Raw genomic sequence first — 47,184 nt, 5'->3', positions numbered from 1 at the left:
GTGGGCCGCCACAACGCGGTGGACAAGATCGCCGGCTGGATGTTCCGCGAAGGCGTGCCCGCCCATGACAAGATCCTCTACACCACCGGGCGGCTGACCTCGGAAATGGTGATCAAGACGGCGCTCATGGGTATTCCGGTGCTGGCGTCGCGCTCTGGCTTTACCGCTTGGGGCGTCGAGATCGCCCGACAGGTCGGCCTGACCTGCATCGGGCGGATGCGCGGCAAGCGGTTCACCTGCCTGTCCGGCGCGGACCGCCTTGTGCGCGACATCGACCCCGACAGCGTGGTCGAGGAAGACCGCAAACATCGCCGCAAAAGCGCGGCCCCCGAATGAAACAGCCTGTTGGAGTGATCCTCGCGGGCGGTCTGGCCTCACGTATGGGCGGCGGCGACAAGGCGCTGTTGCCGCTGGGCGGTCAGACGCTGCTGACACATGTGATCGACCGGCTGTCGCCGCAGGTGGCGGCGGTCGCGCTGAATGCCAATGGCGATGCGGCGCGCTTTGAGGACTACGACCTGCCGGTTGTCCCCGATTCCATCGCCGACTATCCCGGTCCACTCGCCGGGGTTCTGGCCGGTCTGGACTGGGCAGCAGAGCAGGGGGCCGACACCGTGGTCAGCGTCGCCGCCGACACGCCGTTTTTTCCCTGCGATCTGGTGCCCCGGCTGTTGCTGGCCTCTGAGGGGCAGGCACATCCGCTGGTGCTGGCCGCCACCAAGGGCGACGCCCAGACCCGCAGCAAGTCGCGCTCTGGCCTGATCCGCCATCCCACCTTTGGCCTCTGGCCGGTGGCCTTGCGCGACGACCTGCGCGCCGCGCTACAGGGCGGCCTGAAAAAGGTCGTGCTCTGGACCGAACAGCATGGTGGACGTGAGGCGCTCTTTCCCGCGACTCCGTTCGACCCATTCTTCAACGTGAACACGCCAGAGGATCTGGCACAGGCGGAGGCGCTGATATGAGGCTCTACGGCGTGACGGGCTGGAAAAACGCGGGCAAGACCGGCCTGATGGAACGTCTGGTGACAGAGATCACCACACGCGGCCTGACCGTCAGCACCGTCAAGCACGCGCACCACAGCTTTGACGTCGATCACCCCGGCAAAGACAGCTATCGCCACCGGCAGGCGGGCGCGTCCGAGGTGGTGCTGGCCTCGCGCAATCGGGTGGCGCATATGGTCGAACTGCGCGGCGCAGAGGAACCGACGCTGGACTCGCTGCTGGCGCGGCTGGCCCCGGTCGATTTGGTGCTGGTCGAGGGCTACAAACGCGACCGCCACCCCAAGGTCGAGGCGCACAGGGCCGAGACCGGCAATACGCTGATCGCGCCGGAGGATCCGACCATTCGCGCCGTGGCCTCTGACGTGCCGCTGGACCTCGACCGCCCGGTGTTCGATCTGAACGACACCGTCGCCATCGCCGATTTCATCCTGTCGGAGGTCGGTCTGGCAAAGGCCGCGGAATGAGCCACTTTGACCGCTTTCTCATGGTCGATTGGTCGGGCGGCAATGACGCCGGGGCGCGCCCGCGCAAAGACGCCATCTGGATCGGGGAAAGCGGCCCTCAGGGCGACGCCGCCCCGCTCTACCAGCGCAACCGCACCGTCGCAGAACAGACGCTGACGATACGGATTGAGGCGGCGCTGACGGCGGGGGAACGCCTGTGCATCGGGTTCGACTTTCCCTTTGGCTATCCGACGGGCTTTGCCGCCGCACTGACCGGCCGCGCTGATCCCTTTGCGGTCTGGGGCTGGCTGGCCGCGCGGATCACGGATGCGCCTCGGGAGAATAACCGCTTTGACGTGGCCGCCGGGATCAACCAGCACCTGACACAGGGGCAGGGGCCGTTCTGGGGCAACGGCTTGCGGCGCGACATCGCGGGCCTGCCGCGCACCAAGGCGGGCTATCGCAATCCGTTCCCCGACCGCCGAGAGATCGAAACCCGTGCCAAGGGGGCCTTTACCTGCTGGCAACTGTCCGGCGCGGGTGCGGTCGGATCGCAGGTGCTGATGGGCCTGCCGGTGCTGGAGCGGTTGCGGCACCGCTTCGCGGATCAAGTGGCTGTCTGGCCGTTTGAACCGCTGGACCGCCCCATCGCCTTTGTCGAAATCTGGCCGTCGCTGATCAATGCCACCGTCAGGGCGGCGACCGGTCCCGATGATATTCGCGACGCCGTTCAGGTGCGGTTGGTCGCGCGTGCGCTGGCCGGGCTTGCGCCCGACCGTCTGACCGCCATGTTACAGGTCGACGCCCCGGAAGAGGGCTGGATACTCGGCCACGGCTTTGAACAGGAATTGTTGCAACGTGAGGGCGCCATGTCGCTGAAACCACCGCCCCTGACCAACGATTGTTTCGCGCTGCCGCCGGGGGTCAACTGGACCCCGGTGGATCAGGCGCTGGCGCTGCTCCGCGACCGCCTGCACCCGGTTGTGGCGCGCGAAACCGTGCCGCTGATGCAGGCCTCGGGCCGGGTGCTGGCCGAAGAGCTGAGCGCGCGGCGGGCCAACCCGCCGCTGCCCAATACCGCTGTGGACGGCTATGGCTTTGCCGCCGAAACCATTGCGGGTCAGGATGAAATTGCCTTGCCGCTGGTGGCGGGCCGCGCCGCCGCCGGCCTTGCCTACCCCGGCGAGGTTCCCCCCGGCTATGCCATCCGCATGTTGACAGGCGCCACCCTGCCGCAGGGCGTCGATACGGTTGTGCTGGATGAGGATTGCGCCACCGACGCGGGGCAGGTGGCCTTTCGCGGCCCGGTCAAAGCCGGTGCCAACACCCGCCGCGCAGGCGAGGATGTGACCACAGGCGCGCCGATCCTGCGCCGGGGCCGTGTCCTTACGCCTGCCGATCTCGCGCTGGCCGCCGCCACCGGCCTGTCAGACCTGCCTGTGCACGTGCCCTTGCGGGTCGGCGTGCTGTCCACCGGCGATGAGGTCGTGCCCGCAGGCAGCCCCGCCGCGCCGGGGCAGATCTTTGACGCCAACCGGCCCATGCTGCTCAGCCTGATCGCGCGGTTCGGCCATGTCCCGGTCGATCTGGGCCACGTCCCCGACAACCGCGCCACCCTGCGCGCGCGGCTGGACAGCGCCGATGCCGACGCGATCCTGACCTCGGGCGGGGCCTCGGCGGGGGATGAGGATCACGTCTCGGCCCTGCTGCGCGAAAGCGGCGCGCTGAACGCCTGGCGCATCGCGCTGAAACCGGGCCGCCCGCTGGCGCTGGGCATGTGGCAGGGCAAACCGGTGTTCGGCCTGCCCGGCAATCCGGTCGCGGCCTTTGTCTGCGCGCTGGTCTTTGCCCGCCCCGCCCTGCGCCTGCTGGCCGGGGCCGACTGGTCCGAGCCCACAGGCTTTGACGTTCCCGCCGCCTTTGCCAAAAACAAGAAACCGGGCCGCCGCGAATACCTGCGCGCCCGCATCCGCGAGGGCCGCGCCGAGGTGTTCAGATCCGAAGGCTCAGGCCGCATCTCGGGCCTCAGCTGGGCCGAAGGACTGGTCGACCTGCCCGACGGGGCCGCGACCATCACCCCCGGCACCCCGGTGCGCTACATCCCCTTCGGCAGCTTCGGCCTCTGACGCCCCCCTTCGGCCTGCGGCCTCGGCCTTGGGTATTTGTCACAGAGAAGAAACACAGGGTGCGAAGAAACACAGGGTGCGAAGAAACACTGGGCGCGATAAAACACGGGGCGCGCGCCCTGGTTTCTTCTCTGTAAAAATACCCCAAAAAGAGTTCTGTTCTTGCGCGACCGGCGCGGCGAATCCCCTCGCCCTAGTCGAACGTGCCCGCCACGCGGCCCAGCAGCATGAACGCGCGTGAGGTGCGTGTCATCGCAAAGGCCGAGATATCCTCGTCCGTGGCTCCGGGCTCGAACCCGGCAAAGCTGTTGTCGAATCGGCGCAGGAAGTGGTGCGCCGCGTCGCGGAAAATCGGGTCTTCGCGCATCCGTCCCGCCGCCAGCGCCAGCGAGGACCGGTCGCGGATGCCGCCCAGAGCGGCAATCGCCCGTCCGCGTTCACCCTTGGCAAATGCGCGCCAGGTCTCGGGGCGGGCCATGTCGGGGCGCAGATCGTCCATATAGATGCCGTCCTGACTCATCAGGGTCAGCACGTCCTGCGCCGCCTGAATCAGCTTGGCGGTGCCCCGGTCCTTCAGTGCGCGGCGCAGCGCGGCAAAGCCGGCCTCGTCCTCGGCGGTTTCCGGGAAATGCAGCGCGCGGATATAGTCCTCGTTGGGCAGCGGCGGCTGCAACGCCTCGGCGGGCGTGCCCAGCGACAGCGTCGGCTGGTGGTCGCCATCGGGCCTGTCGGGGGCGGGCAGGGCGCCGGTGGCGCCGCCCGCCTGCCGGATGCCGCCCAGCATGGCCAGCGTGCCTTCAAGGTTCTTCTGCGCGCCGGCGATGTCGTCCAGCCGCTTGACCAGGGCGGGGTGCGGCGGCTGGCCCTTGCCGCTTTGGGCCTGCGCTACATAGGCCTGCCGGATCGCGTCGATGGCCGCTTGCAGCCGGGCGCTTTCCGCGCGCATGACCCGCGCCGCGCGGATCGCCAGCGCCGCCACCCAGATCATCGCCACCGGCATGACAATCACCATGACCGCCAGCAGGAACCGCAGCGCGCCGCTTTCGGCCGTCGGGACATTGAGGAAATACCAGCCCGAGAGGCAGACCCAGACCACGCTCACCACCATGGCGGCGATCTCTGTGCCTGTGACCCCTTCGGCCTCGCCGCGCGCGTAGAGGCCGGGCAGCGTCGGGCGGGCGTCCTTGGGGTCGCTCATTGGGAAAGCCTTACTTGTAGGCGATGCTCAGGATTTCATAGGACTTGGAGCCGCCGGGAGTGTTCACCTCGACGCTGTCGCCTTCTTCCTTGCCGATCAGCGCGCGCGCAATGGGGGACTTGATGTTCAGCAGACCCTTTTCGACGCTGGCCTCGTGCTGGCCGACAATCTGCCAGGTCTTTTCCTCGTCGGTGTCCTCATCCACCAGCGTCACGGTGGCGCCGAACTTGATCGAGCCGGACAGGGTCTTGGGGTCGATCACCTCGGCCAGACCGATGGCGCCTTCAAGCTCCTTGATGCGGCCCTCGATGAATCCCTGCTTTTCGCGCGCCGAGTGGTATTCGGCGTTTTCCTTCAGGTCACCCAGTTCGCGCGCCTCCGCGATCGCCTGAATGATGGCGGGACGCTCAACGGACTTGAGCTGTTTCAATTCGGTCTCAAGCGCGGTGTAACCCGCGCGGGTCATCGGGAACTTGTCCATATTCGGATCGTCTTTGCCTTGTCAGCGGGTGTTTCGGAAGTGTCGTCGCGTGGCTCGTCGATGTAAAGCCAAGCCGCGCGCCAGACCAGCGGGAAATTACCGACAGCCCACGACTTTGACATTCCGGGGACTGCGGGTACTCTGTCGGACACTTGTATAACAACAGGATTTTGTCATGCGTTGCTTTTTTGCATTTGCCGCCGCGTTGGCGCTGACCGGGTTTTCTGCCGGTGCCGTCCACGCCCAGACCATTGAGACCATCAGCGTATCGCCCGATGGCAAGACCGTGCTTGTCGGCGGCTCCAACCGCACCGTCTACACCATCTCCGCCGAGTCGATGGAGGTGACCGGGCGTCGTTACGTGCCGCACCTGGTGCGCCAGATCGTGCACGGGGCCATCGGCGAGTTGGTCTTTTTCCGCGACGATGCGGATGTTCTGACCGCCTACAAGGTCGACGGGATGGTCGAGGCATGGCAGGTGCCCGATGTCGATGACATGGTCTATGACGCGCAGTCGCGGGCGATTGCCGCGCTCGACAAGCATTTCAAGGACGATTCGGTGCGTTTGTTGCAGGCCTCGACGGGCGAGCAACTGGCGCGGGTGGCCATGGGCAAGATCAAGGCGGACCTGATCGCGCTGGAACCGGGGGCGGGCAAGGCGCTGATCCTGACCGGCTATACCAAGACCGACGCAGAGCAGAAACAGGACGAACCCGCCGACCTGACCAAGTTGCAGAAGGCCGATTTCAAGCAAAAGACCGATGGGTACGTCAGCCATGTCGTGTCGGTGGATCTTGTGGCGGGCAGCTTTGAGATGGCAGAGACCGGCTATCGTGTCTCCTACCCCAAGGCGGTGCGTCTGGACGATGGCAAGATGATGGTGCTGCGGACCAATCTGGATTCGATGTTGCTGGGGCCGGATGGCGCGGGCGAACTGATTGATCTGGGTGAGGATTACTTCAACCACGCCGCAATCGACGCAATAGGCAAAAGCTATATCCTGTCCAAAGGCGTCGAGCTGCGCTTTGTGCCGGTCAACGGCGAGGGGGCCGAGGGGCTTTTGAAAGGCGACCGGCTGCGTGGCGGGCCTGCGGAATGGATCACCGCCATGACCGAAGCCCCTGATGGCACGCTCTATTTCGGCACCAATGCCTATCGCCTGCTCAAGGTCGGTCCGACTCGCGGTAAGATCGAGATCATGCCGGTTTTCTGACCGCGCAAGGCGCGCGGGAGGGACGGTGGGCGTCCGGGGGGATTCTTTTCCGGGGGCCTTTTGTTGCGCCGGACAGGTCGGAATCCGTCCCCGCGACGCCGTGTCGTGATTGACCCGTGCTGCACTGCCGCGCTACTCAGTCGCGAAACATTATTTCTTTGCCCCTGTGGGAGGAGCCGGAATGTCCGACGCGCAGCGCGAATCCATGGAATATGATGTCGTCATCGTGGGGGGTGGCCCGGCTGGGCTGTCCGCCGCGATCCGGCTGAAGCAACTCGACGCGGACCTCAATGTTGTCCTGCTGGAAAAAGGCTCTGAGGTGGGCGCGCATATCCTGTCCGGTGCGGTGCTGGACCCCTGCGGTCTGGACGCGCTGATCCCCGACTGGAAAGAGCTGGGCGCGCCGCTCGACACGCCGGTGACCGAAGACAACTTTTACATGCTGGGCGAGGCCGGTCAGCTGCGCATCCCCAACTGGCCGATGCCGCCGCTGATGAACAACCACGGCAACTATATCGTGTCGATGGGCAACGTCTGCCGCTGGATGGCCGAACACGCCGAGGCGCTGGGGGTCGAGATTTTCCCCGGCATGGCTTGTTCGGAACTGGTCTACGGCGACAATGGCGAGGTGCGCGGCGTTGTTGCCGGTGAGTTCGGCAAGAACCCCGACGGCAGCCACGGACCCAGCTATGAGCCGGGCATGGAACTGCTGGGCAAATACGTCTTCCTTGCCGAGGGCGTGCGCGGGTCGCTGTCCAAGGAGGTCATCGCCAAATACGATCTTTCGAAAGACAAGGAACCGCAGAAATTCGGCCTTGGCATGAAAGAGATCTGGGAGATCGACCCGGCCAAGCACAAAGAGGGCTCTGTCACCCACACCATGGGCTGGCCGCTGGGCGGTAACGCGGGGGGTGGCTCGTTCATCTATCACATCGAGAACAATCAGGTTTACGTCGGCTTTGTCGTGCACCTGAACTACGAGAACCCGCACCTGTATCCCTACATGGAGTTCCAGCGCTTCAAACATCACCCGATGGTGGCCGAGCTGCTGAAAGGCGGCAAACGTGTCGCTTACGGTGCCCGCGCGATCAGCGAAGGTGGCTATCAGTCGATGCCCAAGATGGTCGCGCCCGGCGTCGCCCTGCTGGGCTGTTCGGTGGGCATGGTCAACGTCCCGCGCATCAAGGGCAACCACAACGCCATGCTGTCCGGCAAGGCCGCGGCAGAGGCGGCCTTTGCTGCGATCAAGGACGGCCGCGCCTCGGACGAACTGCCCGATTATGAGGCAGAGGTGCGCGAGGGGCCAATCGGCAAGGACCTGCACAAGGTCCGCAACGTCAAGCCGCTGTGGTCGAAATACGGCCTCACCGCCAGCCTTGCCTTGGGCGGCATGGACATGTGGACCAACTCGCTGCTGGGCCTGTCGCTGTTCGGCACCGTCAAACACGGCAAGACCGACGCCGAGGCCACCGGCATCGCGCAGAAATTCGCCCCCATCGACTACCCCAAACCCGATGGCAAGCTCAGCTTTGACCGGCTGACCAACGTGGCCTTCAGCTTTACCAACCATGAGGAAAGCCAGCCCGCGCACCTGCACCTGAAAGACCCGCATGTGCCGACCTCGATCAACCTGCCGAAATACGACGAACCGGCGCAGCGCTACTGCCCGGCGGGCGTGTATGAGGTGGTCGAGGACGAAGGCCAGCCAAAGTTCGTGATCAACTTTCAGAACTGCGTCCACTGCAAGACCTGCGACATCAAGGACCCCAGCCAGAACATCAACTGGACGGTGCCGCAGGGCGGCGACGGGCCGAACTACCCCAACATGTGACCACGACCGCCCGGCGCCCGCGCGCCGGGCACCCTCACAAGGAGGTGATGGCGCGTCGGCATCTGCGTGCTTGTCGTGATTGCCTTGCCTGTTCATGCGTTCTACGTTCTTCTTAAATCGCGATTGAGGAGATCGGCACTTTGACAGCTTGGACACAGACGGTGCGCGCAGGCCTGCTGGCAGCGGCGTTGACCCTGCCGACCCTGGCTTCGGCAAATGGCTTTGCGGGTGACTACCTCGCCGCACGGCAGGCCAGCTTTCTGGGCGACTACAAATCCGCCGCGCATTTCTACAGCAAGGCGCTGGCCCGCGATCCGGGCCGCCCGGAACTGCTGGAACGCGCTGTTCTGTCCAATATCTCGCTGGGCGAGGTCGACCGCGCCTCCACCTACGCCGACCGTCTGGCGCAAGAGGGCTTTGCCAGCCAGATCGCCCAGATGGCGATTGTGGCGCGCGATGCCCACGCCGAGGCCTTCGCCCCGATCCTCAAGGCGATTGAGGACAAGCGCGGGCTGGGGCCGCTGGCCGATGGCCTGATCAAGGCATGGGCGCAACTGGGGCAGGGCGACATGACCAATGCGCTTGTCACCTTCGATCAGGTGGCGGGCATTCAGGGCCTCGGCCCCTTTGCCGCCTATCACAAGGCATTTGCACTGGCCTCGGTCGGCGATTTCGAAAGCGCCGATGACCTGCTGAGCAGCAAGCTGGGCGCCGGCATGGGATCGACCCGCCGGGGCGTCATGGCGCGCGCCGAAATCCTCAGCCAGCTTGACCGCAACGGCGAGGCTATCGACCTGCTGACCAAATCCTTTGGCAGCGACCTTGACCCCGGTCTCGAAGACCTGCGCAACCGCCTGCAAGGCAATGAGACCGTGCCCTTCACCCATGTCACCTCGCCGCGCGATGGCATCGCAGAGGTGTTCTATACCCTCGCCGGGGCGCTGGCGGCGGAGGACAATCAGGACCTCACGCTGCTGTACACGCGGCTGGCCGAATACCTGCGCCCGGACCATATCGACGCGATCCTGCTGTCGGCAGAGGTGCTGACCCAGATCGGCCAGTACGATCTGGCCGTCGAAACCTATGGCCGTGTGCCCGCCGACCATCCCGCCTTTCACGCCGCTGAACTGGGCCGGGCAGAGGCGCTGCGCTCGGACGACCGCATGGCAGAGGCGATTGCCGTCCTCGAAGCGTTGACCGAAACCCATGGCAACATGTCGGTGGTCTACACCACGCTGGGCGATTTCCTGCGTCAGGAAGAACGTTATCCCGAAGCGATCGACGCCTATACCACAGGTCTGGACAAGGTCGCCGAAGTGACCCAGCGCCATTGGTTCCTGTTCTACGCCCGCGCCATTTCCAACGAGCGCGAGGGCCTGTGGGAGGCGGCAGAGGCCGATTTCCGCAAGGCGCTGGAACTGAACCCGGACCAGCCTCAGGTGCTGAACTACCTCGGCTATTCGCTGGTCGAAAAGCAGATCAAGCTGGATGAGGCGCTTTCGATGATCGAACGCGCCGTCGCGGCGCGGCCCAACGCGGGCTACATCGTCGACAGCCTTGGCTGGGTGCTCTACCGGCTGGGCCGCTACGAAGAGGCGGTGCCGCATATGGAACACGCCGCCGAACTGATGCCCATCGACCCGATCGTCAACGATCACCTTGGCGATGTCTACTGGGCCGTCGGGCGGGCGCGTGAGGCGGAATTCATGTGGAAACGCGCGCTGTCCTTCGTCGACTGGGAAGACGCCGCCGAAGAGGCGGACCCGGTGCGGATCAAGCGCAAGATAGAGGTCGGTCTGGACGTGGTTCTGGCCGAAGAAGGCGCACCGCCGTTGCAGGTTGCGGATGACAACGGCGGCGAGTGAGGCTTTCGCTCCTGCCAAGGTCAACCTGACGCTGCATGTCACCGGGCAACGGGCCGATGGCTATCACCTGCTCGACAGTCTGGTGATGTTCGCCGACGTGGGCGACCGCGTGACCGTGGCCCGCGCCGAGCGGATGTCGCTGACCGTCACCGGCCCGATGGCGGCGGGGGTGCCAGAGGATGCGCGCAATCTGTGCTGGCGCGCGGCGCAGGCCTTTGGCGCGCCCGTGGCCATAACCCTCGACAAACACCTGCCCGCAGCGGCGGGGATCGGCGGCGGCTCGTCCGATGCCGCGGCGGTGCTGCGCGCGATGGAACGGCTTTTTGGGCGTCCGTCCGGAGTCGATCCGCTGACACTGGGGGCCGATGTGCCGGTCTGCATGCTGGCGCGCGCGGCCCGCATGGGGGGCATCGGAGAGGCGGTCACGCCGCTGACGATGCCGCCGCTCCGCGCCATTCTGGTCAATCCACGGGTCGAGGTTGCGACCCCGTCGGTGTTCAAGGCGCTGGCCCGGCGCGACAACGCGCCGATGGCCCCGCTGCCGGACACCGGCGCGCAGGCGGGTCAGGTGCTGGACTGGCTGGCGCAGCAACGCAACGATCTGGAACCCCCTGCGGCGGCACTGCGCCCTGAGATCGGGCAGGTCTTGGGCGCGCTGTCCTCGCTGAAGGGGGCGCGGCTGGTGCGCATGTCCGGCTCCGGCGCGACCTGCTTTGCGCTGTTTGAGCCCGACACCCCGACAGAGGCCATGGCCCGCGACCTGCAAGCGGCCATCCCACAGTGGTGGGTGGCCGCGACCGTGCTGTCCTGAACGGGTGCCGTAGGCCGGGCTTAAGCCCGGCTTACCGCCGCCCAACAGGTCCGACCTTTCCTAACGAAAGGTAAAACCGTCTCTGTAAGTCCTTGATTTTTCGTGGCCGCTGGGCTGTCCACGCGTGGACAGCCCGATTTCGGATCAGCTCACCCGGCTCACCACATAGTCATTGAGATCGATCAAAAGGTCCCGCAATTCGCTCTGCGGCAGGCTTTCCATCGCCGCCTTCGCCTTGCCCGCCCAGGCCAGCGCCTCTTGCCGCGTCGCCTCCAGCGCGCCATGCCGATTGAGCAGGGCGATGGCCTGCTCAAGGTCACCCTCGCGCTGGTCGCCCTTCTCGATGACCCGCTTCCAAAAGGCGCGCTCTTCTTCATCGGCAGCCGCAAAGGCCTTGATCAGGGGCAGCGTCAGCTTTCGCTCGCGGAAATCATCGCCCACGTTCTTGCCCGTCGCGTCCGATCCCCAATAATCCAGCAGGTCGTCCACGATCTGAAAGGCGATCCCCAGCGCGTCGCCATAAGCGAACAGCGCCTGAACCTCTTCCTCGGGTCGGCCCGCGATCACGCCGCCCACCTCGGTCGCGGCGGAAAACAGCGCCGCCGTCTTGCCCCGCACCACCTGAAGATAGATCGCCTCTGTGGTCGTCAGATCCTGCGCCGCGGTCAGTTGCAGCACCTCACCCTCGGCGATGGTCGCCGCCGCGTCGCTGAGGATGCGCAGCACCCGCAGGTTGCCCGTCTCGGTCATCAACTGGAACGACCGCGCGAACAGGTAATCGCCGACCAGCACGCTGGATTTATTATCCCACAGCAGGTTCGCCGTGGGCCGCCCGCGCCGCTTCTTGCTCTCGTCCACCACATCGTCATGCAGCAGGGTCGCGGTGTGGATGAACTCCACCGTCGCCGCCAGATGGATGTGGTAGGGGCCTTCGTAGCCGCACATCCGCGCCGTCGCCAAGGTCAGCAGCGGCCGCAGCCGCTTGCCCCCGGCCTCGACCAGATGCGCCGTCACCTCGGGGATGCGCGGCGCGTGTTCCGAGGCCATCCGCTCACGGATCAGCACATTCACCAGATCGAGATCGCCGCCCAGCAGGGCCGCGAGGCGTTCATGCGGTTTCTGCATGCCTTCGTCCAAGCTCATCAAACTCCCGTGCAAGGCTCGACAAATGTGGTGCCTTGTCCTTACATCGCCCTCATGGAAGAGCTCTTGCGCACGAACGACATCACTTTGATCCCGCTGGTCACAACCCTTCTGAACGGGGAGGGTATAGACAGCTTTGAATTGGACGTAAACATGAGCGTTCTCGAAGGGTCCATAGGCATTCTGCCGCGCCGCCTGATGGTGCGCGCCGACCAGATTGACGATGCGCGTCGAATCCTGCGCGAGGCCGGGGTGCGATTTGAGGGATGAGGCCTTTCCCCCGGACGCGTTGACCGAAGACGCGATGCTGGGCGGGCGCGTACGGCTGTTGCAACCTGCCCACGGATACCGTGCGGGCACCGACCCGGTCCTGCTGGCGGCGGCTGTCGCGGCTCTGCCGGGGCAAAGCGTGCTGGAACTGGGTTGTGGTGCCGCGCCCGGCCTGTGCTGTCTGGGCGTGCGGGTGCCCGGCCTGCGCCTGTCCGGGTTGGAATTGCAGCCGGGCTATGCCGATCTGGCCCGGCGTAACCTTGCGCACAACGGTCTGGACGGCATCATCTGGACGGGCGACCTTGGCAGCCCTCCGCCCGAGATGAAACTACAAAGCTTTGATCATGTTTTTGCCAACCCCCCTTATTTCGAGGCGGGTAAGCGTATCGTCGCCGACGGCGGGGATCGCGAGATCGCGCTTGCCGGAGCGACCCCGCTGGCGGAGTGGGTGACTTGCGCGTCCAAGAGGCTGAAGCCGCGTGGCTACGCCACCTTCATTCAGCGAGCCGAACGCCTGCCCGAGCTTTTGTCCGCCATGTCGGGCTGCCTTGGCGCGCTGGAATTGCTGCCTTTACTGCCCAGAGAGGGGCGGCCGCCTCGGTTGATCCTTGTCCGGGGCCGCAAGGAAGGGCGCGCATCGTTTCGCTTTCACGCAGGTCAGGTGATTCACAAGGGCCCGCGTCATGAGGAACCGGGCAGCCGGTACACGGACCGCTTTGAACAGGTCATGATGCAGGGCGCGGCGCTGGAATTTCCGGCAGGCCGTGTCTGAGAACAATCCGAGATATATTTTTGTGAAATCATGCTGCGCTCGCAGCGTGACTTGGATGAAAAACTGTGATGCACTGAAGATCCAACTGTTCAAAAGGAGGATCCCATGAGCTTGAGTTCGCACTTGCAGGAACTGAAGAGGAAGCATGTTGCCCTTTCGGAGGCCGTCGAAAAAGCCCAACGCGCCCCCGGAACTGATGACCTGCACATCGCGGACCTGAAAAAACAGAAATTGAGGATCAAGGAAGAAATCACTCGGCTCGCACCGGAAGCGGTGATGTAACCACGTCATTTCGGGGCTTGTCCTGATGCTGCGGGTTGCCTGACGATCCGTGGGAAAACAATCAGGGCAAGTCCTCGATCGAAACCAGAGTCTTGCCCTCGATACCGGTGGGCAAACGTCTTACCTCAGAAAACAGCCACTCACGGAACGCGGTGATCTGGGGCCGCGCCTCGGTGCCTTTGGCACAGATAAAGCGGAACCGCGCTGCCGTTGTCAGCGCCACCTCATAGGGCGCAACCAACTGTCCTGAGGCAAGATATTGCTGTGCCAGAGAAGTGCGCGACAGCACAACGCCGCTGCCTGCCAGACTGGCATCAAGCGCATGGTCGGCCTGTGAAAACCGCGCCGCCGGGGTGGGCGTATGGTCTATGCCGCTGGCGCGAAACCATTGTGCCCAGCCAGCTGGCGGATCCAGAAAATCATGTGATGCGTCCTGCAAAAGCGGCGCGTCCAGCAGGCTTTCCGGGGTCGGATACCGCGCTGCAAGGTCGGGCCGCATCATCGGCAAGATGCCCTCATCCACCAGATGGGCGCTGACCAGACCCTCGTCCGTGCCATAGCCATACCGGATCGCAACGTCGACTTCGTCGCGGTTGAAATCCATCATGCGCAGCCCGGCCACAAACCGCAGTTCGATCTCGGGGTGGGCATGGGCAAAGCCGTACAGCCGTGGTGCAAGGCATTTGGCGGTAAACGCGGGGCCTGCGGTCACGGTCAGCAGGCGGGTATTCTGAAGCCGCCGGGCGGCCCGCCACGCGGCGGTCAACTGTTCAAACCCCTGTGTGGCACCGGGCGAAAGAATGCGCCCGGCCTCTGTCAGGTCGACGGCGCGGTTCAGGCGGTGGAACAGCGGCGTGCCCAGATGATCCTCAAGGTTCTTGATCTGGAAGGACAGGGCCGCCGGGGTCACGTTCAGCTCTGCCGCGGCCTTGGCAAAGGACAGGTGGCGCGCGGCGGCCTCAAAGGCGCGCAGGGCCGTCAGAGGGGGCAGGCGGTCGCTCATACCAGACAAGTATAACTTAACTGAAGGCTTGGGAAGTCTCGTTTGTTCGCTGTCCGGGCAAGGGTTAGTTTCCGAGGGCGTCAAGCGATGTTTACCTTATGAGGTCCGCCATGTTCGAATCCGCCACCGACACTCGTCACCAAAAAGCCATTCTGGCCGCCCATGCCGCGCGCGGGGCTTTGGTGGCCGATCTTTGGAACGCTGTTTTCGCCCGGCACCGCTGACCGCAGGCCGTCACTCCCTGGCCCGCCGGTTTGTCCGAGCGAGGAAACGCCTCCGAACCGTCTGGCTCCGGGGGCGTTTCTCATTTTGGCGCGGGGGTCAGGCCGGTTCAAGGCGATTGGCGCGCAAAGCGACGGTGCCAAAGGCGGTCAGCGCAAGCAGCAGGATGCCAAAGACAAAGGCCACGCTTGCCGTGCCCGCCATGTCGGACAACAAGCCGGCACAGGCCGGCAGCACGGCCATCCACAAATAGTAAAGGGTAAAGAACACCCCCATCCCGAAAGCGCGGGTTTCAGGCAAGAGCACCCGCGCAGGCAACGCCATGATCGGTCCTGCGGGCAAGCCGCAAAACACGCCCATCAGGATGAACACGGCGAGGCTGGGCGTAAACAGGGCCAGCGCAAAGCTCGCGGCAAACCCCGCCAGACCAACCAGCAACACGGCATCCGGACGGCCTATGCGATCGCCGATCAAGCCGCCTGCCGGGACCGTAAGCACGGCCAGCCAGAGCACCAGTGAACTTGTGCCGCTGGCCTGAACCAGCGCCGCGCCGCGTTCGACCAGCACCGATGGACCGAAGGCGAACACCATCGCCAGCGCGCCGTTGTAAAATCCCCAGACAGTGCCAGCGGTCAAGATGCCTTTCATCGCGGCACCCTGCGGCCAGCCGCCCCGTGAGGGGCCAGCGCCGGTTTCGGGCGGATCGCGGTACACAAACATCATCAGCAGGAGACCGCCAAGGGTCAGCGCCAGCGAAAACAACAGCGCGGCACCCAAGCCGGCCGATCCTGCGATCAGCGGCAGGACCAGCAGGGCCAGTGCGATCCCGGCAGGCCATGAATTGACAAATATCCCCATGGCGGTGGCGGTATTGCGTCCTGCGAACCAGTCGGCCACCATTTTTGTCATGACAACGTTGAGCAGGACGCCTCCGGTTCCCGCCAGCAGCCGCCCGACAATTTGCAGCGTCCAGCCCTGTCCCTGCCACATGATCGCCCCGCCAAGGACCATGATGACCAGCCCGCCAACCACCACGCGCCGGTCGCCAAAGCGCCGCGCAATGCCGCCGCCGGGCAGGGCAAAGATCAGACCGGGCAAAAGGTAGAGTGAGATCAGCACGCCGAGGTCCGCCAGATCTGCACCGTGGCGGTCCATCAATAGCGGGCCGAGTGCCGCGACGACCTGATACTGAAACGCCATGGACAATCGGGCGGTGAACAGGATCGCAAGCGCGGCCCAAGGGGATGACATTGCAAAGTGCCTCCGACATTTCAGCCGAGCCTAGCACATGTCATCGGTTCCGAAACTGAAAAGCGCCCCTAACGGGGCGCTTTCCTCTTCCTGATCGGGGGGCGCGTCAGACGAAGAATTGCGCGCCGTTGGCCGAGATGGTCGAGCCGTTGATGAAACCGGCGTCATCGGAGGCAAGGAAGGTCACGCAACGCGCGATTTCCGACGGCTCACCCAGACGACCGGCGGGGATGCCAGCCACGATGGAATCGCGCACCTTTTCGGGGATCGCCATGACCATTTCGGTGGCGATGTAGCCGGGGCAGATCGCGTTTGCGGTGATCCCGGCGCGCGCGCCTTCCTGAGCCAGCGACTTGACGATGCCCAGATCGCCCGCCTTGGTCGCGGCATAGTTCACCTGCGCGAACTGGCCTTTCTGACCGTTGATCGACGAGATCACGATGATGCGCCCGAACTTGCGCTCACGCATGCCGGGCCAGACCGGGTGCACGGTGTTGAAGACGCCGGTGAGGTTGGTGTCGATCACCTCTTTCCACTGCTCCGGGGTCATCTTGTGGAACGGCGCATCGCGGGTGATGCCCGCGTTGGCGACAACCACGTCGATCGGACCAAGATCGGCCTCGACCTGAGCGATACCCGCTTTCGAGGCGTCATAGTCGGCGACGTTCCATTTGTAGGTCTTGATGCCGGTGGCTTCGGTGAAGGCTGCGGCCTTCTCGTCGTTGCCGGCGTAGGTCGCGGCGACCTCATAGCCTTCGGCCTTGAGCGCCTTGGAAATGGCTTCGCCGATGCCTCGGCTGCCGCCGGTGACGAGTGCTACACGTGCCATGGGGAATCCTCCAGTTTACTGTCCGTTATTGGTAACTTTGTTACCCGTTGAATTTGGGATGAGCAACAATATTGCGCTAATTCCGGGCCGGTTGTTGCGACCTCTTATGCCGCCCGATAGTCCACCGGGCCCTCCCCACAAAAAAAGGGGCGCCGGTTGGCGCCCCTGATATCCGTTTGCAGAGGCGTTACGGGCGCTCCACACAGAGCGCGACACCCATGCCGCCACCGATGCACAGCGTGGCAAGACCCTTCTTGGCGCCGCGGCGCTTCATTTCGAACAGCAGGGTGTTCAGGACGCGCGCACCCGAGGCACCGATCGGGTGGCCGATGGCGATTGCGCCGCCGTTCACGTTGACGATGGCCGGATCCCAGCCCATGTCCTTGTTCACGGCGCAGGCCTGCGCGGCAAAGGCTTCGTTGGCTTCGACGAGGTCCAGATCGGACACCGACCATCCGGCTTTTTCCAGCGCCTTGCGCGAGGCATAGATCGGGCCGACGCCCATGATTTTCGGGTCCAGACCAGCGGTGGCATAAGACGCGATGCGGGCCAGCGGCTCAATCCCGCGCTTTTCGGCCTCATCGGCGGACATCAGCAAGGCACCGGCGGCGCCATCGTTCAGACCCGAGGCGTTCGCCGCGGTGACCGATCCGTCCTTGGTGAAGGCCGGGCGCAGTTTCTGCATGGCTTCCATGGTGGCGCCGTGGCGGATGTACTCATCCTTGTCGACGACGATGTCGCCCTTGCGGGTCTTGACCGTGTAGGCGACGATCTCATCGTCGAACTTGCCCGCCTTTTGCGCCGCTTCGGCCTTGTTCTGCGAGCCGACGGCGAATTCATCCTGCATGTCGCGGCTGATCTGCCACTGCTGGGCGACGTTCTCGGCGGTCTGGCCCATGTGGTAGCCATTGAAGGCATCCCAAAGACCGTCGCGGATCATCGTGTCGATGTACTGCATGTCGCCCATTTTTTGACCCTGACGCAGGTTGGCGCAGTGGGTCGACATCGACATGTTTTCCTGACCACCGGCGGCCACGATCGAGGCATCGCCAAGCTGGATGTGCTGCGCGGCAAGGGCCACGGCGCGCAGACCCGAGCCACACACCTGATTGATTCCCCATGCGGCGGACGCCTCAGGCAGGCCGGCGTTGATATGCGCCTGACGGGCGGGGTTCTGGCCCTGACCGGCGGTCAGCACCTGGCCAAGAATGGTCTCCGAAACCTCGGCCTTGTCGATCCCGGCGCGCTCAACCAGTGCTTGCAGCATGGTGGCACCGAGGTCATGGGCGGGAATATTCGCAAACGACCCCAAGAACGAGCCCACCGGCGTCCGGGCGGCGCTTGCGATAACGACATTGGTCATGTGTTGTCCTCCAGGCAAGCGGGTGCATCAGGGCAAGACGCGGGTCCGCCGGGTGCGGCCCCTTCTCTTCCTCGCTTGTCGGCATGTGGAATAGCGGAAAGGTTGCGTCATAAGAACTGGACAGGGTGTCTCAGGCGCAGGTGCAAACCCGCTATGCAAGAATCGCCCGACCATTGGGCGACGCGCAGTCCCGCTTAGCCGAACCGGCGGTCTTTGCCTTGCTGACGCCATGCCGGGCGGACGCTGGGGGCCGCAAAGAGGAAACCCTGTAGGCAATCCGCGCCAAGCGCCGCAAGGCAGTCCGCATCGGTCGGTGTCTCGACCTTCTCGGCAACGGTGAACATGTCGAATTGTTCGGCGATCTTGATCATCGCGCCAACCAGCACCTGATTGTCCGGATCGGTTGCGATGCCGCTACAGAACTGGCCGTCGATCTTGAGGATATCAAAGCGGAAGTCCTTGAAATGGCGCAGGGCGGTGTATCCGGCGCCAAAATCGTCAATGGCAAAGGAGATGCCCCGGCTTTGCAGGTCATCCATGAAGCTGACCACCAGTTCCGGCACCAGCATCGCCGAGCTTTCGGTGATTTCAAGGATCAACCGTTCGGCCACGGTGGGATCTTTTTCCAGCCCGCGGGACAGGGTGCGCGTCCATTTCCGATAGCCGATGGACCGGGCGGACATGTTGATCGACAGCCGCAATCCCGGCGTCTGCGCCAGTTCTGCCAACCCTTTTTCAAGAGCGATACAATCCAGCATGCGCCCGTATTCCGTCTCTTCGACGGTTTCGATGAAATCGGCGGCGGGAATGATCCGTCCGGTTTCGTCCAGAACGCGAATCAACCCCTCATGAAAGGCGATCCGATCCCGCGCCTTTGCCTGTATCACCGGCTGAAAGGCCAGCAGGACCTGCCGGTGCTGGATCGAACGCCGCACGATGTCTATAATTGAGGCATCGCGCGCCATGACCGCGTGTTCCAGCGCATTGCGCGCCGCGCCATCGAATGCTGCAGATTTCGCCACTTCCGCCTCCGTGCCGTGGTCCTGCCCCATTTGCATCCCCAGGCGTGAAGCAACTGTTAAAGCTCTCCTTCGGTTCAAATTGTTCCGGTCCATCTCCGCGTGCTTGACACGCCATCGCGCGGCTGTATAAGCGCGCCTTCATTGGTGTTGGTGGCCCCCGCAAGGGAATGCCTGTCACTCCGGCCCGTTCCGGGGAGAGGACAACGCCCTTCGACAACATAAACGAAGGAGATCAGCCGTGACCAAACGCACGACTGCCAAGTACAAGATCGACCGCCGCATGGGCGAAAACATCTGGGGCCGTCCGAAGTCCCCGGTGAACCGCCGCGAATACGGCCCCGGCCAGCACGGCCAGCGCCGCAAGCAGAAGATTTCCGATTTCGGCCTCCAGCTGCGCGCCAAGCAAAAGCTCAAAGGTTACTACGGCGACCTGACGGAAAAGCAGTTCCGCCGCATCTTCGCCGAAGCCGAGCGTATGAAGGGCGACACCGGTGAAAACCTCATTGGTCTGCTCGAGCGTCGCCTCGACGCGGTTGTGTACCGTGCCAAGTTCGTGGCCACCGTCTTTGCGGCGCGCCAGTTCGTGAACCACGGCCACGTGCTGGTGAACGGCAAGCGCGTGAACATCCCGTCGTACCGCGTGAAAGAAGGCGACGTGATCGAAGTGCGTGAGAAGTCCCGCCAGATCGCCGCGCTGATCGAGGCCACCCAGTTGCCCGAGCGTGACGTCCCCGATTACATCGAGGCGGACCACTCCAAGATGACGGCGACGTTCGTTCGCACCCCGCAGTTGGGCGACGTGCCTTACGCGGTGCTGATGGAACCCAACCTCGTCATCGAATTCTACGCCCAGAACTGATATCTGCCGGGCGTTCGCCCGCAGGCATCACGAGATTTCGGAAGGCCGCCCAAACGGGCGGCCTTTTTCATGGGCCGGGGAAAACCGCGGTTTCGCATGAAATTGTCGCCATTTTTTTGGGCCTTGTGCGGTTTCGGGCTGTGGCCGCAGTACCTGCCATCGGACGCATGGGCGCATGGACACATAGGCACCCGGCATGGCACGTGGCTGCCCTACGGCGCGGACGGCACCGGCCACGACGTAGCGAACATGCCCCGCCCGAAGAGAGCGTCGCGTTGGCAGCGATGTTCCGAACCTTCAAAAGGATCGGGCGCAGTTCATCCAGCCTGCCAAATGGCATCTGTACGGTGATCCCGTTCGGCGACCCGGCGGTGATGGCCGCGCCTGCCGGTCATGTTGCGGGGAACGGGCGGGCGGAGGCGGGATGCGACTCTCGGGTCTTTATCCAGTGTCCGACGCCGGGCATCGTCTTTGTCCAAGGGGCATGAATCGCGGGCGCAAAAACGATGACGCCGCGCTCGGGGTCGAGCGCGGCTGTCTTGATCGGGCCGGTTCCGGCCGATTTCAGGCCGCCCGACAGGGCGGTGGGCAAGCTCAGACGTACATGCAGTCGCGGAACACGTGATGCACGATGTCTTCGCGCTTGAGGCCGCGGCGGGCCAGTTGGTCATCGGACATTGCGTTCAGGCGTTCGACTTCTTTCAGGCGCGGATTTGCTTCTGCGATCGCCATCAATACGTTGAAGATCGACGAAAAGAAACCGGCGAAGATGTTGCCGCTGGGTGCGATGGTGGTGTGAACATTAGCCATTTCGGGACTCCTGCTTGAGTGGTTGGAGGTCCTCCCCTTGGCGCTCAACCTAGGTCTTGCTGCGGTGCAGCGCCAGAGCCGGTGCTGCATAGCCGCCTTCGAGTCATTGCATGGCTGATCACCGGCGCACCGGAATGCCTGTGCGCAGAGCCTCGGGCGGCGTCAGCGTTACAAAAATTTTGCGCAACCGTCACGGAACGGACAAGCCCGATGCTTAGCACGCGGCTTCAGAGACATGGGGGATCTGTGTGTTACGCATCGACAAGCTGACCAAGCGCTTTGGCGTTAACGCTGCCGTGGACAACGTCAGTTTCGCCATTGAAAAACCCGCGATGATCGGGGTCATCGGTGCCTCTGGTGCCGGAAAATCCACGCTGTTGCGGATGATCAACCGACTGGCCGACGCCTCTGAAGGGGCGGTCTGGTTCAAGGACCGCGATGTGACGCAATTGACGGGCAAGGCGAAACGCCAGTGGCAATCCGAATGCGCGATGATCTTTCAGCAGTTCAACCTCGTCCCGCGCATGGACGTCGTGTCGAACGTGCTGCATGGAACGCTGAACCGGCGCTCGACCCTCGCGACGCTGTTCAACCTGTACCCGACCGAGGATATTCACCGCGCGATTGAGATCCTCGACCGGCTGGGCATCGCTGAAAACGCACCCAAACGGGCTGAGGCATTGTCAGGCGGACAGCAACAGCGGGTCGCCATCGCGCGCGCCCTGATGCAGGACCCGCAGATCATTCTCGCGGATGAGCCCATCGCCTCACTGGACCCGATGAACGCACAGGTCGTCATGGACGCATTGCGCCGCATCCATGACGAGGACGGCCGCATGGTCATCGCCAACCTGCACACGCTGGATACCGCGCGCCGCTACTGCGACCGGGTGATCGGGATGCGCAAGGGGCGCGTGGTCTTTGACGGCACGCCCGAGCAACTGACCACCGGCGTGGCCCGCGACATCTATGGGGCCGGTGCCGGGTTCTCCGAGGCCGCGACCTCCACTGACATTGCCGCGCTTGAGACCGGGCGGGAAATCCTGCCCGCCTGAGCGCCGCTGACCAGGTTTCATCCCCCTTGCCCAAAGGTTGGCGGGGGCCACCAACCAGAGAGGAAGACGATGAAAAAGCTTCTTGCAACCCTTGCAGCAACCACCGCGCTGGCCGCCCCGGCCTTTGCAGACAGCCACGCCATCACCGAGTTCCGCATCGGTATTCTGGGCGGCGACAACGTCCAGAGCCGTCTGAACAACTATCAGTGCTTTGCCGACTACATCAGCGAAGAGCTGGGCGTTGAGGTCAAGCTGTTCACCCCCGCCGACTACAACGGCGTGATTCAGGGTTTTCTAGGCGGCACCCTTGATCTGGCATGGTTCGGCGCGTCGTCCTACGCCGCCCTGTACTTGCAAGACCCCGAAGCCGGTGAGCCTTTTGCCGTCAAGACCAACCTCGACGGGTCATATGCGTACCACTCTATCGGTTTCGCCCGCAAAGACAGCGGCGTGACCAAGATCGAAGACCTCGAAGGCAAGGTTTTCGGCTTTGGGGATCCGAACTCGACCTCGGGCTATCTGATCCCCTCCGTCGAGATCCCCGCCCAGTACGATGTGACCATGGAGTCGGGCGATTTCTTTGGCGAGGTCAAGTTCACCGGCGGACATGAGCAGACCATCGTCGCCGTCCACAATGGCGATATCGACGCTGGTGTGACCTGGGCTGACGGTCTGGGCAACTGGGAAGACGGGTATAACTCGGGCGCTCTGCGTCGCGCCGTGGACAACGGTCTGGTCGACATGAACGAGCTGGTCGAAATCTGGAAGTCCAAGCCGATCCCCGAAGGCCCCGTGACCATCCGCAAGGCCCTGCCTGAGGACGTCAAGGCCAAGGTTCAGGCACTGGTGCTGGGTCTCTACGCCAAGGACAAGGACTGTGCCTACAACGTGGCCTTCGGCGACACCGCCGGTTTTGAGCCGATCTCGCACGAGGCCTATGAGACCATCATCGCCGTGCGCAAGGCAAAGGTCGACGGCTGATCCCCTGATCGGACGATGACACCGAACCCCGCCCCGACCGGGCGGGGTTCTCACATGAGGGCAGGGCGAATGACAGATATCACGCAGGGCGGTACACCGCTTGCCGAGACGCAAGACGGCTATTTCGCCATGGTGCGCCAAAAGCGGCTGTATAGCGGCATAGCCATCCTGATCTTTGTGATCCTGCTGGTGTCCGGCTTTCGCGTGGCCAATGCACGGAACGCGGGCGGCTTCTTTGACGGTCTGCACCGCATCTTTGACTTCCCGGCCGATGTCGTGTCCGAGGCTTGGGAAAAGCGTGCCGACATGCTCGGCCTGTTGTGGCGATACCTGCCCGACCTGATCGAGACGCTGAACATCGCCGCCGTCGCCACCCTGCTGGGGGCGGGGCTTGGCCTGTTGCTGTCGCTGTTGTCGACGCGGGGCATGGCGCTGTGGCCGCCGCTGATCCCGGTCTTTCGTCGTGTCATGGACGTGTCCCGCGCCTTGCCGGAAATCGTGGTGGCGCTGGTCTTGATCTACATGCTGGGCAGCGGGCCGATCCCGGCGATGATCGCCATTGCCCTGCACACCGCTGGCGCACTGGGCAAGCTGTACTCGGAAGTAAATGAAAACGCCGACCTGAAACCGGTCGACGGCCTGTCCTCGGTCGGATCGAACTGGTGCCAGAAAATGCTGCTGGGCGTGATGCCACAGGTCGCGCCGAACTACCTCAGCTACGGGTTGCTGCGGTTCGAGATCAATATCCGCGCCTCGGCCATCCTTGGCTTCGTTGGCGCGGGCGGCATCGGCTATGAACTGCGCAACTCGATGTCATGGGGACCGGGGCGTTTTGATGAGGCGGCGGCGATCTTCATTCTGCTCTTTGTGACCATCGTTGTGGTCGACAATATCTCATCCGCCCTGCGCAACCGGTTGAGCGAAGGGGCCAAGTCATGACTGACACCACGCTTTCGCTGATCGACCGCCAGGACGCCGCGCAAATGATGTTCCGGCGCAAGCGCCTGATCTCTGCCGGGGTGCCGGCGGTGATCCTGCTGTACCTGACCTATATCTTCTTTGCCTTCGACGTGATGGGGCTGGCGGACCGGGCGCGTCTGGACAACGCGATGACACTGATCCGCGATACCTATAGCTACAAGACCCACGTTACCCGCAACAATCGGACCGGTGACCTGACCGTCGCCAAGGAGGGCGAGCGGCCCGCCACATGGCCGGAGGGGCGGACACCCGATTGGGTGGTGGCGGACGGCGAGACGGTCACCATTGACCTGCCCAAGGGGCACAGCGTCGTCTTTTTGCCGCACAAGACCGCGATCTATCATCACCCGGAGTTCGGAGCCATCACGGCCAAGCTGGAGCCAAGCGTTGTGATCGACGTGCCAGAGTCCGACATCCCCGACTGGATCAGCTATTCCGGCACGCGTCTCGATATCCGGACAGAGGCGGGACGGATGACCATGACCCGCGCCAAGACCGAGGTGTTCCGTTACTTTTTTGGCTGGGAGCTGTTCTGGTTTACGCTCGACAGTCCCTATCACGATCATTCTGTCTTTCAGGTCGCCTTTGGTCCGCAGATTGATCCCGACCGGTCCAACATCGCGGGCGCGTGGCAGGACTTCTGGGGCAATCCTCTGTGGCATCACGGCAAGGTCGCATGGGCCATTGGTGAGACGATCCTGATGGCCTTTCTGGGCTCCATGGGGGCGGCGTTGGTGGCCCTGCCGCTGGCCTTTCTGGCGGCAAAGAACTTCACTCCTTTTGTCGTCGTGCGGCAACTGGTGCGGCGCGCCTTTGATTTTGTGCGCGGTGTGGATGCGCTGATCTTTACCATCCTGCTCAGCCGCGCCTTTGGTCCCGGCCCCCTGACCGGCGCGCTGGCAATCCTGCTGACCGACAGCGGATCGCTGGGCAAGCTGTTCTCCGAGGCGCTTGAAAACGTCGACCGGCGGCAGATCGACGGCGTCGCTTCGACCGGGGCCAAGCCGTTGCAGCGCTACCGCTTTGGCGTCCTCCCGCAGATCACGCCGGTGCTGCTCAGCCAGGTGCTGTACTACCTCGAATCGAACACCCGTTCGGCGACCATCATCGGCGCGATCACCGGGGGCGGCATCGGCCTGATGCTGACACAGGCGATCATCACCCAGAAAGACTGGGAAGAGGTCAGCTATTACATCGTGCTGATTGTCCTGATGGTGATCTTCATGGACTGGGCTTCGGGCATCCTGCGCCGCCGCCTGATCAAGGGCAAAGAGGGCGGGCGTTAAGCATTAAGGCCGATGACCAACCTCTCTGGGGGGCGAGCACCGGCGTTCACTCGGCGGCCAACCTCAGGTTGCGTCCCGCCCCCAGAAAACGGTGCGCCGCTTCGCCCGCCAGATGGGTGATCCGTCCGCCGCAGATGGTCGCCTCAACTGCGCGGGTCCGCGCGTTGACCACCGCCAGATCCGCACGGCGTCCATAGTCGATCCTGCCCCGGTCGGGCATCCGCAGGATGTCTGCCGGAGTGGTCGAGATCATCGCCCAGGCGCGGGGCAGGTCCGCCACGCCGTCATCGACCAACCGAAAGGCCGCCTGCAACAGCGCCGGGTAATAGTAGTCCGAGACCAGAGCGTCACACAGCCGTTCCTCGATCAGGTCCCGCGCGGCGATGTTGCCGGATTGAGAGCCACCGCGCACGACGTTTGGGGCGCCCATCAGGATCGGGTCGCCCACGGCACGCGCCAGCGCCGCAGCAGCGCGTCGGGTCGGGAATTCGCAAATCTTTGCGCCGATTTGTGAGTAGTACTCACGCGTTTCGCCATCGCGGTCGTCGTGGCTGCCATAGGCGACGCCCAAGGTGTCAAAGGCCTCGGCAAGGCGGCAGAGATAGCGCGGCACGTCTCGTTTCTGTGCGCGCGCCGCGTGGACCTGTGCCATGTGCTCATCGACAGAGCGGCCCGCCTGCTGCGCCCAAAGCGCCAGCCGCGATCTGTCCACCTCTGCCAGTTGCGCCGCCTCGTCGAGGTGATTGTTGAACACCACGTAATCGACCCGGTGGCGGCGCACGGCGGCCAGCAGCCGGTCGGCGGTGTGGACGGTGTGGGTTTCGCAGCGGATCTGCACCCGCAGGTCGGTCAGGGCCTCATCGGCATAGGTGTCGACCGCCTCCAGAAACGCCTCGGCATGGTCGGGGCCACGGGCCCCGCCCTCCCAGCTCCAGCTATGCGCCATCCATGCGGTGGTGACGCCGTTTGCCGCCGCGTCGCGGTCTGTCGCCCGCAGAGCGGTGCGCAACGGAAACGGCGCAGAGGGCCGGGGGGCAAGATGCCGTTCGAACGCGTCGCCATGCAGGTCGATGATCCCCGGCAGGATGTAATAGCCGCTCAGGTCGACCTCGGGCAGGGGGCCTTTGGTAATTCGCCCGTCCTTGATCGCGACGGACCGCGCCTGCAAAGCGCCGTCGCGTAGAACCGTGGCGCCCGTCAGGCGCAAAGAAGAGGGAGCGATGGGCATGAAATTGCTCCGGACAGTTTTTGTCCGAACTACCTACGCTTGTATTGTATCAGCGTAGTGACAGGACGTGTCATATCTTCCATGAAAACAAGGGCTGTCGGGCGTCACACGTCCAACGTCAGGGTCACGCGGTCACCGGCGAACCACGTCTTGCCGTATTCGATCGGCACCCCGTCAGCGTCGATGTTCACGCTGGTGGTGCGCAGCAGCGGCGCGCCTTCGGTCAACCTCAGGCGGGCGGCCTGCGTCGGGGTGGCCAGATGGGCGGTCACGCGGGTCGAGGCGCGGGTATAGTCAGGCACTCCACAGGCGGCGAGCGCCTCTGTGATGGTGGCAAAGGCGTGCAGAGCCTTGGGCAGGTCAGGCAGGCGGTCAGCGGGAAAGACCCCAACCCCAAGCGCGATAGGCGCGCCGTCGGCGGTCGCCAGCGTCTCATGAACATGGACCGGGTCGCCGGGGGACAGACCCAGCGCGCGCGCCTCTCCCGGATCGGCCAGCCGGGTTTCCGACATCAGGATCTCACGCCCCGGCACCTGTCCTGCGGCGCGCAGGTTCTGGTTGAACCGGACGCGCCGCCCAAGGGCATACTCCGTCGGCTTTGCAGCCACAAAGACGCCCGCACCGCGCCGCGCGTGGACCAGACCCCGTTCCGCCATGGCCTGCAAGGCCCGGCGCACGGTGTGGCGGTTCACCCCGAACCGCGCCGACAGCTCCGCCTCTGTCGGCAGCTTGTCACCGGGGCGATAGCGGCCCGTCGCAATGTCGCCGGTCAGGCTGTCAAGGATGGCGGTCCAGAGCGCGGGGCGGGCCATGTCACGAAACTTTCACCAGAGACGGACTTGTCAGGTTTGCGGGCGGGCGGTAATAATTTGTCTAGTTGTATGTTTATTTCGACAACTCTGCAAGGTGTCTAGATGGGCGACGAACCCGCGCGCAAAGAATGGATGAGCCTGCTGGCCAAGTCGAAACCGGACGCGCTGGAGGCGCTCTGGCAGGGGTGGCAGGTGCCACCATTCACATGGCTGCGCGCGCCGGAAATCGGCGCGGCGATGGTGCGCGGACGGATGGGCGGCACCGGCGCGCCCTTCAATCTGGGTGAGATGACGGTGACACGCTGTTCGCTTCAGCTTGACGATGGCGCGGTCGGGCATGGCTATGTGCAGGGGCGCGACAAACCCCATGCCGAACGCGCCGCCCTGATCGACGCGCTGATGCAAACAGGTGCGGCCGCACAGATCGAGGCAGAGGTGCTGGCCCCGTTGCGGGCGCAATCCTCTGCCCACGTGCAGGACCGCGCCGCCAAGGCCGCGTCGACAAAGGTTGAATTTTTCACACTTGTCCGGGGAGAGGATTGATGGACGCAGCCTTGCTCAAGGGCGGGTTCGCGGACGCGCCGGTCGAGTCGTCCCGCGCCTTTCGGGCCATCATGACGGCTATGGCCCGGCCCGGCACGATCCAGCGGGTCACGGGGGCCGCGCCGCCCGCCCCGATGTCGGTCGCTGCCGGGGGGCTGATCCTGACGTTGTGCGATCCGGAAACCGGCGTCTTTCTGGCCGGCACACATGATTGTGCCCCGCTGCGCGACTGGATCACCTTCCACACCGGTGCGCCTCTGGTGGCCGCCGAGGTTTGCGATTTCGCCTTGGGCACATGGGACGCGCTTCAGCCTGTCAGCCGGTTCCGCGTGGGAGAGGCGCACTACCCGGACCGCTCTGCCACGCTGATCGTCGAAGGGCCTGACCTTTTGCCAACGGGCGCGCGGCTGACAGGGCCGGGCATCCGCGACTGCGCGGCGCTGTCGCTGCCGGACACCAAGGCGTTTCAGGCCAATGCCGCCCGGTTCCCGCTGGGCTGGGATGCGTATTTCTGCGCCGGGGACCGGCTTGCCGCCCTGCCGCGCAGCACCAAGGTAGAGGGCTAGGCGATGTATGTTGCGGTCAAGGGCGGCGAACGCGCCATCGACAATGCCCACGCATGGCTGGCCGAAGAGCGGCGCGGCGATACCGCCGTGACCGAACTGTCCGTGGCCCAGATCCGTGAGCAGCTCAAGCTGGCGGTCAACCGCGTGATGACAGAGGGGTCGCTTTACGATCCCGACCTTGCGGCGCTGGCAATCAAACAGGCGCGCGGCGACCTGATCGAGGCGATCTTTCTGATCCGCGCCTATCGCACGACGCTGCCGCGTTTTGGCGGCACCCGGCCCATAGATACCGCCGATATGGCCTGCATCCGGCGCATCTCGGCCACGTTCAAGGACGCGCCGGGTGGGCAGATTCTGGGGCCGACCTTTGACTACACGCACCGCCTGCTGGATTTCAAACTGGCGGCGGAGGGGGAGGTGCTGCCCGCGCCCCAAGCCGCCCCGCGCCAAGGGCCGATGCCGCATATCACCGGCTTTCTGAACCGCGAAGGGGTGATCCAGCAGGAAAGCCCGTCGGACAAGACACCCCCGGATCTGACCCGCGAACCGATGGACCTGCCCGGATCGCGCGCGCTGCGCCTTCAGGCGCTGGCCCGTGGCGATGAGGGGTTTGTCCTTGGCATGGCCTATTCGACGCAACGCGGCTATGCCCGCAACCACGCCTTTGTCGGCGAGTTGCGCATCGGCACGGTGGCGGTGGAAATGGACATTCCCGAACTGGGTTTTGCCATCGATATCGGAGAGATCGAAGTCACCGAATGCGAGACGGTCAACCAGTTCACCGGCTCCAAAACCGAACCGCCGCAGTTTACCCGTGGCTACGGCCTGACTTTTGGCCAGACAGAGCGCAAGGCCATCTCAATGGCCTTGGTGGACCGCAGCCTGCGCTGGCGCGAATTGGGAGAGGACAACGTCGGTGCGCCCGCGCAGGACGAGGAATTTGTCCTCTACCATTCGGACAACATTCAGGCGACCGGCTTTCTGGAACACATCAAGCTGCCGCACTACGTCGATTTCCAGTCGGAACTGGAACTGGTGCGCAAATTGCGCCGCGCGGCGTCAGGCGACCAAGCCGGGGCTGCGGAATGAGCCGGTCAGCCCTTTGTGTTGCGCGCGTGGATCACCTTGGCGATCAGGGCAAGGCAGAAGACGACAAGCAGGGCAGTGACAATCGGGAACATGGAGACGGTCCTTTCGCGGGTTTCAGGCCGATGGGGTATTGGGAAAAGAGGGCAAGAATGTGAAACAAAAGCTCGATCAGACGCCCGAAAATGCGCGCGAATTGAACAACTACAATTTTGCCTACCTCGACGAACAGACCAAGCGGATGATCCGCCGGGCCATTCTCAAGGGGCTTGCCGTGCCCGGCTATCAGGTGCCCTTTGCCAGCCGCGAGATGCCCATGCCCTATGGCTGGGGCACCGGCGGCGTGCAGGTGTCGGCGGCAACCCTGACGCCAGAGGACACCCTGAAGGTGATTGATCAGGGGGCCGACGACACCACCAACGCAGTGTCGATCCGCAAGTTCTTTGAGCGCACGGCAGGGGTGGCCACGACCGAGGAAACCGCCAAGGCGAGCGTGATCCAGACCCGTCACCGCATCCCGGAGGAACCGTTGCGTGAGGATCAGATCCTTGTCTATCAGGTGCCGATCCCGGAGCCGCTGCGCTTTCTGGAACCGTCCGAGATCGAGACTCGCAAGATGCACGCGCTGGAGGACTACGGGCTGATGCATGTAAAGCTGTATGAGGACATCGCGCGGCACGGGCAGATCGCCACCTCCTACGCCTATCCGGTCAGGGTTGAGGGGCGCTATGTCATGGACCCTTCGCCGATCCCCAAGTTCGACAACCCCAAGATGTCAGGCAATGCGGCGATCCAGCTTTTCGGCGCGGGGCGTGAACAACGCATCTATGCGCTGCCGCCTTACACCGAGGTTGTCAGCCTCGATTTCCGCGACTTCCCCTTTGAGGCGACCAAGGCCGATGCCGCCTGCGATCTGTGCGCGGCAGAGCACAGCTATCTGGACGAGGTGATCGTGGATGACGAAGGAGGGCGCATGTTTGTCTGCTCGGACACGGATTTCTGCCGCGCGCGCCGGGCGGCGGGGCATGTGGGGGCCAAGGCCGCCTCGGAGGCTGCCGCATGACACCGCTGCTCAAGGTCGAAAACCTGACAAGGCGCTACGGTGCCCGTATCGGTTGTGCGGATGTGAGTTTCGATCTCTGGCCCGGTGAGGTCATGGGGATCGTGGGCGAAAGCGGGTCGGGCAAATCAACGCTGCTCAACTGCATGGCGGGGCATCTGGTGCCCGACGCGGGGCGCGTCCTGTTCGACACCCGTGCCGAGGGGCTGCGCGACACCGTCACCATGTCGGAAGCCGAACGCCGGATGCTGGGCCGCACCGACTGGGCCTTTGTCCACCAGCACGCCCGCGACGGGCTGCGCATGAACGTCAGCGCAGGGGGCAACGTGGGGGAACGGCTGATGGCCGTCGGCGCGCGCCACTACGGTGAGATCCGCGAGGCGGCCGAGGATTGGCTGGGCCGGGTCGAGATCGACGCCACCCGCATCGACGACCGCCCCACCGCCTTTTCCGGCGGCATGCAGCAACGCCTGCAAATCGCCCGCAACCTTGTGACCGGGCCGCGCCTTGTCTTCATGGACGAACCGACCGGCGGTCTGGATGTCTCTGTTCAGGCGCGTTTGCTGGATCTGTTGCGCGGCTTGGTGCGCGAAATGGGGTTGAGCGCGATCATCGTCACCCACGACCTTGCCGTTGTGCGCCTGCTGGCGGACCGCTTGATGGTGATGAAAGACGGGCATGTGGTCGAGGCGGGTCTGACCGATCAGGTTCTGGACGATCCGCAACACGCCTATACCCAGCTCCTTGTTTCATCGGTACTACAAGTCTGATGATGTATGCGTATCACATTGCCGACAATCGCCTGCACCCGCTTGCACCCGACGCGTCCCCCGAGCCCGCGCATTGGATCGATCTCCATAACCCCTCGGCAGAGCAGGTCGCGGCGGTCGAGGCGCTGGGCGTTCAGGTGCCGTCGCTGGACGACATGGAAGAGATCGAGGTCTCGAACCGGCTCTACCGCGAGGGCGACACGGAGGTGCTGACCGTCATGCTGCCCGGACTGGACGCGGACAAGCGGCGCAGCTTTGGCCCGGTCGCCTTTTTGCTGACGCCGACTCGCATGGTCACCGTCCGCTATCACGCCCCCCGCAGCTTTGAGACGTTCCCGGATCATGCGGCGCTGACCGCATCCGGATGTGGCGGGCCGCTGCACCTGTTCCTTGGCCTGATCGAGGAAATCGTCTCGCGTATTGCCGACCTGCTGGAGGGCGCCGGCCGGGCGCTGGACGCTGCCGCGCGCGACCTGTTTGAGCGGGACGAACCCGAAGAAGAGCTGAAGACGACGCTGCGCGCCGTCGGGAAACGGGGTGAGGAACTGGCCAGCTACCGGCTGTCGCTGCTGACGCTGGAACGGGCGCTGACCACCTTTTCGCTGAACATCCCCAAAAAATCCGGTCAGAACCTGCAATCGGTGCTCAAGGCGCATACGCGGGACATCCGCTCATTGGTGGTTCACTCTGACTTTCTGACCGGGCGGGTGGCCCATGTGACGGATGTGGTCCTTGGCATGGTCAATCTGGATCAGAGCAACGCAAACCGCACCCTGTCGGTGGTTGCGGTGCTGTTCCTGCCGCCGACGCTGGTGGCCTCTGTCTATGGCATGAACTTTGAGGTGCTGCCGGGGCTGGGCCAGAAATACGGCTACCTGATCGCCACCGGGTTGATGGCCGGATCGGCGCTGGGAACGTACGTGTTCTTCAAATGGAAGGATTGGCTATGAGCGCCATGATCGACATTCGCGACCTGTCCAAGACATTCACCCTGCACAATCAGGGCGCGGCGGTGATCCGGGTGATGGACGGCGCCTCGCTGAGCGTCGACCGGGGCGCGTGCGTGGCGCTGACCGGGGCCTCGGGCGCGGGGAAGTCGACACTGATGCGGATGATTTACGGCAACTACCTTGCCGCCTCTGGCCGCATCATGGTGGGCGGGGTGGACGTGGCGCGGGCCGAACCGCGTGAGATCATCCGCCTGCGCCGCGAGGTGTTGGGCTATGTCAGCCAGTTCCTGCGCGTGGTGCCACGGGTGCCGACACTGGACGTGGTAGCAGAGCCGCTGCTTGCCGTCGGCGTCGACCGTGATGCGGCGCGGGACCGGGCGCGCGCGCTGCTCACCCGGTTGCGCATTCCAGAGCGGCTCTGGTCGTTGTCGCCCACCACCTTTTCCGGCGGCGAACAGCAGCGCGTGAACATCGCGCGCGGGTTTGCCCATGCCTATCCGGCGTTGCTGCTGGATGAGCCGACCGCCTCTCTGGACGCCGCAAACCGCGAAACCGTGCTGGCCCTCATCGAAGAGGCCAAGGCGCGCGGCGCGGCCATTGTCGGCATCTTTCACGATCAGGCAGCGCGCGAGCGGGTCTGCGACCGCGAAATCGACGTGACGCAATTCACGCCCGGACTGGCGGCATGACGGCGGGGCGCTTCATCGCTGTTGTCGGTCCTTCGGGTGTCGGAAAGGACAGCGTGATGGCGGCGCTGTCCGCGCGCGATCCGCGCTTTGTGGTTGCGCGCCGCAGGATCACCCGCCCCGAAGAGGCGGGCGGAGAGGATCATATCCGCGTCTCGGGGGCAGAGTTTGACCGGATCGAAACCGCCGGAGGGTTTGCCCTGTCGTGGCGGGCGCATGGGCTGGCCTATGGTATTCCGACCGAGGTCGATTCCGAGATCGCGCAGGGCCGCGATGTGCTGGCCAACCTGTCGCGCGGGGTGCTTGCGCGGGCTCAGGCGCGCTTTGCCGGGTTTGCCGTCCTGTCGCTGGCCGCGCCGGTTGAGGTGCTGGCGCAGCGTCTGGCCGGGCGGGGCCGCGAAACCGCCGACCAGATCGCGGACCGGCTGCGCCGTACAGCGTCGCCCCTGCCCAAGGGTCTGCCGGTGATCAGCGTCGAGAACACCGGCCCGCTGGAGCAAACGGTGAACACGATCCTGACCCGGCTTCAGCCGCAAAGGGGGTAACGGTGCAATTCGTGGAAATATCCGGTCTGATCCTCGCCGCACAGCGTCAGCGCATCCACCGAGAACGGACGCGGCAGGCGCTGGTCGATATACGGCAACAGCGCGGCGCGGACCTGTTCGGCATCCGCCGTGCCCAGCCGACCGCTCAGCGTGATGTGAAAGCGGAACTGGTCCATGACATAGGGATAGCCCCATTGCGCCAGCAGGGCGTTCTGCCGGTCACTGAGGCCGGACTTGCGGCGCTTGGCCATCTCGGCCTCTGTCGGCGGCGCGCGGAACGGGTCCAGTGTCTCAACCGCCCGCGCGGCGAGCGTCGTCAGCGCGTCCGTGTCCCCCACTGGCGTCAGCGCCAGAAAGCTGCCCAGCCGGGTCAGCGCCAGACCGTCCAGTGTCACCGGCCCATGCGCGGCGCAGAACGCGGCGAACCCATCGTGCAGCGCGTTGAAACTGTGCCCGTCCGCAAGGCGGAACGGCGGTTTTATGGTGCCGTGCAACCCGTATTTGCGCGGCGTGTCGGTAATGTCATGGGCAGGCATCGGCAGACCGTGGATCATCGGGGCATCGGGGCGTTCGCCGGTTGCGGCGTTCCACCCCAGCCATTGAGCACCGAATTCAGACAGCGGACCCTTTGGAAGGGTCACGTAGACAGCGTAACGGGAGAAATGCATGACGACCTCCACTCTCTCCGGGCCTATGGCCAATGCGTGTAACGCGGACGTGACAGACGGGCTCACGCTTGCCAATGCGACACTGGTGCTGCCTGACCGGGTGGCGCGCGGCTGGGTACGTGCTGAAAACGGAGTCATCGCCGGGATGGGCGAGGGGGCATCGGTGCCCGCGGGCGCGGTGGATTGCGGCGGCGATTACCTCGCGCCGGGGATGATCGAACTGCACACCGACAATCTGGAACGCCACATCCAGCCGCGTCCGGGGGTCGATTGGCCCCATGCGGCGGCCATCGTGGCGCATGATGCGGAACTGGCCTCGACCGGGATCACCACGGTGTTCGATGCCATGCGGATCGGGTCCATTCCGTCCGGGCGCGGGCGTTACCTGAAATACGCGCGGGCGCTGTCGCGGGAAATGCTGGATCTGCGCGCCGCCGACATGCTCAAGATCAGTCATTTCCTGCACCTGCGGGCCGAGGTCTGCTCGGAGACATTGGTTGAGGAACTGGCAGAGTTCGGGCGCGAGGACCGCGTCGGGCTGGTCAGCCTGATGGATCACACGCCGGGGCAGCGGCAGTTTCGGGATATCGACAAGCTCATGGCCTACAAGAAGGGCAGACTGGGGCTGTCGGACGCCGAGGTCATCGAACATATCGCCGAGTTGAAGGCCCTGCGCGACCGTTATGGTGCGGCGCATGAGGCGGCGACCGTGGCAGAGGCGGCGCGGTTCGGGGCGGTGCTGGCCAGCCATGACGACACCACGCGCGCGCAGGTCGAGACCTCGGCGGGCTATGGCATCCGGCTGGCGGAGTTCCCGACCAGCGCCGAGGCGGCGCGGGCCTGCCGGACACATGGCATCGCGGTGATGATGGGGGCGCCCAACCTGATCCGGGGCGGCTCGCATTCCGGCAACGTGGCGGCGGAGGAGCTGGCGCGGCTGGACCTGCTGGACATCGTCTCCTCCGATTATGTTCCGGCGGCGCTGCTGCTGGCGGCGGTCAGGCTGGGCGAGATCTGGGGCGATCTGCCACGGGGCCTCGCGACCGTGACCAAGGCCCCCGCCGAGGCGGTGGGGCTGGACGACCGGGGGGTGCTGGCGACAGGCAAGCGGGCCGATCTGATGCGCTTTGGGGTATCGGGACAGGTGCCCCTGCTGAGGGGCGTCTGGAGCCGGGGCCTTCAGGTGGCCTGAGGGGGTGTCCACGCGTGGACAGCGTTGGCCCATAGGAATATCAAGGGGTTACAGAGACGTTTTTACCTTTGGGTAACGTTTGAGGTGTTTTGGGGGGCCTCAATCGGTCCTGCCGCTGCGTTCGATGCGCCGCGTCCTGCGCTCTTCGCCGGATTGGTAAATCAGGATCCAGGCCAGCGCGATGAACATCGGATGCGTCAGCCCGCCCGAAAAGATGATCGCCGGAATCCAGATCAGGAAGACGACGATCGACAGGATCGGCCGCCCGGTCAGAAGGATCGAGAGCGGCGGCAGGAAAAGGGCGAGGACATAGTTCATTCCGGTCTCCGGTGCGGCGGCAAGGGACAATGTTAACAGGATTAAGATAGGCCCGGTGCCGCCAATGTGAAGACCCGCCGATGACCGTCCGCTCTGGCGGGGTTCGGGGCTGTGCTTCCTGATTCGCCGGAATAGGCGCAGTATACCCGGACCGCACCTTTCCGGTGCGGCATTGAAAGGGGAGGAACTTTCTATGGCACATTTTACGATTTCGCATTGGGAAACAGACGACTGGACCGACGAGATGGAGACCTTGGCGCGTGAAAAATACGTGCCGCTGGTCAAGTCGGTCGGGGCGCAGCGGGTCTCTATGGTGCGGGTGGCGGACCGCAGTTTCATGGTTGTGACGGAATACGCGGATGCCGCGACGGCGGACGCGGCACAGGCGCGGATCGCCGAAATCCGGTCGCAGGCGGCAGAGGAATTGCCGATGAAGATGACCGCCGCCATGGGCGGTGAGGTCTTTGCAGCCGGGTGACGGGGCAGGACAGGCGGCCGCGGTGGGGGCCGGTGGTGCCGGGGTCCGGTGGTGGTGCCGGGCTGAAGCCCGGCCTACGTCCGGCCCGCAAGGGGCAACCGGGGCGGATGTCTTGACCGGCGGCTTTGCGTGGTCTATACGCGCGAACGTCGACAAGGCATCAAACGCCGCGACAAAGAGATCGAGCAGGGTCGGACAACATCCGGCCCTCTTTGTTTTGCGGAAGACCGAGTGACCAATTTGTTTCGCCGAAGGCGGACATCATCCCAGACCGGCGGAGACAACCGCATGGCCAGAAAACTGTTGTAAAGGACCGTACACACATATGCCTAGCGCATCGATGGAGGAATTCGAGGCCCTCCTTAATGAAAGCCTCGAAATGGACACGCCCGACGAAGGGTCTGTTGTCAAAGGCAAAGTCATCGCAATCGAAGCGGGACAAGCCATCATCGACGTCGGTTACAAGATGGAAGGCCGCGTCGATCTGAAAGAATTCGCGGAACCGGGCGAAAGCCCCGAGGTGCACGTTGGCGACGAAGTCGAGGTTTACCTCCGCGCCGCCGAAAACGCCCGTGGCGAAGCCGTCATCTCACGCGAGATGGCCCGCCGCGAGGAAGCCTGGGACCGTCTGGAAAAAGCCTACGCCGACGACGCCCGCGTCGAAGGTGCGATCTTTGGCCGGGTCAAGGGCGGCTTTACCGTCGATCTCGGCGGCGCCGTGGCCTTCCTGCCCGGTTCCCAGGTCGATGTGCGCCCTGTGCGCGATGCCGGCCCGCTCATGGGTCTCAAGCAGCCGTTCCAGATCCTGAAAATGGACCGTCGCCGTGGCAACATCGTTGTGTCGCGCCGCGCGATCCTCGAAGAGAGCCGCGCCGAACAGCGCGCCGAGGTCATCGGCAAGCTGCAAGAGGGCGACGCGGTTGACGGCGTGGTCAAGAACATCACCGAGTACGGCGCATTCGTCGATCTGGGTGGCGTTGACGGCCTGCTGCACGTCACCGACATGGCATGGCGCCGTGTGAACCACCCCTCCGAGATCCTGTCGATCGGCGAAACCGTCAAGGTTCAGGTCATCAAGATCAACAAGGAAACCCACCGTATCAGCCTGGGCATGAAGCAGCTTCAGGAAGATCCGTGGGATCTGGTGGGCGTCAAGTACCCGCTGGCCTCGGTCCACAAGGGCCGCGTGACCAACATCACCGATTACGGCGCATTTGTTGAGCTGGAGCCCGGTGTCGAAGGTCTGGTCCACGTCTCCGAGATGTCCTGGACCAAGAAGAACGTGCACCCCGGCAAGATCGTCTCCACCTCGCAGGAAGTGGACGTCATGGTGCTGGAAATCGACGGTGCCAAGCGTCGCGTTTCGCTGGGTCTCAAGCAGACCATGCGCAACCCGTGGGAGGTGTTTGCAGAAACCCACCCCGAGAACACGCAGGTCGAAGGCGAAGTCAAGAACATCACCGAATTCGGTCTGTTCATCGGCCTCGACGGCGAGATCGACGGCATGGTTCACCTGTCCGACCTGTCGTGGGACCAGCGCGGCGAAGAAGCCATTCAGGAATACCGCAAGGGCGATATCGTTCAGGCAGTTGTCTCTGAAGTGGACGTCGAGAAAGAGCGTATCTCGCTCTCGATCAAGGCGCTGGGCGGCGACAAGTTCGCCGAAGCGGCCGATGGCGTGCGCCGTGGCTCGATCGTGACCGTTGAGGTTACCGCGATCGAGGATGGCGGCATCGAGGTGGAATACGAAGGCATGAAATCCTTCATCCGCCGCTCTGACCTGTCGCGTGATCGTGCCGAGCAGCGCCCCGAGCGTTTCTCGACCGGTGACAAGGTCGACGTGCGCGTCACCAACATCGACACGAAGACCCGCCGTCTGGGTCTGTCGATCAAGGCACGCGAGATCGCCGAAGAGAAAGAAGCCGTGGAACAGTTCGGGTCCTCCGACTCGGGGGCGTCGCTGGGCGACATCCTTGGCGCGGCTCTGAAGCGCGACGAGTAATCTCGTTTCCGTAAAGACACCGAAAAGGCCTCGCATTTGCGGGGCCTTTTTGCTTTCCTGCGGGGGACGCCGCGGGGGCGTTCGGGACGGGAGATCCGGATGAAGCATGTTGTGCTGATGGTCTTGGGGCTGATCTTGGCGGGGCCGTGTGCCGCGCAAGACCAGATTGTACTCCCCGACGACGGGACAGAGGTCATGCAGGACCGGCCCCCGCCCGGCGGCACCGGGATGACCATGCGCCGGGTCGAGGTTAAAGGGCAAAAGCAGCTTCGCGGGCGCTATGGTTCTGCCTGGACAGCGCAGGATGTCAGAACGGAGGCGGCCAAGACCTGCGCCGAGGCGGGGCTGCGGCTGGTCTATTTCCAGCCTGCGGACAAGGCGTCCGGGGACTGGACCGAGTTTGCGGCGGTCTGTCAGTAGCAAGGCCAACTGCGGCGCGACGGTGGGGCGGGGCGACAACGGGCGGTGTGCCCGCGTGTGTGCCCGTGACGTCGTGGCGGGTTGCGGTGTGGGTGTGGTCGTCCGTGTGTGACGGTGTGGGTGACGGTGCCCTTGGCGGGGGTCCGTGTCCCGGACCGGGTCATCCGGACGTCCGGTTGGCGACGGGGGTCCATCCATCCCCCGCAGGCTGAAGAGGCGGCAGGCCGGTTTCGGGCTGTCGTTGCCGCGGCGGGCAATCCGGCAGGCGAGGCCCGTGATGGAAACAAGACCCCGCCATGACGCGGGGTCTTGAAGTGCTGCGAAAAGGGCGCGCTTATTTGGCGACCGGGGTCACCTCATGGCTGGTCATGCCACCGATGGCATCGCAATCCGCGGACTTTTCCGCCAGCACGGTGACATCGTTGACGACACAGAGGACGGCGTTTGCACCTTCTTCCGCAAAACCGATGCTGATGTGGAATGCTTGAGCGGACAGGGTCGATGCTGCGAGAATTGCGGCTGCCATTGCATATTTCATAGTCATTCTCCACTTGGGGGGATGAGCGACGGACGCTCTGATGAGGCCGGAATGGCCGGGCATGGGGCCGCGCGCGTGCGTGACCACATCTGGTGCGGGATCACAGGCCGGGCAAGACCGCCTGCGGATCCCGGATGACGGGTGTTTGCCGACAGTCGGGGGTGAAGCCGCCAGCGGTCGCTGATTTGACCTTGTGCGCGGCGCAGATCGGCCCCGAACTGTCGGTGACCTGACCGGAAACGGTGGTCAGCAGCTCTGACAGCGGCACCTTTGGGCCGCGCATCGCGGCGACCAGCAGGCTGCTGAACAGCGGCTGTTTGTAGTCCAGAGTCAGGTTTGCGTATTGGCCCGCCTGCGCGGATGCGATGGTGGCGACACGGTCGGTTTTCGGGGTCGTTTCGTGCAGGATCTCAAGACCCAGTGCGCCGGACTGGCAGTCTTCGAGGATGGCCACCAATGTCCCCATCCCGAGTTGCCCGATTGCGTCGCCAAAGTCGCTGGCGCGGAGCCATTTGCCTTCGGCAATGGCAAATTCGATCACGCCGGGGTCACTGTCGGACCAGAACACCAGAATGTCGTCCTTGGCCGAGGCGGCGCGGTCCTGATGACCCCCACCGTTGTGCATGACAATGTACAGAAAGACCCGGTCATCAGCGGCGATCGGCGGCAGGGCATTCAGAAAATCCACAAAACCGGTGACCGTGGCCCGCGCATTCAGGAGGGTATGGACCTGTGACTCCGGCACGTTGTACCGCGCCGACAAGGCTGCCGTGACCTCTGTCACGGCGGTTTCGCAGACCGCCGGGGGCACCCCGGCCCAGGCCGGACAGGCTCCGACGGCAAGGATGTGGTCGTCGGCCCGCGCGCTGCCTGCGCCGGCAACACAGAAGGCCAGAAGCAGGCCGGACCTTGCGGCGAACGCAACGGGCCTGCGCAAGACAAGCGCCAGGGCCCGGCGGACGGCGCCCGGAAAAACCAAGGGTGTCAAATTCTCTCCAGTCCATGCAACGGAAAACAAGCCATGGCGGCGGCCCGTTCAGTCAATCGTTGTGGCGACTATGCGAGTGATGTCTTGAGCATTCCCTAACGGATACAATGTGATGGAAATCGGCCCCCGCCGCGTGGTCGCGCAGGGCGAATCGCGGACCCCGCTGGCGTGATATTGTGAGGCACCATCGCTGGCAGGACGGCGGGGATTCCCGCCGGTGCACCGGATTTGACCGGCAAAGCGCTGCAAAACCTGAGTTTTCCCCGGAAAAGGATGGTTCCCGTTTGGTAATCCCGCGCGTATAGTTCCGGCAAATAACAAGGCAAACGCCGAGTCCACGGGGGATGTGGGGTATGATCAGATCTGAATTGATCCAGAAGATTGCGGATGAGAACCCGCATCTATATCAGCGTGATGTGGAGAGGATCGTGAACACGATCTTCGAAGAGATCACCAACGCCATGGCTCGGGGCGACCGGGTCGAGCTGCGGGGCTTCGGGGCCTTTTCGGTCAAGAAGCGGGACGCGCGCGTCGGGCGGAACCCCCGCACCGGGGAGTCGGTCGAGGTCGAGGAAAAGCACGTGCCCTTCTTCAAGACCGGCAAGCTGCTGCGGGACCGCCTGAACGGAAAGTAATCCATGCGCTACGCTCTATATGCCTTTTACGCGATTCTGCTCATTGTCCTCACGGTTGTCTGTGTCGCGAACTTGCAGTGGGTGACGCTGAACACGCTGCCCGAGGGGCTGGCGCGTCTTCCGCAGATGGACAGGCTGGCGTTCTCGGTCGAGATGCCGCTGTTCGCGGTGGCGCTGGGCTTTCTGGTGCTGGGCTGGGTGCTGGGCGAGGTTTATGAGTGGCTGCGCGAATACAAGTACCGCGCCGAGGCCTCTGCCAAGAAGACCGAGGTGCGCAAGCTGGAGCGTCAGTTGAAGAAGACGCAGGCCGAGCGTGACAAGGACAAGGACGAGGTGCTGGCGATTCTGGATCAGGCCAGATGATCGCCGCGCCGTTGCGGGGGAGGGGCGCTGCCCCTCTGCGCCTTTGGGCGCATTCACCCCGGGTTATTTTTACAGAGAAGAAACCGAGGCGCGCATGGCCGATACCCGCGTGAAGATCTGTGGTCTGAGACGGCCGGAGGATGTCGACGCCGTGGTGGCGGCGGGGGCGTCTTATGCGGGCTTTGTGTTTTTTCCCAAGAGCCCGCGGCATGTGTCTGTTTCGGTGGCGCGCGAGCTGGCAGTGCGCGCGCCGGTGGGGCTGGCCAAGGTTGCGCTGGTGGTGAACCCCTCGGATGATTTGCTGGAGGAGATCACCGGGGTGGTGCCTCTTGACATGATCCAGTTGCACGGCTCAGAGCCGCCGGACCGGGTGGCCGAGGTGCGCGCGCGCTGGGGCTTGCCGGTGATGAAGGCGGTGGGGGTTGCCGAGGCGGCGGATCTGGATAGCCTTGTGCTGTATCAGCGGGTTGCGGATCAGATCCTTGTGGATGCCAAGCCGCCCAAGGGCGCGGATTTGCCGGGCGGCAATGGGTTGGCCTTTGACTGGCGGCTGATTGCCGGGCGGCGTTGGTCGCGGCCCTGGTTGCTGGCCGGCGGGCTGACGCCCGAGAACGTGGGCCGCGCCGTGGCGATGACCGGGGCGGCGCAGGTCGATGTGTCCTCGGGCGTGGAATCCGCGCCGGGGATCAAGGATGCGGTGAAGATTTCGGATTTTGTAGACGCGGCGAAAGCGGCGGAGGACGTGCCGCGCCTGTGAGGCGCGGCATTGGCCCGAGGGCTGTCACAGCCACGCGCCGCGCCCGCTGCCGACGGCCTGTGCGACCGTGTCGAATCCGTCGCGTGCCAGCAGGGTGTCCAGCCCCTCGGCGATCTCCTGCACAAGGCTGAGGCCGCCGTAGACCAGCGCGGTGTAGAGTTGCACCACGCTCGCGCCCGCGCGGATCTTTTCGTAGGCCTGTTCGGCAGAGCCGACGCCGCCGACGCCGATCAGCGGCAGCGCGCCATCGGTCAGTTGCGACAGGCGGGCGAGAACGCGGGTGGCGCGGTCGAACAGCGGTTCGCCGGACAGTCCGCCCATTTGGCTGGCGTGGGGCGAGCGCAGGCCCGCCCGCGACAGGGTGGTGTTGGTGGCGATGATGCCCGCCACGCCGGAGGACAGCGCGACCTCGGCCACGTCGGCGAGTTCGGTGTCGTCAAGATCCGGCGCGATTTTCAGGAAGACCGGAATGGGGGTCGTCAGCGCGTCGCGGGCCTGCATGACGCCCGCGAGCAGGGCCGAGAGCGCCGCCTTGCCTTGCAGGTCGCGCAGTTTTTCGGTGTTGGGGGAGCTGACGTTGACGGTGGCGAAATCCACGTTGGCGCCGCAATGGGTCAGCACGCGGGCGAAATCCCCGGCGCGGTCGGCGCTGTCTTTGTTCGCCCCCAGGTTCAGGCCAAGGATCAGATCACGAGGGCGGGTGGTCAGCCGCGCGCCGATCGCCTCCATCCCGTCGTTGTTAAAGCCGAAGCGGTTGATCGCGGCGCGGTCCTCGGTCAGGCGGAACAGGCGCGGGCGGGGGTTGCCCGGCTGCGGGCGGGGCGTGGCGGCACCGACCTCGACAAAGCCAAACCCGGCGCGGGACAGGCCCTGAAGGGCTGTGGCGTTTTTGTCGAACCCGGCGGCGAGGCCGACAGGGTTGGGCAGGTTGAGGCCCGCGACGGAGGTGCGCAGGCGGTTTGAGGTCACAAGGCCGGGGCTGTGGGCCACACCGGCCTGAAGTGCGCGCAGCGCCAGCCCATGGGCGGTTTCCGGGTCCATCCGGTGCATGACCGTCAGGCCAAGACGTTCAAGCGGGGTCATCCGAACACTTCTCCGGCGGGGGCAGGGGCACAGCGGATCAGGCGCGAGTCCAACACGGCGGCCTGACGGTGAACAACGGCGCGCTGATACGCGGCGTCCGTCACCATGGCCAGAAAGGCGTGCGCAGAGGGGTAGCGGGCGACAAAAACATGGTCCCAATGCTCGGCCTCCGGCCCGGTCAGCACGCTGCGGAAATCGCCACGCCACAGGATCTTGCCCCCGACGCGGGCAAAGACCGGGCCGCTGTGTGTGCCGTAGAGGCGGTAAGCCTCGGCCCCGCTGTGGCCCGAGTCCGCCAGCTCATGCCCGTGGGGATATTGCGCGGTGTCGCGCAGGCGGACGAGGTTCAGCATCTCGCAGGGTTCATCGCGGTCGAGCGCCTTGAAGGCGTCGAACTGGGCGCGCGTGGGGTCGATGTGGTCGTTCATGCAATGCCGGCGGGGAAACTGTGGGTGCCGTCCGCGCCCAAGGGCAGCGGCTGACACCAGAGGATGTCGGCCAGCCGCAGCGGGCCGTAGAGATGCGGGAACAGGGCATCGCCGCGCGACACCTCCCATTTCAGCGCATCGCCCAAGGTGTCGCTGTCCAGCGCCGCCAGAAACAGCCCCTCTACCCCGGCGAAATGTTTCGCCGCCGTCTCTTGCGCCTGCTGGGCGGTCGAGAAATGGATAAAACCGTCGGCGACGTCGATGGGCGCGCCAGCGGTTTGCTTTTGGCTGCGCAGGGCCGACCACTCGTCGGCGCGGAGGATCTTGTAGATTTCCATGGCCCGAGTGATGCCGCGCCGCGTGAGCGGGGTCAAGCGTGGCGCGGAATGCGGCGGCACGGGACCGGGCCGCTTTCATCGTGCTGTTACAGCCGTGAGCCAGACGCAAAGTCAGGCTTTGACTCTTGGCACGCGCCGGGGTCTGCTATTGCCATAAACAAAACCGACAGAGAGGAAACCTCATGTTTCGCATGATGACAGGTGCTGCCACGCTGGCGTTGATCGCCGGGGCTGCACAGGCGGATTATTCGCTGACGATCCTGCACACCAACGATTTTCACGCCCGGTTCGAGCCGATCAGCAAGTATGATTCGGGCTGTTCCGCAGAGGACAACGCCGAGGGCAAATGCTTTGGCGGCTCGGCGCGTCTGATCACCGCGATCAACGCGGCCAAGGCGCGCACCAACAACCACATCCTTGTGGATGGCGGCGACCAGTTTCAGGGCACGCTGTTCTACACCTATTACAAGGGTAAGCTGGCCGCCGAGATGATGAACCTCATGGGCTATGACGGCATGACCGTCGGCAACCATGAATTCGACGATGGCCCCGAAGTTTTGCGCGGCTTTCTGGATGCGGTGGAATTCCCGATCCTGATGTCGAACGCGGATGTGTCCGGTGAGCCGCTGCTGGCGGACGCGCTGATGAAATCCACGGTGATCGAGCGCGGCGGCGAAAAGCTGGGCCTGATCGGTCTGACACCGCAGGACACCGACGAGTTGGCCAGCCCCGGCGACAACATCATCTTCACCGATCCGTCGGATGCGGTGCAGGGTGAGGTCGACAAGCTGACCGAGATGGGCGTGAACAAGATCATCGTTCTGTCGCACTCGGGCTATGGCGTCGATCAGCGGGTGGCCGAGAACACCACCGGCGTTGACGTGATCGTGGGCGGCCATTCCAATACCCTGCTGGGGGACATGGAGGGGGCTGCGGGCGCGTATCCGACAGTCGTGAACGGCGTTCAGATCGTTCAGGCCTATGCCTACGGCAAATATCTGGGCGAGTTGAACGTGACTTTCAACGACGCCGGGGAAGTGATCTCTGCCGAGGGCGGTCCGCTGTTGATCGACGCATCGGTGACAGAGGATGACGCCGTCAAGGCGCGCATCGCCGAGGCCGCCGCGCCGCTGGACGAGATCCGCAACAAGGTGGTGGCAGAGGCTGCCGAAGCCATCGAAGGCAATCGCGACGTCTGCCGCGCCATGGAATGTTCGATGGGCAACCTTGTGGCGGATGCCATGCTGGACCGGGTCAAGGATCAGGGCATCGACGTGGCCATCGCCAACAGCGGCGGGCTGCGGGCCTCGATCGACGCGGGTGAGGTGACAATGGGCGAAGTGCTGACCGTGCTGCCGTTCCAGAACACGCTGTCGACCTTCCAGATCACCGGCGCGACACTGGTCGAGGCGCTGGAAAACGGCGTCAGCCAGATTGAGGAAGGCGCGGGCCGTTTCCCGCAAGTGGCGGGCATGACGTTCACCGTGGATGCCAGCGCCGAGCCGGGCAGCCGGATTTCCGAGGTCATGGTGGGCGGCGCGCCGGTCGAGATGGACAAGGTCTATGGCGCGGTGTCGAACAACTATGTGCGCAACGGCGGCGACGGCTATGCGATGTTCAAGGATGCCGAGAACGCCTATGACTTTGGCCCCGATCTGGCGGATGTGACGGCGGAGTATCTCGCCAAGGATGGCGCGTATCAGCCTTACACCGATGGCCGGATCACCATGAAGTAACAGGCTTTGTGGGCGGGGTGTCCCGTCCCGGCAAAGTCGTCCCTGCAAAGACAGTGGGCCGCTCCCTTTCGGGGGCGGCCCTTTTTGCTGTGTTGCGCGTGCGGAGGGGTGGCGGGCTGAAGCCCGCCCTACGGCGTTACTCTGCCGCCATGCCTTCGGTGAACTGGAGGCGGGCGAGGCGGGCGTACAGCCCGCCTTCGGCGACCAGCGCGTCATGGGTGCCGGTGGCGACGATGCGGCCGTTCTCCATGACCACGATGCGGTCGGCCTTTTTCACCGTGGCAAGGCGGTGGGCGACGATGATCGTGGTGCGCCCTTCGGCCAGAGTATCGACGGCCTGTTGCACGGCGCGTTCGCTTTCGGCGTCCAGCGCGCTGGTCGCCTCATCCAGCAGCAGGACGGGGGCGTCGCGCAGGATGGCGCGGGCGATGGCGACGCGCTGTTTCTGGCCACCTGACAGCATCACGCCGCGTTCGCCCAGATAGCTGTCGTAGCCGTCCGGCAGGGCGGTGAGGAACTCATGCGCGGCGGCGGCGCGGGCGGCGGCCTCGACCTGCGCATCCGTGGCGTCGGGGCGGCCAAAGCGGATGTTGTCGCGCGCCGAGGCGGCAAAGATCACCGGGTCTTGTGGGACCAGCGCCATGTGGCGGCGGAAGTCATGCCGCGCCATGCCGTCCAGCGCCACGCCGTCCAGCAGAATACGGCCCTCTGCGGGATCGTAGAACCGCTGGATCAACTGGATGATGGTGGTCTTGCCCGCGCCCGAGGGACCGACAAGGGCCACGGTTTCGCCCGGTGCGATGGTCAGATTGACCTCTGCCAGCGCCGACACACCGGGGCGCGAGGGGTAGGAAAAGCTGATGTTGTCAAAGGTGATCTCACCGCGCACGGGGGTGGGGACGGGCAGGGGCCGGGCCGGGTCGCTGACGGTGTCTTCGGCCTGAAGCAGTTCCACAAGGCGTTCGGTGGCCCCGGCGGCGCGTTGCAACTCGCCGAACACTTCGGACAGGGCGCCCACGGCACCGGCGACCATGACGGAATAGATCACGAACTGGATCAGGGTGCCGGCGCTCATGCCGCCTGCGCGCACGTCCCATGCGCCGATCCAGAGCACGCCGACAATGCCGGTGAAGACAAGGAAAATGACGATCATCGTCATGAGCGCGCGGGTCCAGATCCGTTTGCGCGCGGCGTCAAAGCTTTTCTCTGTCACATCGGCAAAGGCACCGCGCGACTGGGTCTCATGGGTGTAGGCCTGCACGGTCTGCACGCTGGTCAGCGCCTCGGAGGCATTGCCGGACGAGGCCGCGATCCAGTCCTGATTTTCGCGGCTGAGCTTGCGCACGCGACGGCCCAGCACAAGGATCGGAATGACGACGGCGGGCACGATCAGCAGCACAAGGCCGGTCAGCTTGGCCGAGGTGAACAGCATCAGGACAATGCCGCCGACAAACAGCAGCACGTTGCGCAGCGCGATCGAGATCGACGAGCCGATGACCGACAGGATCAGCGTTGTGTCGGTGGTGATCCGGCTGAGCACCTCGCCGGTCATGATTTTTTCGTAGAAGGCGGGCGACAGGCCGATGACCTTGTCAAAGACCGCCTTGCGGATATCGGCCACCACCCGTTCGCCCAGCCGCGTCACCAGCGCGTAGCGCAGCGCGGTGCCGGTCGCCAGCAGCGCCGCAATCAGCAGCGCGGCCCCGAAATACTGGTCCAGCAGCGCGCCGTCCTCGGTGTTGAAATTGTCCACCACGCGGCGCACGGCCAGCGGCAGGATCAGCGACACCGTAGCGGTGGCGGTCAGCGCCCCAAGCGCGGCCAGCATCAACAGCCGATAGGGTGCCAGAAAGGGCCAGAGCGCGCGCAGGGATTTGAGGCGGCGGGATTTCTCAC

General features: G+C 64.5%; 51 protein-coding genes (1 of these 51 only partly in view). 32 read left to right on the top strand and 19 right to left on the bottom strand.

All coding sequences use genetic code 11. The features are described from left to right. From ACN0S5_RS14040 to glp, 4 genes are all read left to right on the top strand, one after another. Window positions 1-336, top strand: a 336-nt coding sequence (locus ACN0S5_RS14040) for a formate dehydrogenase accessory sulfurtransferase FdhD (protein ID WP_417209227.1), incomplete at its 5' end; no start/stop codon positions are given. Continuing rightward, the gene (gene mobA, locus ACN0S5_RS14035; protein WP_417209225.1) at window positions 333-962 is read left to right on the top strand and encodes a molybdenum cofactor guanylyltransferase MobA; all 630 of its coding nucleotides are present in this window, start codon (window positions 333-335) and stop codon (window positions 960-962) included. The genes ACN0S5_RS14040 and mobA, both read left to right, overlap by 4 nt. Then, the gene (mobB, locus tag ACN0S5_RS14030) at window positions 959-1,465 is read left to right on the top strand and encodes a molybdopterin-guanine dinucleotide biosynthesis protein B (protein WP_417209222.1); all 507 of its coding nucleotides are present in this window, start codon (window positions 959-961) and stop codon (window positions 1,463-1,465) included. Before mobA ends, mobB begins: the two co-directional genes overlap by 4 nt. Continuing rightward, window positions 1,462-3,570, top strand: a complete 2,109-nt coding sequence (glp, locus tag ACN0S5_RS14025; RefSeq protein ID WP_417209219.1) for a gephyrin-like molybdotransferase Glp — start codon at window positions 1,462-1,464, stop codon at window positions 3,568-3,570. Before mobB ends, glp begins: the two co-directional genes overlap by 4 nt. A gap of 193 nt (window positions 3,571-3,763) precedes the next feature. On the opposite strand, the gene ACN0S5_RS14020 is transcribed toward glp, so the two are convergent. Both ACN0S5_RS14020 and greA read right to left on the bottom strand, forming a co-directional pair. Continuing rightward, complete coding sequence (locus ACN0S5_RS14020; RefSeq protein WP_417209218.1) at window positions 3,764-4,768, bottom strand: hypothetical protein; 1,005 nt, start codon at window positions 4,766-4,768, stop codon at window positions 3,764-3,766. A 10-nt stretch (window positions 4,769-4,778) separates the two neighbouring features. Next, entirely contained in the window at window positions 4,779-5,249 is a 471-nt protein-coding gene (gene greA, locus ACN0S5_RS14015) for a transcription elongation factor GreA (protein WP_417209215.1), read from the bottom strand. A 175-nt stretch (window positions 5,250-5,424) separates the two neighbouring features. Here greA and ACN0S5_RS14010 point away from each other — a divergent pair, with 175 nt between their 5' ends. From ACN0S5_RS14010 to ACN0S5_RS13995, 4 genes are all read left to right on the top strand, one after another. Beyond that, the gene (locus tag ACN0S5_RS14010) at window positions 5,425-6,462 is read left to right on the top strand and encodes a hypothetical protein (RefSeq protein WP_417209214.1); all 1,038 of its coding nucleotides are present in this window, start codon (window positions 5,425-5,427) and stop codon (window positions 6,460-6,462) included. A gap of 181 nt (window positions 6,463-6,643) precedes the next feature. Beyond that, window positions 6,644-8,293 carry an electron transfer flavoprotein-ubiquinone oxidoreductase gene (locus ACN0S5_RS14005; RefSeq protein WP_417209211.1) on the top strand — a complete coding sequence of 550 codons (1,650 nt, stop codon included), beginning with the start codon at window positions 6,644-6,646 and terminating at the stop codon, window positions 8,291-8,293. Between the two features lie 140 nt (window positions 8,294-8,433). Next, entirely contained in the window at window positions 8,434-10,158 is a 1,725-nt protein-coding gene (locus ACN0S5_RS14000) for a tetratricopeptide repeat protein (protein ID WP_417209208.1), read from the top strand. Beyond that, window positions 10,139-10,969 (top strand): 4-(cytidine 5'-diphospho)-2-C-methyl-D-erythritol kinase, encoded by an 831-nt coding sequence (locus ACN0S5_RS13995; RefSeq protein WP_417209207.1) that lies wholly within the window; start codon window positions 10,139-10,141, stop codon window positions 10,967-10,969. The genes ACN0S5_RS14000 and ACN0S5_RS13995 overlap by 20 nt, the downstream gene beginning before the upstream one ends. Window positions 10,970-11,113: 144 nt before the next feature. Here ACN0S5_RS13995 and ACN0S5_RS13990 read toward each other — a convergent pair whose 3' ends face one another. Continuing rightward, window positions 11,114-12,112 carry a polyprenyl synthetase family protein gene (locus tag ACN0S5_RS13990; protein ID WP_417209204.1) on the bottom strand — a complete coding sequence of 333 codons (999 nt, stop codon included), beginning with the start codon at window positions 12,110-12,112 and terminating at the stop codon, window positions 11,114-11,116. Between the two features lie 54 nt (window positions 12,113-12,166). Between ACN0S5_RS13990 and ACN0S5_RS13985 the strand changes: the two genes are divergently transcribed. From ACN0S5_RS13985 to ACN0S5_RS13975, 3 genes are all read left to right on the top strand, one after another. Then, window positions 12,167-12,382, top strand: coding sequence for a DUF2007 domain-containing protein (locus ACN0S5_RS13985; protein ID WP_417209243.1), 216 nt, complete (start codon window positions 12,167-12,169; stop codon window positions 12,380-12,382). Then, on the top strand, window positions 12,372-13,154 hold the full coding sequence (locus ACN0S5_RS13980; RefSeq protein WP_417209201.1) for a tRNA1(Val) (adenine(37)-N6)-methyltransferase: 783 nt from the start codon (window positions 12,372-12,374) through the stop codon (window positions 13,152-13,154). The genes ACN0S5_RS13985 and ACN0S5_RS13980 overlap by 11 nt, the downstream gene beginning before the upstream one ends. A 105-nt stretch (window positions 13,155-13,259) precedes the next feature. Beyond that, on the top strand, window positions 13,260-13,436 hold the full coding sequence (locus ACN0S5_RS13975) for a YdcH family protein (RefSeq protein WP_323769471.1): 177 nt from the start codon (window positions 13,260-13,262) through the stop codon (window positions 13,434-13,436). 61 nt (window positions 13,437-13,497) lie between these two features. Here ACN0S5_RS13975 and gcvA read toward each other — a convergent pair whose 3' ends face one another. The 5 genes from gcvA to ACN0S5_RS13950 all read right to left on the bottom strand — a co-directional run bounded on the left by gcvA (window position 13,498) and on the right by ACN0S5_RS13950 (window position 19,069). Further along, entirely contained in the window at window positions 13,498-14,439 is a 942-nt protein-coding gene (gene gcvA, locus ACN0S5_RS13970; protein ID WP_417209198.1) for a transcriptional regulator GcvA, read from the bottom strand. Window positions 14,440-14,760: 321 nt separating this feature from the next. Continuing rightward, window positions 14,761-15,912 (bottom strand): CynX/NimT family MFS transporter, encoded by a 1,152-nt coding sequence (locus ACN0S5_RS13965; protein WP_417209195.1) that lies wholly within the window; start codon window positions 15,910-15,912, stop codon window positions 14,761-14,763. A gap of 106 nt (window positions 15,913-16,018) precedes the next feature. After that, window positions 16,019-16,741 (bottom strand): acetoacetyl-CoA reductase, encoded by a 723-nt coding sequence (gene phbB / locus ACN0S5_RS13960; RefSeq protein ID WP_323769473.1) that lies wholly within the window; start codon window positions 16,739-16,741, stop codon window positions 16,019-16,021. A gap of 187 nt (window positions 16,742-16,928) precedes the next feature. Next, the gene (locus ACN0S5_RS13955; protein ID WP_417209192.1) at window positions 16,929-18,104 is read right to left on the bottom strand and encodes an acetyl-CoA C-acetyltransferase; all 1,176 of its coding nucleotides are present in this window, start codon (window positions 18,102-18,104) and stop codon (window positions 16,929-16,931) included. A gap of 194 nt (window positions 18,105-18,298) precedes the next feature. After that, window positions 18,299-19,069, bottom strand: coding sequence for an EAL domain-containing protein (locus tag ACN0S5_RS13950; protein ID WP_417209241.1), 771 nt, complete (start codon window positions 19,067-19,069; stop codon window positions 18,299-18,301). A gap of 295 nt (window positions 19,070-19,364) precedes the next feature. Between ACN0S5_RS13950 and rpsD the strand changes: the two genes are divergently transcribed. Beyond that, window positions 19,365-19,985, top strand: coding sequence for a 30S ribosomal protein S4 (rpsD, locus tag ACN0S5_RS13945; protein ID WP_417209190.1), 621 nt, complete (start codon window positions 19,365-19,367; stop codon window positions 19,983-19,985). 594 nt (window positions 19,986-20,579) lie between these two features. On the opposite strand, the gene ACN0S5_RS13940 is transcribed toward rpsD, so the two are convergent. Then, on the bottom strand, window positions 20,580-20,795 hold the full coding sequence (locus tag ACN0S5_RS13940) for a DUF1127 domain-containing protein (RefSeq protein ID WP_417209187.1): 216 nt from the start codon (window positions 20,793-20,795) through the stop codon (window positions 20,580-20,582). A 248-nt stretch (window positions 20,796-21,043) separates the two neighbouring features. Here ACN0S5_RS13940 and phnC point away from each other — a divergent pair, with 248 nt between their 5' ends. The 4 genes from phnC (at window position 21,044) to phnE (ACN0S5_RS13920) (ending at window position 25,098) form a co-directional block, all read left to right on the top strand. Beyond that, entirely contained in the window at window positions 21,044-21,850 is an 807-nt protein-coding gene (phnC, locus tag ACN0S5_RS13935) for a phosphonate ABC transporter ATP-binding protein (protein WP_417209184.1), read from the top strand. A gap of 69 nt (window positions 21,851-21,919) precedes the next feature. Further along, window positions 21,920-22,831, top strand: a complete 912-nt coding sequence (gene phnD / locus ACN0S5_RS13930; protein WP_417209182.1) for a phosphonate ABC transporter substrate-binding protein — start codon at window positions 21,920-21,922, stop codon at window positions 22,829-22,831. Window positions 22,832-22,900: 69 nt separating this feature from the next. Then, entirely contained in the window at window positions 22,901-23,770 is an 870-nt protein-coding gene (phnE, locus tag ACN0S5_RS13925) for a phosphonate ABC transporter, permease protein PhnE (RefSeq protein WP_417209180.1), read from the top strand. Further along, window positions 23,767-25,098 (top strand): phosphonate ABC transporter, permease protein PhnE, encoded by a 1,332-nt coding sequence (gene phnE, locus ACN0S5_RS13920; RefSeq protein WP_417209177.1) that lies wholly within the window; start codon window positions 23,767-23,769, stop codon window positions 25,096-25,098. The genes phnE (ACN0S5_RS13925) and phnE (ACN0S5_RS13920) overlap by 4 nt, the downstream gene beginning before the upstream one ends. A gap of 46 nt (window positions 25,099-25,144) precedes the next feature. On the opposite strand, the gene ACN0S5_RS13915 is transcribed toward phnE (ACN0S5_RS13920), so the two are convergent. Together ACN0S5_RS13915 and phnF are read right to left on the bottom strand one after the other, a co-directional pair. Next, window positions 25,145-26,326, bottom strand: coding sequence for an alpha-D-ribose 1-methylphosphonate 5-triphosphate diphosphatase (locus tag ACN0S5_RS13915; protein ID WP_417209175.1), 1,182 nt, complete (start codon window positions 26,324-26,326; stop codon window positions 25,145-25,147). Between the two features lie 104 nt (window positions 26,327-26,430). Then, window positions 26,431-27,138, bottom strand: coding sequence for a phosphonate metabolism transcriptional regulator PhnF (gene phnF / locus ACN0S5_RS13910; RefSeq protein WP_417209174.1), 708 nt, complete (start codon window positions 27,136-27,138; stop codon window positions 26,431-26,433). A 102-nt stretch (window positions 27,139-27,240) separates the two neighbouring features. On the opposite strand from phnF, the gene phnG reads away from it, so the two are divergent. The 8 genes from phnG (at window position 27,241) to phnN (ending at window position 33,344) form a co-directional block, all read left to right on the top strand. Then, window positions 27,241-27,681: a phosphonate C-P lyase system protein PhnG gene (gene phnG, locus ACN0S5_RS13905; protein WP_417209172.1), complete on the top strand. Its 441-nt coding sequence runs from the start codon at window positions 27,241-27,243 to the stop codon at window positions 27,679-27,681. Then, complete coding sequence (phnH, locus tag ACN0S5_RS13900) at window positions 27,681-28,247, top strand: phosphonate C-P lyase system protein PhnH (RefSeq protein WP_417209171.1); 567 nt, start codon at window positions 27,681-27,683, stop codon at window positions 28,245-28,247. The genes phnG and phnH overlap by 1 nt, the downstream gene beginning before the upstream one ends. 3 nt (window positions 28,248-28,250) lie before the next feature. Beyond that, on the top strand, window positions 28,251-29,336 hold the full coding sequence (locus tag ACN0S5_RS13895) for a carbon-phosphorus lyase complex subunit PhnI (protein ID WP_417209170.1): 1,086 nt from the start codon (window positions 28,251-28,253) through the stop codon (window positions 29,334-29,336). A 193-nt stretch (window positions 29,337-29,529) separates the two neighbouring features. Then, on the top strand, window positions 29,530-30,396 hold the full coding sequence (locus tag ACN0S5_RS13890) for an alpha-D-ribose 1-methylphosphonate 5-phosphate C-P-lyase PhnJ (protein WP_417209239.1): 867 nt from the start codon (window positions 29,530-29,532) through the stop codon (window positions 30,394-30,396). Then, window positions 30,393-31,163, top strand: coding sequence for a phosphonate C-P lyase system protein PhnK (phnK, locus tag ACN0S5_RS13885; protein ID WP_417209168.1), 771 nt, complete (start codon window positions 30,393-30,395; stop codon window positions 31,161-31,163). Before ACN0S5_RS13890 ends, phnK begins: the two co-directional genes overlap by 4 nt. Continuing rightward, window positions 31,163-32,113, top strand: a complete 951-nt coding sequence (locus ACN0S5_RS13880; protein WP_417209167.1) for a magnesium transporter CorA family protein — start codon at window positions 31,163-31,165, stop codon at window positions 32,111-32,113. The genes phnK and ACN0S5_RS13880 overlap by 1 nt, the downstream gene beginning before the upstream one ends. A 5-nt stretch (window positions 32,114-32,118) precedes the next feature. After that, complete coding sequence (gene phnL / locus ACN0S5_RS13875; RefSeq protein ID WP_417209236.1) at window positions 32,119-32,802, top strand: phosphonate C-P lyase system protein PhnL; 684 nt, start codon at window positions 32,119-32,121, stop codon at window positions 32,800-32,802. Then, window positions 32,799-33,344 carry a phosphonate metabolism protein/1,5-bisphosphokinase (PRPP-forming) PhnN gene (gene phnN / locus ACN0S5_RS13870; protein ID WP_417209165.1) on the top strand — a complete coding sequence of 182 codons (546 nt, stop codon included), beginning with the start codon at window positions 32,799-32,801 and terminating at the stop codon, window positions 33,342-33,344. The genes phnL and phnN overlap by 4 nt, the downstream gene beginning before the upstream one ends. On the opposite strand, the gene ACN0S5_RS13865 is transcribed toward phnN, so the two are convergent. After that, window positions 33,326-34,012 carry a DUF1045 domain-containing protein gene (locus ACN0S5_RS13865; protein ID WP_417209163.1) on the bottom strand — a complete coding sequence of 229 codons (687 nt, stop codon included), beginning with the start codon at window positions 34,010-34,012 and terminating at the stop codon, window positions 33,326-33,328. The genes phnN and ACN0S5_RS13865 overlap by 19 nt on opposite strands. Window positions 34,013-34,037: 25 nt before the next feature. Between ACN0S5_RS13865 and ACN0S5_RS13860 the strand changes: the two genes are divergently transcribed. Beyond that, entirely contained in the window at window positions 34,038-35,204 is a 1,167-nt protein-coding gene (locus ACN0S5_RS13860) for an alpha-D-ribose 1-methylphosphonate 5-triphosphate diphosphatase (protein WP_417209235.1), read from the top strand. Window positions 35,205-35,303: 99 nt separating this feature from the next. On the opposite strand, the gene ACN0S5_RS13855 is transcribed toward ACN0S5_RS13860, so the two are convergent. After that, window positions 35,304-35,522, bottom strand: coding sequence for a hypothetical protein (locus ACN0S5_RS13855; RefSeq protein WP_417209162.1), 219 nt, complete (start codon window positions 35,520-35,522; stop codon window positions 35,304-35,306). Window positions 35,523-35,715: 193 nt separating this feature from the next. Between ACN0S5_RS13855 and ACN0S5_RS13850 the strand changes: the two genes are divergently transcribed. The 3 genes from ACN0S5_RS13850 (at window position 35,716) to ACN0S5_RS13840 (ending at window position 38,422) form a co-directional block, all read left to right on the top strand. Further along, window positions 35,716-36,000 carry a hypothetical protein gene (locus ACN0S5_RS13850; protein WP_417209161.1) on the top strand — a complete coding sequence of 95 codons (285 nt, stop codon included), beginning with the start codon at window positions 35,716-35,718 and terminating at the stop codon, window positions 35,998-36,000. 325 nt (window positions 36,001-36,325) lie between these two features. After that, window positions 36,326-38,002 (top strand): 30S ribosomal protein S1, encoded by a 1,677-nt coding sequence (gene rpsA / locus ACN0S5_RS13845; RefSeq protein ID WP_417209160.1) that lies wholly within the window; start codon window positions 36,326-36,328, stop codon window positions 38,000-38,002. Between the two features lie 99 nt (window positions 38,003-38,101). Further along, complete coding sequence (locus ACN0S5_RS13840; protein WP_417209158.1) at window positions 38,102-38,422, top strand: hypothetical protein; 321 nt, start codon at window positions 38,102-38,104, stop codon at window positions 38,420-38,422. A gap of 334 nt (window positions 38,423-38,756) precedes the next feature. Here the strand turns inward: ACN0S5_RS13840 and ACN0S5_RS13835 are convergent, their stop codons facing one another. Then, window positions 38,757-38,960 (bottom strand): hypothetical protein, encoded by a 204-nt coding sequence (locus tag ACN0S5_RS13835; protein WP_417209157.1) that lies wholly within the window; start codon window positions 38,958-38,960, stop codon window positions 38,757-38,759. 100 nt (window positions 38,961-39,060) lie between these two features. Beyond that, complete coding sequence (locus tag ACN0S5_RS13830) at window positions 39,061-39,897, bottom strand: hypothetical protein (protein WP_417209155.1); 837 nt, start codon at window positions 39,895-39,897, stop codon at window positions 39,061-39,063. A gap of 404 nt (window positions 39,898-40,301) precedes the next feature. Between ACN0S5_RS13830 and ihfB the strand changes: the two genes are divergently transcribed. The 3 genes from ihfB (at window position 40,302) to ACN0S5_RS13815 (ending at window position 41,703) form a co-directional block, all read left to right on the top strand. Then, on the top strand, window positions 40,302-40,583 hold the full coding sequence (ihfB, locus tag ACN0S5_RS13825; protein ID WP_058245850.1) for an integration host factor subunit beta: 282 nt from the start codon (window positions 40,302-40,304) through the stop codon (window positions 40,581-40,583). A 3-nt stretch (window positions 40,584-40,586) separates the two neighbouring features. Beyond that, window positions 40,587-40,946, top strand: a complete 360-nt coding sequence (locus ACN0S5_RS13820) for a DUF1049 domain-containing protein (RefSeq protein WP_417209151.1) — start codon at window positions 40,587-40,589, stop codon at window positions 40,944-40,946. Between the two features lie 94 nt (window positions 40,947-41,040). Beyond that, window positions 41,041-41,703 (top strand): phosphoribosylanthranilate isomerase, encoded by a 663-nt coding sequence (locus ACN0S5_RS13815; RefSeq protein ID WP_417209149.1) that lies wholly within the window; start codon window positions 41,041-41,043, stop codon window positions 41,701-41,703. A gap of 24 nt (window positions 41,704-41,727) precedes the next feature. Here ACN0S5_RS13815 and ACN0S5_RS13810 read toward each other — a convergent pair whose 3' ends face one another. Genes ACN0S5_RS13810 through ACN0S5_RS13800 form a run of 3 tightly spaced genes read right to left on the bottom strand, consistent with a single transcriptional unit; the run spans window position 41,728 to window position 43,552 of the window. After that, window positions 41,728-42,786, bottom strand: a complete 1,059-nt coding sequence (locus tag ACN0S5_RS13810) for a quinone-dependent dihydroorotate dehydrogenase (protein WP_417209146.1) — start codon at window positions 42,784-42,786, stop codon at window positions 41,728-41,730. Beyond that, a complete protein-coding gene (locus ACN0S5_RS13805; protein WP_417209143.1) occupies window positions 42,783-43,214 on the bottom strand; it encodes a DUF1330 domain-containing protein in 432 nt (143 codons plus the stop codon). Before ACN0S5_RS13805 ends, ACN0S5_RS13810 begins: the two co-directional genes overlap by 4 nt. Beyond that, window positions 43,211-43,552 (bottom strand): DUF952 domain-containing protein, encoded by a 342-nt coding sequence (locus ACN0S5_RS13800; RefSeq protein ID WP_417209233.1) that lies wholly within the window; start codon window positions 43,550-43,552, stop codon window positions 43,211-43,213. Before ACN0S5_RS13800 ends, ACN0S5_RS13805 begins: the two co-directional genes overlap by 4 nt. Before the next feature lie 182 nt (window positions 43,553-43,734). Here ACN0S5_RS13800 and ACN0S5_RS13795 point away from each other — a divergent pair, with 182 nt between their 5' ends. Continuing rightward, window positions 43,735-45,288: a bifunctional metallophosphatase/5'-nucleotidase gene (locus ACN0S5_RS13795; RefSeq protein ID WP_417209140.1), complete on the top strand. Its 1,554-nt coding sequence runs from the start codon at window positions 43,735-43,737 to the stop codon at window positions 45,286-45,288. 136 nt (window positions 45,289-45,424) lie between these two features. On the opposite strand, the gene ACN0S5_RS13790 is transcribed toward ACN0S5_RS13795, so the two are convergent. Further along, on the bottom strand, window positions 45,425-47,184 hold the 3' portion of the coding sequence (locus ACN0S5_RS13790) for an ABC transporter transmembrane domain-containing protein (RefSeq protein WP_417209138.1). 40 nt of this gene lie beyond the right edge of the window; 1,760 of the gene's 1,800 nt are visible here — the last part of the coding sequence; the start codon falls outside the window, past its right edge; its stop codon occupies window positions 45,425-45,427.

It is taken from the genome of Antarctobacter sp., assembly GCF_048262615.1.
Taxonomy (GTDB): domain Bacteria; phylum Pseudomonadota; class Alphaproteobacteria; order Rhodobacterales; family Rhodobacteraceae; genus Antarctobacter.
The sequence above is the reverse complement of the archived record's forward strand: the minus strand, read 5'-3'. Positions and strand labels throughout refer to the sequence as shown.

Coding starts and splice junctions, on each gene's coding strand:
- mobA (WP_417209225.1), top strand. CDS start 333: ATGAAACAGCCTGTTGGAGTGATCCTCGCGGGCGGTCTGGCCTCACGT.
- mobB (WP_417209222.1), top strand. CDS start 959: ATGAGGCTCTACGGCGTGACGGGCTGGAAAAACGCGGGCAAGACCGGC.
- glp (WP_417209219.1), top strand. CDS start 1,462: ATGAGCCACTTTGACCGCTTTCTCATGGTCGATTGGTCGGGCGGCAAT.
- ACN0S5_RS14020 (WP_417209218.1), bottom strand. CDS start 4,768: ATGAGCGACCCCAAGGACGCCCGCCCGACGCTGCCCGGCCTCTACGCG.
- greA (WP_417209215.1), bottom strand. CDS start 5,249: ATGGACAAGTTCCCGATGACCCGCGCGGGTTACACCGCGCTTGAGACC.
- ACN0S5_RS14010 (WP_417209214.1), top strand. CDS start 5,425: ATGCGTTGCTTTTTTGCATTTGCCGCCGCGTTGGCGCTGACCGGGTTT.
- ACN0S5_RS14005 (WP_417209211.1), top strand. CDS start 6,644: ATGTCCGACGCGCAGCGCGAATCCATGGAATATGATGTCGTCATCGTG.
- ACN0S5_RS13995 (WP_417209207.1), top strand. CDS start 10,139: ATGACAACGGCGGCGAGTGAGGCTTTCGCTCCTGCCAAGGTCAACCTG.
- ACN0S5_RS13990 (WP_417209204.1), bottom strand. CDS start 12,112: ATGAGCTTGGACGAAGGCATGCAGAAACCGCATGAACGCCTCGCGGCC.
- ACN0S5_RS13985 (WP_417209243.1), top strand. CDS start 12,167: ATGGAAGAGCTCTTGCGCACGAACGACATCACTTTGATCCCGCTGGTC.
- ACN0S5_RS13975 (WP_323769471.1), top strand. CDS start 13,260: ATGAGCTTGAGTTCGCACTTGCAGGAACTGAAGAGGAAGCATGTTGCC.
- gcvA (WP_417209198.1), bottom strand. CDS start 14,439: ATGAGCGACCGCCTGCCCCCTCTGACGGCCCTGCGCGCCTTTGAGGCC.
- ACN0S5_RS13965 (WP_417209195.1), bottom strand. CDS start 15,912: ATGTCATCCCCTTGGGCCGCGCTTGCGATCCTGTTCACCGCCCGATTG.
- phbB (WP_323769473.1), bottom strand. CDS start 16,741: ATGGCACGTGTAGCACTCGTCACCGGCGGCAGCCGAGGCATCGGCGAA.
- ACN0S5_RS13955 (WP_417209192.1), bottom strand. CDS start 18,104: ATGACCAATGTCGTTATCGCAAGCGCCGCCCGGACGCCGGTGGGCTCG.
- ACN0S5_RS13950 (WP_417209241.1), bottom strand. CDS start 19,069: ATGGCGCGCGATGCCTCAATTATAGACATCGTGCGGCGTTCGATCCAG.
- ACN0S5_RS13940 (WP_417209187.1), bottom strand. CDS start 20,795: ATGGCTAATGTTCACACCACCATCGCACCCAGCGGCAACATCTTCGCC.
- phnD (WP_417209182.1), top strand. CDS start 21,920: ATGAAAAAGCTTCTTGCAACCCTTGCAGCAACCACCGCGCTGGCCGCC.
- phnE (WP_417209180.1), top strand. CDS start 22,901: ATGACAGATATCACGCAGGGCGGTACACCGCTTGCCGAGACGCAAGAC.
- phnE (WP_417209177.1), top strand. CDS start 23,767: ATGACTGACACCACGCTTTCGCTGATCGACCGCCAGGACGCCGCGCAA.
- ACN0S5_RS13915 (WP_417209175.1), bottom strand. CDS start 26,326: ATGCCCATCGCTCCCTCTTCTTTGCGCCTGACGGGCGCCACGGTTCTA.
- phnF (WP_417209174.1), bottom strand. CDS start 27,138: ATGGCCCGCCCCGCGCTCTGGACCGCCATCCTTGACAGCCTGACCGGC.
- phnG (WP_417209172.1), top strand. CDS start 27,241: ATGGGCGACGAACCCGCGCGCAAAGAATGGATGAGCCTGCTGGCCAAG.
- phnH (WP_417209171.1), top strand. CDS start 27,681: ATGGACGCAGCCTTGCTCAAGGGCGGGTTCGCGGACGCGCCGGTCGAG.
- ACN0S5_RS13895 (WP_417209170.1), top strand. CDS start 28,251: ATGTATGTTGCGGTCAAGGGCGGCGAACGCGCCATCGACAATGCCCAC.
- phnK (WP_417209168.1), top strand. CDS start 30,393: ATGACACCGCTGCTCAAGGTCGAAAACCTGACAAGGCGCTACGGTGCC.
- ACN0S5_RS13880 (WP_417209167.1), top strand. CDS start 31,163: ATGATGTATGCGTATCACATTGCCGACAATCGCCTGCACCCGCTTGCA.
- phnL (WP_417209236.1), top strand. CDS start 32,119: ATGATCGACATTCGCGACCTGTCCAAGACATTCACCCTGCACAATCAG.
- phnN (WP_417209165.1), top strand. CDS start 32,799: ATGACGGCGGGGCGCTTCATCGCTGTTGTCGGTCCTTCGGGTGTCGGA.
- ACN0S5_RS13865 (WP_417209163.1), bottom strand. CDS start 34,012: ATGCATTTCTCCCGTTACGCTGTCTACGTGACCCTTCCAAAGGGTCCG.
- ACN0S5_RS13860 (WP_417209235.1), top strand. CDS start 34,038: ATGGCCAATGCGTGTAACGCGGACGTGACAGACGGGCTCACGCTTGCC.
- ACN0S5_RS13855 (WP_417209162.1), bottom strand. CDS start 35,522: ATGAACTATGTCCTCGCCCTTTTCCTGCCGCCGCTCTCGATCCTTCTG.
- ACN0S5_RS13850 (WP_417209161.1), top strand. CDS start 35,716: ATGGCACATTTTACGATTTCGCATTGGGAAACAGACGACTGGACCGAC.
- rpsA (WP_417209160.1), top strand. CDS start 36,326: ATGCCTAGCGCATCGATGGAGGAATTCGAGGCCCTCCTTAATGAAAGC.
- ACN0S5_RS13840 (WP_417209158.1), top strand. CDS start 38,102: ATGAAGCATGTTGTGCTGATGGTCTTGGGGCTGATCTTGGCGGGGCCG.
- ACN0S5_RS13835 (WP_417209157.1), bottom strand. CDS start 38,960: ATGAAATATGCAATGGCAGCCGCAATTCTCGCAGCATCGACCCTGTCC.
- ihfB (WP_058245850.1), top strand. CDS start 40,302: ATGATCAGATCTGAATTGATCCAGAAGATTGCGGATGAGAACCCGCAT.
- ACN0S5_RS13820 (WP_417209151.1), top strand. CDS start 40,587: ATGCGCTACGCTCTATATGCCTTTTACGCGATTCTGCTCATTGTCCTC.
- ACN0S5_RS13815 (WP_417209149.1), top strand. CDS start 41,041: ATGGCCGATACCCGCGTGAAGATCTGTGGTCTGAGACGGCCGGAGGAT.
- ACN0S5_RS13810 (WP_417209146.1), bottom strand. CDS start 42,786: ATGACCCCGCTTGAACGTCTTGGCCTGACGGTCATGCACCGGATGGAC.
- ACN0S5_RS13805 (WP_417209143.1), bottom strand. CDS start 43,214: ATGAACGACCACATCGACCCCACGCGCGCCCAGTTCGACGCCTTCAAG.
- ACN0S5_RS13800 (WP_417209233.1), bottom strand. CDS start 43,552: ATGGAAATCTACAAGATCCTCCGCGCCGACGAGTGGTCGGCCCTGCGC.
- ACN0S5_RS13795 (WP_417209140.1), top strand. CDS start 43,735: ATGTTTCGCATGATGACAGGTGCTGCCACGCTGGCGTTGATCGCCGGG.